Here is a 57,671-nt window from a genome sequence, read left to right as displayed (position 1 = left end):
TTCGGCATTGCGCGAATGATAGCGACCGCGAATGTAGGGAATCATGCAGAAGCTGCAAAAACGATTGCAGCCATCGGAGATCTTGACGTAGGCGACAGCGCCCTCGACGGTACGCTTGACCTGCGGGATATAGGCAGCGATTTCACGCTCCACACCAAGAACGCCATCGATGACAGAGACGATACCGTCTTCCTCATCGGCCTTCACAAATGCCGCGACCTCGGGCAGCTCGTCGGGCAGGTCGTCGCCGTAACGAGACGGCACGCAACCGCACATGACAATGGGGCAGGAGCGAACGCCGTCCTGCACCTCGTTAGCGAGCTCGAGCGTGGTCTCGATGCTCTCAGACGTCGCCGAGGTAAGAAACGAGCACGTATTGACAATGGCGATATCGGCATCCTGAGGATCGAATGCCTCCTCGTAGCCCGCAGCGGTCAGCAGCGAACGCATGCGGTCGGTATCGACCTCGTTCTTGGCGCAGCCAAGCGTGATATAGAGTACGGAACCCAACGGAGTATCCATGTTGGAGAGCGGTCCTTTCGAGTAAATTAGCGGTAGTTGGTAAACTGCAGCGGCTGGCCGTAGTCCTGGTCGCGCAGAAACTGAATCACCGTCTGTAAAGCGTCCTTAGAAGCCGAGGAAACGCGCAGCTTATCGGCCTCGATGGTCACCTTGACCTTAAGCTTTTGATCCTTGATGTCTTTATTGATCTTCTTTGCGGTCGCCTGGTCGATGCCCTCGACGATATGACCGAGCACGCGCACGGTACCGCCCGAAGCCGCCTGCGGGGTGTCCCAAGAGACAGCCTTGAGGTCGATACCGCGCTTGATGAGCTTGGAGCTCAAAACATCGATGATCTGCTTGGAGACAAAATCGGCCGGAGCGTTAATCGTAAAGAGCTTGTCGCCCTTCGAAAGCTCGATGGTGGCGCCGGAGTCTTTAAGGTCATAGCGCTGGGAAATCTCGCGGGCGGTCTGCTGGAAGGCGTTATCGACCTCCTGCATGTTAACCTCGGACACAACGTCGAAGCTGGAATCTTTAGCCATGGTTTTTCCTTTCGGTACGGGCAGCCTTAGTAGCTGTCGTACGAATAGTCATCTGAATCGTTCACTGTCTGGCCGTCGGATGCCGTGTCGGTGGCGACGGTAGACTGGGCATCGGTGCCGTCGGCATTATCGGTACCGCCGGCATTATCGCCGTTCGCGGAGTCAGCGGTCTCCTTCTTGGGAACGGTAATGGTCACGCGCGCCACACCCGATGTCTTGGTGTCATAGCGAACCTTTTCACCATTCTTGGTGACCGTGACATCGGAGGGCTTGGACGTGGTGATCTCAATCGAGGACTCGGGCGTGTACTCCTGCTCAAAAGGACCGGTCGCTTGAGCGCCATAGACCGATTTACCGTCGACCTTGACCTCGATCCAGGCGGTCTTGCCCTTGGCAACAGAGACCTTGACCTTGGTGACCTCGTCCTCTTCCGTTTTGACCGTCGCCTTGGCAGCATCGGAACCGGCCGCATCCGTCGCCTCGTCGGCGTCTTCATCCTCGTCAGTGGATTCGGTCTTCTTGGAAGATTTCTTAGTCGTCGTCTTGGTAGCCACGGGTGTCTCGCGCGTCGACTCGGGTGCAGCAGAGCCGCAACCACGCAGGAGTACCACGATGAGCAAAATCAACAGTAGCACCACGGCACCGATGCCGACATAAATAATGCGCGGATCGATCGTGTTGTATTGAGAGGCGCGCCCAACGCCGCGTCCGCGATTGGAGCTACCACGACCATTACCCTGCGGTATGCGGCCGCGACCGCTATCGGGACGACCACGATAGCTACTCTGGCGCTGCGAACCCCGCCGGCCCGGACGCGGCGCAAGCTCGCCACGGCCCTGATAGCCGCGCTGGCCAGAGCGAGGCACCGAAGAGCGCTGCCCATAGGGCTGGGATTGCGAACGGAGGCGCGGCGTCACCTGCGTGGTATCGGCGTCGGAATAGCCATCGCGGGAACGCCCGGCGGGTACTCCGCGATAGCTACGACCGGAGTATCCACCGTCGCCGTAACCGGCGCGAGGATCGCGACTCAACCCGCGAGCGGCGGGAAGCGCACGGTCATCTGGCAGGGGCGTACTGCGAAAACGATCTCGCTGAGAACGAATTTCCTCGCTGGAGCCCGTCTCGGTGATATAGCCCGCTTGCGGAGGGCGCTGGCCGTACCGTGTCGTACGACCACCCTGAACCATCAAAAAACGACCGTTATCGACCGAAGAACGCGAGTTAACGTAGCCGGCAGCATCCTGAAAACGACCGCCCTGCTGCGAGGTATCGCGTTCATATGCCATGAGGTCGTCAAAATAAGCGTTGACGACCTCGCGCGGGTTAAGCCCCAAAAAGCGAGCGTAGCTCGAAATCATGCCCTGCGCATAGCCACGCGGGGGCATCGATGCAAAGTTACCAGTCTCGAAAAACTCGATGATCTGCGGCCTGATTTTGATGGTGTTGGCGACCTGCTGGATGGAAAGGCCCATCCGGCGACGCTGCTCGAGCAGCATGTCACCAAAGCGTGCAGCCATCAGAATCCTCCAAACTCACGATCTTCACGTACCATCTCGGCGTCGACAGACTCCAGCGCGGCAAGCCCTTCGTCATCCAGCAGGACCTCGCGCGGCTTGGAACCGTCGGGCGGGCCGACGACGCCCTTTTCTTCCAGCATGTCCATAATACGCCCGGCGCGCGCATAGCCAACCTTGAGGCGGCGTTGCAGGCCAGATGTGGAGCCCAGCTGCGATTCCACCACAATATGAGCGGCCTCCCAGATAAGCGGGTCGTCATCCTGCGGCTCGGCAACGCCCGTGCGAACAATGCCGCCACCAGCCATGGACATGGAAGCAGGCGCCACGGCAGACAGAATCTCCTCGTGATAGTCGGGCTCGCTTTGCGACTTAACGAACTCGACGATCTCGTTGATCTCATCATCCGAGACAAAACAGCCCTGGATACGGCGGGGCTTGCCCCAGTCGACCTTGGAGAACAGCATGTCGCCCAAACCGGTGAGCTTTTCGGCGCCCATCTGGTCGATAATGACGCGGGAATCGATGCCCGTGGCCACATTAAAGGCGATACGATTGGTGATGTTGGCCTTAATGAGGCCCGTCACCACGTTGGAGCTGGGGCGCTGCGTAGCCACGATAAGGTGAATACCGGCGGCACGGCCCAGCTGGGCGATACGAACGATCGAGGCCTCGACATCCTTGCCGGCAACCATCATCAGGTCCGATAGCTCGTCGATGATAATGACCAGATAGGGCATCTTTTGCGGCGGGTTATCGTAGTGTTCGAACTCGCCGGCGGCCTGCTTTTCGTTATACGTCGAGATCTTGCGAACGTTGAGGCGCTCGAAGACCTTCAGGCGACGCTCCATCTCGGAAACAGCCCATTGCAAGGCACTCGCAGCCTGCTTGGGTTCGGTCACCACGGGCACATAGAGATGGGGCAGGCCGTTATAGCCGGCAAGCTCAACGCGCTTGGGGTCGACCATGATCAAGCGAACGTCCTCGGGAAGCGCGCGCATGAGCAGGGTCGTGATGATGGAGTTGATCATGACCGACTTACCGGAACCGGTGGTACCGGCAATAAGCAGGTGGGGCATCTTGGCAAGGTCGGCGACGACGGGCGTACCCTCGGCATCGCGACCGATGGCCAGCTCGAGCGGACCGCCCTTCACATAGGGAAGCACGTCGCCCAGGTTAACGTTCTGGCGCTTGCGATTGGGAATCTCGATACCCACAAGCGAGGTGCCGGGAATCGGCGCAAAAATACGCACCGACTGGGCGGCAAGCGAAAGCGCGATATCGTCCTCGAGGCTCGAAATCTTGCTCACGCGCTCGCCCTCGCCGGGCTGCAGCTTAAAGGTCGTCACCGTGGGACCGGCAATCCAGCCGACGACGCGAGCGCTACGGCCAAACTCCAACAACGTGGACTGCAGCGACTCGGCAGTCTGCTCCAACTCCTTGTCAGAAGACGCGGCGGACGCCGACTGCGGATTGGCGTGCAGGATTTCGAGCGGCGGGAGTTTGAGGCCATCCTCTTGCTCGCCCTCGACATCGGCAGCAGTGCCGTCAGCTCCCCCATCGCCGGCTGCAACAGGAGCAGCGGAAGCCGTAGGGGTGGAGGCATCGGCAACCTTGGGGTGCTTCAGGAAATCGGGGATCTGCGGGGCAGCAGACACGGGGTTCACGGCAAACGGCGGCTCGGACTCGTCGACCTTGTCCGGGTCGTCTTCCATCGAAAGCTGTCCGGTGACCTGTCCGCGCCTGTCTTGGCGACGCGGCAGCAAAGTTGTCTTGGCGGTCTCGAGCGGACACTCGTCATCCTCGTCATCGCCCTCGGTGAGTTCGATTTCGCTATCGGACCAAGACGGGTCGGGCTCACTCGTGTTGAGCTTGGGCGCGGACTTGCCATGCTTGGCATGGCGACGCGGCAGCAGCGTAGTCTTGGCGCGCTCGGCCTCCACAGCCTCGGACACGTCGACAAACGGATTATCGTCCTCGTCGTCATCGTCAAGAACAGGGTCCGCATCATTGCCCATCACCGTGGTCACGGCCATATCGGAGCCCTTCTGACGAAGAATGCTCAGGTGCGGACGGGCGACGCCGGGAACCGACAGGGCCTCTTCGTCGCCCCACGGGCTCGCATTGACATCGGCACGACGACGCTCGGCAAAATCGGCAGCGCGATCGCGCGCAGAACGCAAAACGCCACCCACCGAAAAGCCGATGATGACAAAGCCAACGACGGCCAAACCCACCAGGACCACCATCGCGATAGGTTTACCCAGGGCATTCTGCAGCGCACTCGCAATAAACGCACCGATGTAGCCACCCGAGGCGGACAGGTTTTGCGGCACAAACATAAGGTCGCACGAATCGCTCGTGCCCGGCACCATCAACGAAAGAATGGAGACGACGGCGATAAAGACGACGGCGCCACCCGCGACCGAGCGAATGTTGAGCGGCGAGTCCTCACCCAAAAAGAGCGTGGCGGCAAACAGCAAAATGACGATCGGCAGCACGTAGGCGCCCAGGCCAAAGCCAAGATGGTAGAAACCGGCAACCACTGCCGTCACGGGTGCCGTTGCCGGAGAAATCACGGCAATGAAAGACGCAATCGCCAAAACGGCAATGACCACGCCGGCGATATCGCGGTTGGCCGAAGGCTCGACCAGGGGCTCAACATCGTCGAACTCGGCCTCGTGGCCCTTATTGGCACGAAGATGGGAACCGGCACCCTTAGCAGATGCCGGTTGGTTGTTGGCTTTACTGCCTTTGGCGTTTTGTGCAGATCCGCGCGCCAAACTAAACCTCCATGACGACCGGGATGATCATCGGACGGGTGCGCGTACGGCTCCAAATGAAGTTGGAGAGCGAATCGCGCACGGCCTTGCGAATGGCATCGGAGCCGCTGCTCGTAAAGCTAAACTTGCCCTTCTCGATCGTCTTCATGATGGATGCGGAGGCATCCTCGGAGAACTGATCGTCGATGGCAAAGGAGACGCCACGGCCCGAGAACTCAATAGCCTCGATCTTCTTATGCTTGAGCGAAACGATAGCGACAGCCGTGACCATACCGTCATTGGCGAGCTTCTGACGATCGCGCAGGACGATGGGGTCGGTATCACCGATGCGCAGGCCGTCGACGTAGACGACGCCGGATTCGACGGGCGTGCCGCGCTTGACAATACCACCGCGCATCTCGAGCGTGTCGCCGTTATCGAGGATAAAGATGTGATCATCCTTAATGCCCATCTTACGGGCAAGCTGGGCATGGGCACGCAGGTGCACGGCCTCACCGTGAACCGGCATAAAGTAGGTGGGCTTGGCCATGGCCATCAGAAGCTTGAGCTCCTCCTGGCTGCCGTGACCCGAGACATGGACGAGGGCGCGATTCTTGTCCCACACGTCGCAGCCAAGCTTGGCCAGGCTGTTGACGACCTGCTGGACGGCCTTCTCGTTGCCGGGAACAGGGGTCGCCGAGAGGATGACGGTATCGCCCTCGTGGATGGAGAGCGTCTTGTGCTCGCCGTTGGCCATGCGGGACAGCGCCGACAGCGGCTCGCCCTGAGAGCCGGTGCACATGACGACAATCTTGTCGTCAGGCAGGTTATCGATATCGAAGGCATCGATGATATCGGCATCGTCGATGTTGAGGTAGCCCAGCTCGCGCGCCACGCGGGTGTTGGTGAGCATGGAACGTCCGGTCACGACGACCTTGCGGCCGCACTTGCGGGCGGCGTCGCAGATCTGCTGCAGGCGATGGATATGGCTCGAGAACGACGCGACGAACACGCGGCCCGGGGCATTCTTGATGGCGTGCAGCAGGTTGGGACCGACCTCGGCCTCGGATTTGGTAAAGCCCGGAACCGTGGCGTTGGTGGAGTCGGAAAGCAACAGGTCGATGCCCTGCTTGGCAAAGCGACTGATGGCGGCATAATCGGGCGTGACGCCATCGATGGGCGTCTGGTCGAGCTTAAAGTCGCCCGTGTGCATAACGGTGCCCTGGTTGGTGCGAATGAATACGCCCAAAGCGCCCGGAATTGAGTGCGTCATAGAGAAGAAGTCGAGCGAAATGCCACCAAGATTGACATGGCTGCCGCCCTTGACCTCGCGGAACTTGGGCGCGCGGATGCGGAACTCGGAAAGCTTGCCCTCGATGAAACCAAGCGTCAGCTTGCTCGAGAAGATGGGCACCTTGTTGTTGAGGTCCTGCAGCAGGTACGGAAGCGAACCGGTATGGTCCTCGTGGCCGTGGGTGACGATGATGCCGCGGAGCTTCTCCTCGTTCTCCAGAACATAGGTGTAGTCGGGAAGCACCAAATCGATACCGGGCTGGGAGTCGTCGGGGAACATAAGGCCGGCGTCGACGAGCACCATGTCGTCGCCGCACTCGAAGACCGTCATATTCTTACCGATGCCGTCAAGGCCTCCGAGCGGAATGATCTTCAAGGGAGATGATTTTTTAGCTGCCATAGGTTCGTGCGGTTTCCTTTCTTCGAAACGGGTCTGAAACAACCGACGGGGCGCTTCTGGCAAACCGACCGCCGGGAACGTACAAACATGCATCACGGAGTCGATGCAGTAACCGCATCATGATACCCATTTGCCCACCAACAGACCACCCATGCATCAAAGCCCCATCCAAACCGGTCTATCCCGCCGGTTTCCCGTGGGGCGGGCACTGATGAAGTTTCCTGCTCTACAGTCCTGCTCACGACGGAGGCCACATTAAGTGGCCTCCTGTTCGTGCGGAACTCGCGATAAACTTCATCAGTGCCCGCCCCACGGGAAACCTGCCAATAAGGGACAGGTTTATTTTGGTAGGTTTTATCATGGGAAATGCTGCTGCGTCTATCTACAGACCTGAAATCTGACTACTGAATAGACTGTCTAACTGAATAGCGAGCGGCACCAACCAGCCCTTTTGCTATTCCCGGCGGGGGCCGCGGGTAAAGTTTATCGCGAGTTCCGCACGAGCCGGAGAGCACTTAATGTGCTCTCCGTGCGAGCAGGACTGTAGAGCAGGAAACTTTACCCGCGGACCCCGCCGGGAATAGCAAAAGGGCGACCCCTGTCCGGAGTCGCCCTTGTTGAGCTGCTTATGTACGGCTGTTACTCGGCGTCGTGGTGACGGCGGGGCTTGCGGCCTCCGTTGTCGCCGGGACGGCGCGGACGGTCGCTGCGCTCGGAGCGCTCGCGACGCGGACGCTCACGGCGCTGGAAGTGCTCGCCGTCGCCCTCGGGGGCACCCTCGGCACGAGCCGGGGCCTCGGGCTTATCCAGACGATCGAGCGAGATCTTGCCGCGATCATCGACCTCGATGACGACGACCTTAACCTCGTCGCCCACGTTGAGGACGTCCTCGACCTTCTCCACGCGGCCCTTGGCGACGCGGGAGATGTGCAGCAGGCCGTCCTTACCGGGCAGCAGGTTGACAAAGGCGCCGAAGGGCTGGATGGAGACCACGCGACCGGTGTACTCCTCGCCCGGCTCGGGAACCTTGATGATGAGCTTGATGCGCTCGACGGCCTGGTCGACGGACTCGCCGGTGCCGCCGACAAAGACAGTGCCGTCCTCCTGAATGTCGACCAAAGCACCGGTCTCGTCTTGGATGCCGCGGATGACCTTACCGCCGGAACCGATGACGTCGCGGATCTTGTCGGTCGGAACCTGGATGGAGACGATGCGCGGAGCGGTGCTGCGCGTGGTGTGGCGCGGCTCGGGGATCACATCGAGCATCTTCTGCAGGATGAAGGCGCGACCCTCCTTGGCCTGCTGCAGGGCGCGGGCCAGGATGTCAAAGGTAAGGCCGGTGGCCTTGTTGTCCATCTGCAGAGCGGTAATGCCCTCGGTGGTGCCGGTGACCTTAAAGTCCATATCGCCCAGGAAGTCCTCAAGACCCTGGATGTCAGACAGGACCACGGTCTTGCCCTCCTCCTGGATCAGGCCCATGGCAATACCGGAGACCGGGCGCTTAATGGGCACGCCGCCGTCCATAAGGGCGAGCGTGGAGCCGCAGGTCGAAGCCATCGAAGAGGAGCCGTTGGACTCCATGACCTCGGAGACCACGCGGATGGCGTAGGGGAACTCGTTCTCGTCGGGGAGCACCGGAAGCAGGGCGCGCTCGGCCAGGTTGCCGTGGCCGATCTCGCGGCGCTTGGGGCTACCCATGCGGCCGGTCTCGCCGGTGCAGAACGGCGGGAAGTTGTAGTGGTGCATGTAGCGCTTGCCCTCGGTGGGCTCGATGGTATCCAGACGCTGGCCCTCGTTGAGCATGCCGAGCGACAGGACGGAGAGCACCTGGGTCTGGCCGCGCTGGAACAGGCCGGAGCCATGAACGAGCGGCAGGTAGTTGTCCTTCACCATAATGGGGCGGATCTCATCGGCGGCACGGCCGTCGACGCGCTCACCGGTCTCGACGACCATGGTGCGCATGGCCTTCTTCTCGAGCTTCTTGAGTGCCACGGGGATCTCGCGCTCCCAAGCGGCCTGCTCCTCCTCGGTGAACTCGGCACGGATGGACTCCTTCAGAGCCTCGACCTTGCCGATACGGGAGAGCTTGTCGGCGTCGCGAAGGGCGGCTGCCATCTCGTCGTAGTGGGCGAAGATGCGCTCCTGGACCTCCTCGACGGGCTGGTCGAGCGGGTACTCCTTCTTGACGATAGCGCCGTTGACCTGCTCCCACTCGGCAACGAACTCGTCCTGAGCCCGGCAGAAGGCAGCGAGGGCCTCCTGGCCAAACTTCATGGCGGCGAGCATATCGTCCTCGGAGATCTCATCGGCGCCGGCCTCGACCATCGAGATGAAGTCGGCAGAGCCGCCCAGCTCCAGGTCCAGATCGGAGTTCTCGCGCTCCTCATAGGTGGGGTTGACGATAAACTCGCCGGTCTCCACGTTGCGGCCGATGCGCACGCACGCAAGCGGGCCCTCGAAGGGCACGCCACCGAGTGTCATGGCCAGGGAGGCACCCATGACGTTGATGACGTCGAAGGGGTTGACCTGGTCGGCGACGAGCGAGGTGGCGACGATGTGCACCTCGTTGCGGAAGCCGTCCGGGAAGCTCGGGCGAATAGGACGGTCGATCATGCGGGCCGTGAGCGTGGCCTTCTCGCTGGGACGGCCCTCGCGCTTGAGGTAGCCACCCGGAATACGGCCGGCAGCGTACATCTTCTCGTTGAAGTCGACGGTCAGCGGAAAGAAGTCGTAGTTCTTGCGCTCCTTGGAGACGACCACGGTGTCGAGCATCGTGGTGTCGCCCTGCTTGACCAGACAGGCGCCGGTGGCCTGCTTGGCAAGCTCGCCCGACTCAAAGGTGTAGGTCTTGCCGTACAGCTCAAAGGTCTTGGATACGAGTGTCATTGTTCTCCTTTACCCCGCAGACCCCTTGCCTGCGGGCTTCTCATGTGACGCGGGCCCCCTGCCCCCGCCACGCTTCAGAGCGTGATTGTTCACGCCCTTACACAAAAAGAGCGCCCCGCTGCGCAGGACGCTCTTAGCATGTACAAATCCTTACTGGATGTTGTCGCGGATGCCCAGAGCCTTGATGAGCTCACGATACTCGACGACGTCGTTCTTCTTGATGTAGGAGAGAAGACGACGACGGCGACCGACGAGCATGAGCAGACCACGACGGGTGTGGAAGTCCTTCTGGTGGGACTTCATGTGCTCGGTCAGCTCCTTGATGCGCTCGGTCAGGATGGCGACCTGAACCTTGGGGTTGCCGGTGTCGACCGGGGTGTTACCGAACTGGGCAGTCAGCTCCGCCTTGCGCTCTTTGGAAACAGTCATTGTTTCACCTTTCGTTTCGCGTCGCCCGCGGGCGACTCTATTCGCCTCGGACTGGGAAGCCGCCGGTGGAGCGAGCATCCAAGGTCGAGGTACCAACAGGTCGGTATGTTACCACAAGCGGACCGCGTATGCCCATCATCACCGACCCAACATGAATTCCATCGCGCGAAGACGCTGATCGGTGTGCGTCGCAGCCCAAACATGCGAAAGCCCCAGCAAAAAGGCGGCAGTATGGGGATCGACCCTCTCGGCCATGAGCGCATCGAAGGTCATGGACATGAGGGCACGCAGCCATGCGACCTCGCCGGTCGACACCAGCTCGGCACCCGGAACGCTCGACGCGCACGACCCGCACATGAGCCCGCCCGCCTGGGGCGAAAAATACGACAGCATGGGGTCTCCGCACAGTACGCAGGCCGAAAAATCGGGTCGATAGCCAACGTGCGACAGCAGCTTAAAGACATATGCCGCCACAAGCAGGTCCATATGTGCCGTGTCGAGCCTGCTTCCCACCAGGGCAAGTGCTCGCTGCGTAATGGCAAAGGTAAACGGGTCCTCGGCGTCCTCGAACGAGCACACGCGCGCGACCTCGGCGATCGCGCTTGCGGCGCAGGTCGTCTCGTAATCGGGCGCGGCGCCGAGCGGCGCCTCCATAAGCTCGGCCTGGGAAACCACGTCGAGCGACCGTCCGTGCGCGAGCAGCATATCGACGGTACAGAACAGCTCGCAGCGCGCCGCCAGGCGCCCGCCGGGTTTGCGCGCGCCCTTTGCCACGGCACGGACCTGCCGACCCCGCTCATCGAGCATCGTCAAGATCAGATCGGTCTCCTTGAGCTTGGTCTTATCGAGGACGAGTACCTTTGTGCGATATGTCCGTGAGCCTGCCATGAGCGCCGCGCGCCCTTAGTCCTCGGCGTTGTAGCCAAAACGGCGAATCTGGGCCTCGTCGTCACGCCAGCCGGCCTTTACCTTCACGTCCAGCTCCAAAAAGACCTGCGTGCCAAAGATGCGCTCAAGATCGCGACGGGCGTCGATGCCGATATGCTTGATCATCTCGCCGCCCTTACCGATGATGATGCCCTTTTGGCCCTCGCGCTCGACGTAAATGGTGGCATGCACGCGCAGCACCTTCTTGGTCTGCTCGAGCGCATCGCAGATTACGCCAACGGAGTGCGGAATCTCATCACGGGTGCGGCGCAAGACCTTCTCGCGCACAAACTCGGCAACGAGCGTCTCGTCGGAAGCGTCGGTACCCATGTCCTCGGGGAACCAACGCGGGCCCTCGGGCAAAAAGTGCGCAACGGTCTCGATGAAGGCATCGACGTTAAAGTTCTTGACCGACGACGTCACGATCTCATCGTCATATTCCATAAGCTCGTGGGCGGCCTTAAGCTGCTCCATGACCTGTGCGGGATCGGCCTCATCGGCCTTGGTGAGCACCAGGACCTTCTTGGAACGGGCGCATCTGACGCGCTCGGCAACCCAGGCGTCTCCCCTGCCGATCGGTTTGGTGGCATCAATCAAAAACGCGACGACATCGACATCGTTCAGCTCGAACAGCGCGCTCTTGTTGAGCTCGGACCCCAGACCGTCCTTGGGTTTGTGAATACCCGGGGTATCGACAAAAACCAGCTGGTAACCGGGGCGATTGACGACGGCGCGCATGCGACGGCGGGTCGTCTGGGCCACCGGCGAGGTGATGGCGACCTTTTTGCCATAGCAGGCGTTGAGCAGCGTGGACTTACCGGCGTTGGGGCGGCCGACCAGGGCCACGAAACCGCTGCGGAAACCGGGCTCAACGTCGCCAAAGCCCGCGAGGCTGTCGTCCTCGTCGCACAGGGCGTCGAGCTCCTCGTCACTCATGCCCTCAAACGGGTCGAACTCCTCGACCTCGCAAGCCTCAGTCGCTTCGGCATCCACAGCATCCAGGGGCTCGTCGTCCAGCGTTTCATCGATAGGCTGCATATTGTCGGACATGAAGATCCCTTTCTAAATAAAGCCGAGCGCGTGGGCAAATACCAACAAGCCCACAATCGCGGCGGTGATGGAAAGAACGTATACGGAGGCGGCGGCGATATCCTTTGCACGCTTTGCCAGCGGATGGAGATCCTGGGTCGCCAAATCGACAATCGCCTCCATGGCGGTGTTGCACAGCTCGCCGTGAATCACCAGGCCGCAGCAAATGATTATCGTAGCCCACTCGGCAATGTCGAGCCCCACGATGCAGCCGGCAATGACAGTGCACACACCCGCCACGAGCATGACCTTAATGTTACGCTCGGTCTTGACGGCGGTAACGAAGCCCTCCATGGCGTAGGAGAACGACTTTAAAAAGGACGGATGGTCCTTGTTCGATCCGGGAATCATAGACGGCTCCTAGTCGTGGGCATGGTTGGTGATGGGGCCGACGTGAACCAGCTTGGGGTCCTCGCCGCGCTCGAGCGCCAGATCGCGCAGGATGGCGTCCTCGCGGGCCTCCATGACCTCGGCCTCGTCGTCCTCGATATGATCGTAGCCCAGTAAATGCAACATGCCATGCACGAGCATCAGGCGGCACTCATCGGCAGGGCTATTGCCAAAGCCGGGGGCCTGACGGGCAATGACCTGCGGGGCCAAGATGATATCGCCGAGCTCGAGCGTCTCGTCGGCTGGGATATCCTCGTCAAAGGCCGAGTCGCATTCAAACGAGAGGACATCGGTGGTACGGTCGATACCGCGCCACTCGTGGTTGAGCTCGTGCATCTCATCCTCATCGACATACGAAAGGGAAATCTCGACTTTTCGCTCAACGCCCTCGGCAGCAAGCACGACCTCGCAGATGTGCTCTACCTCCTGCGCGACAAGCAGCGTATCGAGCTCGGCATCGTTGCTGATCAATACACTCAACGGGACTCCTTTCGGTCGCGCACGCGTTTCTCGCGCACGTCATCATAAGCATCATATGCCTCGACGATTCGCCCCACCAAGGCGTGACGCACCACGTCGGCACGCTCGAGGTGCGAAAACGCGACATCGTCGACACGACCCAAATTCTGCTCAACGTCGGCAAGACCGCCGCGACGACCTACCAAGTCACGCTGGCTCAGGTCACCGGTAATCACAAACTTGGAGTTAAAGCCCAAGCGCGTCAGGAACATCTTCATCTGCTCGGGCGTGGTATTTTGAGCCTCGTCGAGCACCACGAAGGCATCGCTCAGCGTACGACCGCGCATGTAGGCAAGCGGGGCGATCTCGATCACGCCACGCTCCATAAGCTCATCGGTGCGCTCGCGATCCATCATGTCAAAAAGGGCGTCGTAGAGCGGACGCATGTAAGGATTGATCTTTTCCTCGAGGGTACCGGGCAAAAAGCCCAAGTTCTCCCCCGCCTCGACAACCGGACGCGTCAAGATCAGACGGCCCACCTCGTGACGCTTGAGCGCGGCAACGGCGAGTGCCATGGCCAGATAGGTCTTACCGGTACCGGCAGGACCCAAGCCAAACGTGATGGTATGCGAGCGGATGGCATCCACATAGCGCTTTTGACCGAGCGTCTTGGGGCGAATGGCACGACCGCGATACGAAAGCAGCACATCATCGCGAAGCGACGTAGCCCCGTACTCACCGTCGCGCAAGACGGCCAGGCAGCGAGAGACATCGTCGACAGACAGCGTCCGTCCGGCGGCAGCCTCGCGAAAAGCATGCTCGAAAAAGCGCGCCACGAGCTCGACCTCGTCCGGGTCACCGCACACGGCGATACGGTCGCCACGGGCGACCACGTGGGCGCGAACCAAGCTCTCGAGCGCACGAAGGACGCCGTCGCCGGCACCCAAAACGCGCGAGGGATCAATTCCATCGGGAACGGTAAGTCTAATCTTCGAGGCTTCCATGAACCTCCCTGCGTGCATGGACCAAGCCGGAATCATCGACTCCGATGATAGCAACATCGAGCAGGCACGGGGCTGTGAGTCCGCAGGTATCGTCAAGACGGGCATGATGGAACGAACCGAGCGTCAGGTTGTCGCCATACTCGAGCACGGCACGCTCGACGGTGCCCACGCGACGGCGGGCGTCGGCAATGGCGAGTTCCTGCGCCGCGGCTCGCATACGACGGCTGCGCTCAGCCATAACCTCGGGCGGCACCTGGTCGGGCATGTCGGCAGCAAGGGTACCGGGACGCTTGCTATAGCGGAAGACATGCATGCGCGAAAAGCCCACGCGACGGCACAGCGCCAGCGACTCCTCAAATTCCGCGTCCGTCTCGCCGGGAAAACCGACGATGACGTCGCACGAAAGGGACGCCTGAGGCAAGTTGGCGCGGATCATACGCACCGTCTCCTCAAATGCCTCGGCGCTATAGGGACGGCCCATGCGATGCAGGGTCGCCGTACAGCCAGACTGCACGGGCAGGTGCAAAAACGGGGCGATGCGCTGCGGATAGCGCGCCATGACCTTAAGCAGGGGCTCGGAGATATCCATGGGCTCGACCGAGGAAATGCGCACATGAGGAATAGACGTACGCTCCATGATTGCCTCGAGCAGCTCATCGATCTCGACGTGTTCGTCAGTCGCACTCTTGCCATCGTAGGCGCCCAGGTTCACGCCCGTCAGCACCACCTCGGGCACGCCGGCCTCCTGAGCCTCACGAACTTGTTCGAGCACAGACTCGACCGGCACGGAGCGCTCGGGGCCGCGGGCCTTCCACACAATGCAATAGGTGCAACGATGGTTGCAGCCGTCCTGGATCTTCACACCCAGACGCGAGCGACCGAGCGCGTCGACCACATCGCCGTCGCTACAGGCGGCCACGCTATCGGACTCAACGCCCAGCACCTCGCAGACGCGTTCGGCGACATCGATCTTAGACGGCTCCGCGATCACGCGGTCCGAAAGCTCCAGAAGCTCCTCGGGGTGCAAATTGACAACGCACCCGGTCACGACCACATAGGGCTCTTTTGGATGAGCCAGCGCATGGCGGACGGCCTTACGGGTCTTGGCCTCGGCCTCGCCCGTAACGGCACAGGTGTTAATGACGATCAGCTCCGCATCCTGAGGCTCCACCATTGCAAAACCCAGGCGCATAAGATCGGCAGTGATACGGTCGGACTCAACCCGGTTGACACGGCAGCCGAGGTTGACAACAGAGATATGAGGTGCGAGCACGCGGGCTCCTTAATCGAGGATGTCGTCGAGAGCGCTCTTAATGCGATCGGTCACCGATTTCTTGCCGGAAGCGACATCGTCGCCCGACTCGGCGGCGAAAGTCTCGAGCAGCTCGCGCTGCTTGGCGGAAAGGTTCGTGGGGACGAGCACGCGCAGCTGAACGATCAAGCGTCCACGCGAGCCGCCACCGCCGATACGGGGCATACCGTAGTTGTTGACACTCACGGTGTCGCCGTACTGCGTACCGGCGGGGACGCACACCTTGACGACCTCGTCGGGCAAAATGCCCTCAACCTTAATCTCGCAGCCGAGCGCAGCCTGCGCAATCGAGATATCGCTCACGAGGTACAGGTCGTCGCCGTTGCGTTTAAAACGCTCGTGATCGGCGACGCGCACGTTGACGATCAGGTCGCCCGAGGGCTCACCACGAAGGCCTGCCTCGCCAAAGCCGCTCACGCGCAGCTGGCGACCGGTCGAGACGCCGGCAGGGATATCGATGTCGATCTTTTCGTGCGAAGGCGTGCGGCCCTGACCGTCGCAGGTCTCGCAGGGATGGTCGATGACCGTGCCTTCGCCATGGCAGTCGGGGCAGGGCGAAGAGGACTGAACCTGACCCAGGAACGAGCGCTGGACCGTCGTGACATAGCCCGTGCCGTGGCAACGGCTGCACTGCTTTTCGGCCGCACCCTCCGCCCTACCGGTGCCATTGCAATCATCACAGGGGGCAAGGCGGTCATAGCTGATCGTCTTTTTGCAACCGAGCGCCGCCTCCTCAAGGGTCACCGAAAGGGAGATGGCCATATCGCGGCCGCGACGACGCTCGCGGCGATTTCGGGCGCCACCGCCGGCACCGCCGCCAAAGAACGACGAAAAGAGGTCATCCATGCCCATGCCGCCAAAGATATCGTTAATGTCGACATAGCCGGAGCCACCGGGGCCGTCGGGCGAACCGTAACGATCGTAGTTTGCACGCTTCTGCTCGTCGGAAAGAACGGAATATGCCTCGTTGAGCTCTTTGAACTTGGCCTCGGCATCGGGGTCGTCCGAAACGTCCGGGTGTACGATACGGGCCTTCTTTAGAAACGCGCGCTTAATCGTCCGCGCGTCGGCATCCTTGTCGACGCCAAGTACCTCGTAGTAATCCCTATTTTCCGACACGACCGAATCCTTCCGACTTTCATTATTGTCACAGTGCGTCCTATACCCAAGCTGGGCCGACCGCAAACAAAGGGTTTGATGTTATTGCATTGCGTAGGGCGAAAGCATGGCACGTTGCGAGCAGCTCGCAAACCAAACCGACACGAGAGCAAACATAAATCCGTTGGCAAAACCGTTGGCAAACTGCATCGCGCCGCGCTTCCACCACAGCAGGCTGCGGTGAAGCACGCCGTCCGAGAGCACCATGAACAAGCCCATGGCAAACGGAACAAAGCACATCATGGCAAAGGCCGAGAACACGCCCGAGATGGCCGACAGCACCAAAAAAGGCGCCACGATGCCCATCAGGTAAAAACCGGTACGAGCCTTGCCCTCCAGGCGTTCGGCCTCGACATGGGCGCGCCCGACCAAATCGCCGCCCGAGGCACCGTTGGTGCCGGCGTGACCCATGCCGTCAATATGGACCTCGTCGCCATCATGCGTGCCGGCAGGAAACTCAATCGTCTGCTCGGAGGTCACACGGGTCCGCCCGCTGCCACCGCAATCGGGGCAGGGGTCGGCGACGACCTTACCGGAACCGCCGCACTCGGGGCAGACCGACTGGAACGTGCCGGCACCAAACAGGAAGGACAGGTCGACGTCGATGTGGCCGCGACCGCCGCAGCTCGGACAGGTATGTGCATGCTCGGACGAGACAGAGCCCGAGCCTCCGCAATGACCACAGGTATCGAAGCGCGTATAGCGGACGGTCTTGCGGGCACCGCCCTTGGCCTCCTTGGCGTCGAGCTTAATATCGACGACCACGTTGGCGCCGTTCTCGGGATTATAGGCAGCCTGGCTGCGACGCTGCTGGCCCCAGGCGCCACCAAAGGGAAAGCCGCCCTCAAAGGGATTGCCATAGCCTGCGCTGCCGGCGTAGCCGCCGCCATAGGGCGAAGCAGTAGGAGCGCCGGCGAAGGGATTGCCCGAGCGCATGGCATCATAGCGCGCACGCTTCTGCTCGTCCGAAAGCACGGCATAGGCCTCGGAAACCTCTTTAAACTTTTCCTCGGCATCCGGCTCTTTGTTGACGTCCGGATGGAGCTTGCGGGCCTTTTGCTGAAAGGCCTTCTGGATATCACGCGAGGTGGCGTCCTTGGAGACACCCAAGATCTCGTAGTAATCTTTTTCGTTCATCGTCGCCATGCGCGGCAACCTCCTGCTCACAGCAGCGTATATATTGCGGTAATTCTACCCGAGCGGCCTAAGCTAGACCCCAAAACAGCTCGAACAGCATATTTCCATCGAGCCAGCCCAAGTGGGTGGGCGCTAAACGGGCGCGGGCGCGACCCGCTACAACATCTTTTGAGGTGATGCGCCCCGCATGCCCCTCGACATCATCGGGTACCCAGGTGGCAAGGCCCAACTCGAGCGCACGGTCGCAGGACGCCGCCAGCTCGTCTTCAGGAATCACGCTTGCCGAGCGAACCAACAGGTCGGGCCCAATGCCACGCGTCATGCGACAGGCGAGCATCAAATCCTCCGCCGCCGCCTCGCGCTGCGACAGATACTCGGCATCAAACGTCGTCGCGGCATCGTCGCGTTGCACCAGACGCACGCGATACGCATCGCCGCGAGCGGGCACGTCGGGATAAAGCCCGGCCAAGCGATCGAAATCATCGGCGTCGAACATGCCCGCGGCAGAGCGACCCAGGCCCAGATAGCCCCGTCCGGTCCAATAGGCGATGTTATGCGAGCACTCATGTCCGTCGAGTGCATAGCTTGCCACCTCATACGGGTGATAGCCGGCCGCGCCCAGACGCTCGCGCGCCGCTTCCATACACGCAGCTTGAAAATCCTCGTCGGGCTCGAGCGACTCGTCGCAGAACGCCATGCGGTAGAGCGGCGTGCCTTCCTCGAGCGTGAGGGGGTACACCGACACATGATGCGGCGCCGCTGCCAACACGCCATCGAGCGTGCGCTTCCAACTCGCTGCGGTCTGCCCGGGAAGGCCGCACATAAGGTCGCACGACACATCGAGTCCAGCGTCCTTAACCGTCGTGATGGCAGCGAGCGCCCGATCGGCATCGTGAATGCGGCCGATGGCAGTGAGTTCGGTGTTATCGAGCGTTTGCACACCCAGAGAGACACGTGTGACACCAACCTTGGCAAGCGCAGCGGCAAGCTCGGCGGTCAGCGACTCAGGATTAGCCTCGCAGGTAAACTCAACGGGCTTGCACCACATGCAAATACGCCGGGCAAGCTCCACCAGACGCTCTCCCGCCAGCGACGGTGTGCCGCCGCCAACATAGACGGTGCGGACCTGTGCAAGCGCCCCGGTGTCTCCAAAGGCATCAAGGCGCGTATACAGCTGCTCAAAATAGGCATCGAGCGCAGCGCTCAGGTCGCACGGAGCAAAACTGCGTGAGTCAAAGTCGCAGTACCGACACCTTTGAGCGCAAAACGGCACATGCACGTACAGCGCGGTAACGGCCACCGTTAGGCCTCCAGCGGATGAGCGGGCACCGACTCGCCAGCGGCAAGTGCGGCCTCGCAGGCCACCACATCGCGCTCGATATCATCGACCAATGCCATGAACTCCTCATATGTGGAGCAACGCACCACCTGGGCACGCCAGGCGGCGGCATGGGGCATGCCCTTTAGATACCAGCTTGCATACGTACGGGCACGAGACATGAGCGGCAGAAGCTCATGCGTCAGCGTGAGATGCTCGCGCAGGGCGTCCAGGCGCTCGACAGAGCTGCGCACCGGCACCGGTACGCCATTGAGCGCAAGGGCGCGAGCATCACCAAAAACCCAGGGATTACCGTAGATACCGCGTGCGATAAACACCGCGCTGGCACCCGAGTTGCGCAGATGCTCCGCGGCATCCTCGGCCGAGAACACGTCGCCCGAACCGATGACGGGAATCTCGACAGCATCGGCCACCTCATCGACGACCGACCAATCGGCCTGACCCGTATAGAGCTGCGTGGCACAGCGACCATGCACCGCCACAGCAGCGGCGCCCGCCCCCTCGAGCATCTGGGCAAACGTCGCGGCATTGCGATCTTCGGCGTAAAAGCCTTTGCGGATCTTAACGGTCACGGGCACGTGCGCCGCGCCCACCGCCGCCTCGACGATCTTCTCGGCCAGCTCGGGCGTGCGCATGAGCGCCGAGCCCTCGCCTTTGGTGACGACCTTGCGAGCCGGGCAGGCCATGTTGATATCGATCAGCGACAGGCGATCGCCCACACGCTCCTCGACGGCAGCGACGGCGCTCGCAAATTGATCGGGCTTGGAGCCAAAGAGCTGCACGCAGATCTGCCGCTCCTCGTCGGCCGGCAGCACCAGGCGCCACGTCTTATTGCTGGCATAGGCAAGGCCCGCCACGCTCACCATCTCGCTATAGGCAAGAGTGGCGCCGCGGCAGCGGCACATGATGCGGTAGGCGGGATCGGTCACGCCGGCCATGGGAGCCATAAGGAACGGCTGCTCGGCATAGGCACCCAGCAGCCGCGTACTGTATTCGGAAAGCGCCATGGAACTACTCGTCCACCTTGAGGATCGCCATAAAGGCCTCTTGCGGGACCTCGACCGAACCGATGGCCTTCATGCGCTTCTTGCCCTCTTTCTGCTTCTCGAGCAGCTTGCGCTTACGCGAGATATCGCCGCCATAGCACTTGGCCAAAACGTCCTTGCGGCGCGCCTTGACAGTCGAGCGGGCAATGATCTTGTTGCCGATGGCACCCTGAATGGGCACCTCGAACAGCTGGCGCGGAATAATTTCCTTAAGCTTGTCGCACAACCCGCGGGCCAGCCCATAGGCCTTGTCCTTGTGCACGATAAACGAAAGCGCGTCCACCTCGTCGCCCGAAAGCAGGATATCGAGCTTGACGAGCTCGGAGGGACGATACTCATTGAACTCATAGTCGAGCGACGCATAGCCCTTGGTGCGGCTCTTGAGCTGGTCAAAGAAGTCCAGGATGAGTTCGGCGAGCGGCATGTCGAAGCGCATCTCGACCGATTTGCTCGTGAGGTGGATCATGTCGGTCGTAATGCCACGGTGCTCGATAGCGAGCTGCATGACGGCTCCCGTATACTCGGGCGGGCAGATAATCTTGGCCTTGAGGTAGGGCTCCTCAATGCGCTCGATGCGCGTAGCCTCGGGCAGATCCTGCGGGCTGCGGACATCAATCATCTCGCCGTCGGTCTTGTAGACGTGGTAGTCCACCGAAGGGCTCGTGGCGATGAGGTCCAGGTTGAACTCGCGCTCCAGACGCTCCTTGACGACCTCCATATGCAGCAGGCCCAAGAAGCCAACGCGGAAGCCAAAGCCGAGCGCCACCGAGGTCTCGGGCTCCCACACCAACGAAGGGTCGTTGACATGCAGCTTATCGAGAGCGTCACGCAGGTTCTCATAATCCTTGTTGTCGATCGGGAACAAGCCCGTATAGACCATGGGCTTGGCCTCACGGTAACCGGGAAGCGGCTCAGGGCAGGGATTCGACGCCCACGTGAGGGTATCGCCCACGCGAACGGCCTCAGGGTCCTTCAGGCCCGTGACCACGTAGCCCACCTCACCGACCGTCAGCGCGTCGACCGGAGTCTCGGCGGGACGCTTGACGCCCACGCCATCGACCAAAAAGTCGCCCTCGGCCTGCATCATGCGAAGGGTATCGCCCTTCTTGATGGAGCCGTCAAAGACGCGGACCGTGGCGACGACGCCGCGGTACTCGTCAAAATACGAATCCAGGATGAGCGCCTTGAGCGGCGCCGTCGCATCGCCCTTGGGCGGTGAGATCAAAAAGACGATGGACTCAAGCAGATCATGGATACCCTCGCCGGTCTTGCCCGATACGCATACGGCATCGTCGGCAGGAATCGCAAGGTCATCCTCGATCTCGGTCTTAACCTCGTCGGGGTGTGCCGACGGCAGGTCGATCTTGTTGATAGCGGGCACGATATCCAGGTTGGCGTTCATGGCGAGCGTCGCGTTGGAGACGGTCTGCGCCTCGACGCCCTGCGTGGCGTCGACGACGAGCACCGCACCCTCGCAAGCGGCAAGCGAACGCGAGACCTCATAGGTAAAGTCCACGTGGCCCGGCGTATCGATCAGGTTGAACTGATACGTCTCGCCATCGTCGGCGTCATAGGAAACGCGAACGGCATTGGACTTGATCGTGATGCCGCGCTCGCGCTCGATATCCATGGTGTCGAGCAGCTGCGATTCCATGTCGCGCTCGTCGACGGTATGGGTGAGCTCGAGGATGCGGTCACTGATCGTGGACTTGCCATGGTCGATGTGCGCAACGATCGAGAAGTTGCGGATGTGGGAAATGTCAATTGAAGTATTCATGCGGACTATCTTACCCGAGCGGTACAAAAAATGGAGCCTGTTCCATAAAACAGGCTCCATTTATGCGCGTAATCTGTGTGGTGTGAAATTTACAACTTAGGCGTTGATGCTGTTCACGAGCTTGGCAAGACCGGACTTGCGGTTGGAAGCCTGGTTCTTGTGGATAACATGCTTGGCGGCAGCCATGTCGAGACGCTTGGTGACGGTCTTGAGGGCAGCCTGGGCCTTCTCGGCGTCGCCCTCGGCGACGGCGGACTGGACGTGCTTGGTCAGCGTCTTGAGCTCGGACTTGACAGCCTTGTTACGCATGCGAGCTGCCTCATTGGTGCGGATACGCTTCTTCTGAGACTTGATGTTTGCCACTTCTGGAGTTCCTTTCGAGTTCCTTGCAAAAAATGTATGACACCTCTGAGACACGGTGAGGTCATGCAAGCGCCTACTATAGCACGCTCCCCCTCAAAGGGATAGAACGAATTTGTCAAATAGACAGGTATCATCACGATTTTCTCAAGATGTTCGTAATCCAGAGCAAAAGCGCGTTCTGAGAATCGGCCGAACCCTTAAGAGCGAGCTCAACATCGACCGCGGCCTCGAGCGCCGCGACGAGCTCCGCCATCGAAAAGCGGCGTGCCCAGGTCAGGTGATTCTTAACCTGCCAGGGTTGAAGCTTGAGCGTCGCGGCAAGCTCGCGACCCTGCCCACGCGCATCGAGTGCCTTGGCGACGATAAGCTCGCGAATGCGTCCGCACAGCAGCGTGTAGGTCCACACATAGCTCTTGGCGGGTAGCAGCCCAAAGAGCTCAAGCGAGCGGCGCATATCACGAGCCGAGACCGCGTTGAGAAAATCCCAGGGCTGAACTTCGGCCGTGCGCACGATCCAGCGTTCCACATCGGCAAGCTCAATTTGCGGCGCATCGACCATCTGGGCAAGCTTGGCCAAGTCGTTGTCGAGCATGCGAGTGTTTTCACCCGAACGCGAGACGAGTTCCTCGGCGGCCGCCGTCGAGATCGACTTGCCGTGCTGCGTCGCCATCTGCTGCACGCGGCGCGGTAGCTCCCAGCGCTTGGTGCCGGAGCAATCGATCACGGCCTTCTTGTCGATCTTGGCGATCGCCTTATACAGGCGCGTGTTCTTGGCAAGCGAGTCGGCGATGATGAGACAGACCGTTGTGGGGCTTGGACTCGCTAAATACTCGACAAGCGGCTCCGAGACCGTCTTGGCGAGCTTTGAGCAGCCGTCAAGGATTACCAAGCGAAACTCGCTGCCCATGGGAAACGTGTTGAGCGATCCGATAATGGACTCGATATCGGGGTCCTTGGTCATGTCGCGCTCGTCGAGGTTGAACTCGACCATACCCGACTTTTCCAGACGTGCTTTCATACGCGAGACGGCGTGGTCGCGCTTGACTCCGTCGGTACCGACGATCAGATATGCCGGCAGCAGACCGGTTTCAGACATCGCGCTCCCCTCCCGCAGGCTCTCCTGTTCGTACCGTGCCATTCTATCCCACGGGTTGGTCCCGCGCCAACGGCAGCATCACGGTCGCTGACATCGCATGGCAAAACCGGCCGCAGTCGGCGAGACGGTAATGTCGCCTCTCTCGATAGTGCATGCGAACGCGCCGCCCGCATCGCCAACGGCATCGATGCAGGCATCGGATGGATGGCCGTAGCGGTTGCCCTCGCCCGCGCTCGCAATAGAGAGCTCGGGCTTAAGGGTTTCCAGCAGGTCTGTATCGATGGAATCTTTTGAGCCGTGATGCCCCAGCTTGAGCACATCGATATCACCCACCTCCTGTACAAACTCGCGCTCCTGATCGAGCTCGGCATCACCGGTGAGGAGCATACGCAGGCTTTTGCCTTCCTGAGCATAGGAGAGCAGCAAGACAAGCGAGTCCTCATTGCCCTCACCGTCAACCGTATCAAACGGCCACATCACACGAGCCCGAAATGCGCCAATATCGACTGTGTCTCCGCGAGCCACCTGCCGATACGTGACGCTTGGGCGATTCAGAACCTCAGCAGGCGCGCTGCCCAGCGCATCCGCCGCAACCGCAATGGTTCCCACCGAAAACCGATCGAGTACGTCGGGAAGACCGCCCCAATGGTCTTCATCCCAATGCGTCACGAAGACGGCGTCGATATGGTGGACGTTATTGCGAACCAACGCCGACACCACGCGCGCGTCGAGCCCACAGTCGACGAGCGCCACGGCGCCACCCTGACGAACCAGAATCGCATCGGCCTGGCCAACATCAAGGACTGTCGCCGAAGGCGGCGCACATCGATCCCAATAGACATACGGAACGCCCGCTACAAGCATCAAACACAGCAGCCCCACTGCCATGGGCCGCGCGCGGGGGCGTGGCCACAAGACCAAGAGGAGCACCAGCGAAAAAGGCACCACGTATACCAAGGGCGTATCGGGCGGCACGCTTACGGATGCGCCCGGAACGACAGCAAAGAGCTGCTCAAAGAACAGGGCACAGCGAGCGATAGCCACGGGCACCACAAGCGCCCCGTGGCGCAAGAGCGGCACAAGCGAGCAAGGCACCAGCACAACCGAAGATGCGAGCAGCACGCTTATCACCGGACCGATCACGGCATTTGCAAGCGGGGCAATGAGCGAAAACATCCCAAATGCGGGAATGGTTACGGGAAGTGTCGCGATCTGTGAGCACAGCGTGACGGACAAAATACTGGCAACCCCCGATGGCACGCCCAGCTCGCCCAAGGCGTAGGTAGCGTAGGGGCAAAAACAAAGGATGGCAAAAACACTGGCGCACGATAGCTGAAAACCCATCTCGAACAATACTGTCGGACGCAGCAACATAAAGATTGTCATGGTCAAAAATAGAGCCGAAAGGCCATGCCGACGACGTCCGGCGCCGTTGACGACAAGCGTCACCGCCACCATACAGCACGCGCGCACGGCCGAGGGCGAAGCGCCCGTAAAGACGGCATAGGCAGCGAGGGCCAGCACCAACAGCCCTCTCTGCAGCCCACGAGAGAGGCGAGTCTTTTGCAGGGCGCTCTCAATCACAAACCCAACGATGGCAAGATGGCTGCCCGAGACGGCGATAAGATGTGCGGTGCCCGTTACCGAAAACAAATCGCCCGCCGGCTGAGCACGCAGCTCGGAGGAGCGTCCGCAGACAACGCCGGCAATGAGCGAGCGCGCCGGATCGGTCTCGGGCGCGATAACGGCAAGGAGCTCGTTTCGCAGCCAAGGCAACGGCCCCGGAAAGCCTTCGTCAACCGATACCAACCGGATGACCTTAACTTTTCGAAGCTCGCCCCGAAGCACGCGTGAGCGCCCATACGCATCATTCTCAAAACGCGACATTCGACCGATAGCTTGCACATGCGAACCGGCGCCGAGCTCACGATCACACGACAGCCGTATCTCGCCCAAGCGCTTTCCACCCGCATATGAATCACAGGTATAGGAGTACGTCCCGTCATTGATGGATGGATCACCCTGTACAACAAACTCGAGACTGCTCGCAGCTCGATTATCCAGTGCCGTCGAAGCACGCAACGCCCCTATCGCCCAACCCGCGGACACGACCGCTCCCGCCAGGAGGCCGAGGGCCGCGGCATACAGCCATCGCCTCCACCGCACAAGACGCATACAAAACCGAGCCAACACGATGCACGCGGCAGCCGAAACGGGAATGGCCATAAGCAATGTGACAGGCGCTGCCCGCTCCCCCAGCAGCAAATCGGCTGCCACGTTAAGTACCAGGCCGCAGCTCGCACACAAGCCAGAACAAAGGGCCATCGTCCACGGCATCAGGGGCCGCGGCGGCATCACATGCTCGCACTCGGACACACTCATACGCAGATGCAATCTTTAATTTTGGCGAGCTTTTTCTCACCGATCCCCGATACGCGCATGAGGTCATCGACCGAGGCAAAGGCCCCGTTTTGAGTCCGCTCATCGACAATCGACTGGGCCGTAGAAGGCCCGATGCCCGAAAGCGTCTGCAGTTCCGCCGCACTTGCCGTATTGATATTCACAAGCCCCGACGAAGACCCCGCACCATCATTCTTGGCAGCACCGCTATCGACCCCGCCGACCGCCGCAGCCGCTTGTGGCTCCCCCACCATCGGAACATAGATCTTTTGACCATCTGTGATCTTGGACGCACGATTAAGCCCTGTCACATCCGCCTCAGCCGTAAGCCCTCCGGCGGCATCGATCGCTTGGGACACCCGCGCTCCGTCTTTGAGCCGGTACACGCCAGGCCTCGCAACGGCGCCATCGACATCGACGTACACCTCAGCAGAAGAACTCTTGGCAGACGACTCATCGGCATCATCAGGTAACCCATCCCCGGCCCCGCGCACATCCGAGGCGCCCGTCTCATCACTACGCTCAAACGACACGCCGCTGGAGCGGCTACCAAAACTTGCCATCGCCAAGCCGCTCGCGGCGGCAATGACAATCAGAATCGCCACGACCATCGCCTTATGGCCGAGCAGCTTTTCTGCCCAGCGGTCCATCCGTTTAACCCGTTCGTGTTGCTCGCGTTGCGCCATAGCAAACACCTCCCAACACCATCGTGTCAGGAAACGAGCGCCGTAGCCTCCGCACGCCCACACCGGTTATCGAAGTCAAACCAAAAGCTGACCAAAACCTTGCAGGATAGTGTCCATTTATTCAGATACACGTCGACAAATGAACCGTTTATCGCCTAATGCCCAGGTAGATTAAGACCGACGATGCAAATGCACCGCCGGTCTATACACAACATTATTCGTGATCTTGGTAAATCTCACGTGGAGCAAGCTGAGGATGTTTACGTTTTAAGGTCTTAGGGGCCTTGTACGTGTTGCTCTCGAAGTCGATGTACTCGGTCTGTTTGAGCAAGCGCTCAATCATCTCCTCGTGATCGAACAGCTCCCACGCCTCATGCACGGCATCGAGTTTTGCGTGCGTCTCGGGGCGGCGCGGCATAAAGAGCGTGCAGCAATCGGGAGCAGCCTCGGTCGAGATATCGAAGGTACCGATTTCCTCGGCACGCGCGATGATCTCCTGCTTGTCCGAACCGATCAGCGGGCGGAACATGGGGATCTTGACGGCCTCGTTGACGGCCATAATGTTCTCGAGCGTCTGGGAGGCAACCTGACCGAGCGATTCACCGGTCACGATAGCCTTGGCGCCCTCGATATGCGCAATGCGCTCGGCAACCGAATACATAATGCGGCGATACATGATCACGCGCAGGTTGCTGGGGCAGGTGACGGAAATCTCACGCTGGCAATCGCCAAACGGCACCACGTACAGGCGGCCGATCTGGACGCCCGGCGCAAGCGCACGGATAATGTCCTGCACCAAATACTCGCTCGTATCGGGTGTCTGCGGACGACCGGAGAAATGTACCGGCACGCACACCGCGCCGCGACGCGCGAGCATCCAGGTCGCCACCGGAGAATCGATGCCCGACGACAGAAGCGTCACAACCTTGCCGGCGGAACCCACCGGCAGACCGCCCACGCCGCGCTCGGAGCGCGCATACACGTAAACGCTACCCTGGACCACCAGTACGTGCACCATCGCGTCGGGGTCGTGCATCTGGACCTTTTTATCGGGGAAGGCCTCGCACAGTACCTCGCCAACCTGACGATTGATATCAATCGAGGTGAGCTCGTAGTCGGTGTTAGAGCGTTTGGCATGCACCTTAAACGAATCGAAAGGACCAAACTCACGCAGCGCCTTCACGGCGGCGGCGCAGTACTCCTGCGGGTCGCGGTTGGTGTGATATGCCAGGGACACGCGGGCAACGCCGGGGACGGTGCGAATGACACGCGCCGCCTCGTCGGCCTGATGCTCGTTAAAGGTCACGAGGATATAACCGGAAATTCGAGACACGGCATTCACGGAAAAGGCGGCCAAGGCCGCCTTGATGTTATCCATGAGGATATGCTCGAAATGTGCGCGGTTCTTGCCCTTCAGTCCAACCTCGTGATAGTGGACCAGGCAGACGCGAGCTGCCATTTAGGCTTCAGCAACCTTGTGGCCGAGCGCCTTCTTGTAACGAGCCTCGTCATAGGAGATATCGCCGTCGACAATCTCGTCCATAGCCATCGAGATGGTATCGGCGCCGGAGAGGCCAATGGTAATGTCATCGACATCCTGAACGGCAAGCACGCGGTTGTGCTGGCCACGCAGCATGCTGTTAATGTCGCAGGCGCGCTTGGAGGCAAGCGAGGCGAGCAGGAAGCGGTTGTGATCGGTCTTCTCCAGAAGATCGTCAATACAAGGCTTTACAACGGACACGGACCTCAGATCCTTTCATGCATATCGAGAACGCGAACGAGCTCATCGGTCGCGCGGTCGAGATCGTCATTCACCACGACGTCGTCGTAGCGGTCGGCAAGGGCAAGTTCATCGGCGGCGTTTGCCATACGCAGCTCGATCGTCTCGGGCGTCTCGGTACCGCGACCGACCAGGCGATCGCGTAACACCTCAAGCGAAGGCGGCTTGATAAAGATCAACACGGCCTCGGGGAAACGCTCCTTGACCTGCAGGGCACCCTGGACGTCAATCTCCAAGATCAGAGACGAGCCAGAGGCGAGCTTGGATGCGACCTCACTCACCAACGTACCGTAGCAGTTGCCGTGGACCTCGGCCCACTCAACAAACTCACCGTTTGCCACGCGGCGGTCGAACTCCTCGCGCGTCAGGAAAAAGTAGTTGACGCCGTCGACCTCACCTTTACGTGGCGCTCGCGTGGTAGCCGAAACCGTCAGGCCCAGGTTCGAGCGGCGCTCGCGCACACGAGTGACGAGCGTGCCCTTGCCTGCACCTGACGGTCCAGAAATCACAAAGAGCTTTGAATCCTGAGCGCTCACTTATTTGGTCAGCTGCTCGAGGAGCTGCTCGCGCTGACGGACGCCGAGGCCCTGGACGCGACGGGTAGCGGAGATGCCGAGCTCCTCCATGATCTTGGCGGCCTTGGCCTTGCCATAACCGGGCAGAGACTCAATGAGGGTGGAAACCTTCATGCGGGAAGCGATGGGGTCATCGGAGTTGAGCACGGACTCGAGAGACTTCTCGCCCTTCTTGATCTGCTCGCGAAGCTCAGCGCGGGCGTGACGTGCGGCGGCAGCCTTCTCAAGAGCCTGCTTACGCTGCTCGTCGGTAAGCTGAGGGAGTGCCATTCGAACCTCCAAATAGTTGGGTTATATCTGATGCAATAATTGGCATTTTAGCACGTCAAACGCACTAAATGCCCAATCGACGGCTCCATAGGTTAGACGATACCTGCGAAAAGTGCAATATACGGAGGTCAAAGTTGAGCCCCTGACCTGTGATTCCACACAAAGGATGGGAAAGTTTTCGCAGGCACAAGGGCTAATTTGTGCTAATAAGACCCAAAAGTGGTGACTTGAGGGAATCTTTTACGCGACGTTTTCGACCAGCTCGGCGACGATGGCGTCAAAGGCCGCAACCGGATCGTCGGAGCCGGTAATAGGACGGCCCACCACGATGTGGCTCGCACCGCGCTCGATAGCCTGGGAAGGTGTGGCCACACGGGATTGATCGCCCAGGGCGGCACCCACCGGACGCACACCCGGAGTCACGATCAGCGCGTCGGGGCCGAGCAGCTCACGCATGTCGTGAGCCTCCATCGGCGAGCACACGATACCGTCGATGCCGTTGGCCTGAGCGAGTTTTGCCAGGCGAGCGGCCTCCTCGGCCACGGGCGACTCGACGCCGATCTCCGCCAGCGCATCCTGATTCATGCTCGTAAGTACGGTGATGGCGACGAGCTTGGCGCGGTCCTCGCGCGCCTCCTCGGCACCCTCGCGGCAGGCAGCGAGCATGGCGCCCGAACCCAAGCCGTGGACCGAGAGCAGGTCGGCACCGGCAAGCGAGGCCGAGCGAGCGGCACCGCGCACCTGATGCGGAATGTCATGGAACTTGAGGTCGAGGAAGACCTTAAAGCCCAAATCCTTGAACGTCTTGACGATCTCGGGACCCTGGGCGTAATAGAGCGTCATGCCCACCTTGAGCCAGGCGGCATGGCCCGAAAGCTCATGGGCGAGCTCGAGTGCGCGCTCACGGTCGCAGTCGAGGGCGACGATAACACGGTCGCGGGCATCGGTCTCTAGCATTCGAACGCACCTACCAGCTCGTTGATGTCCTTTACGCCCTGGGACTCCGCCCAGGCCTCGAGCTCGTGCGCGATCTTAAGCGAAGCACACGGGTCGACGAAGTTGGCCATGCCGACCGACACGCAGGTGGCGCCGGCCAGGATAAACTCGGCCGCATCCTCGCCGGTCATGACACCGCCGACACCGTTGATGGGGATATCGACGGCCTGGGCGACCTCCCAGACCATGCGCACGGCGATGTGGTGGCACAGCGGGCCCGAAAGGCCGCCCTTGGGCTTGGCCACACGGGACCTGCGGGTGTGCACGTCAATGGCCATGCCCTGGATGGAGTTGATGACCGAAAGGCCGTCGGCGCCGGCAGCCTCGAGGGCGCGGGCGATCTCGGCGACGTTGACCGGAGCCATCTTAACGAACAGCGGCTTATCGGTCACCTTGCGGCAGGCAGCCATAACGGAAGAGGCGCCCTCGGGCGTGGAGCCCATGGCGGCACCGCCGGCGGCAATGTTGGGGCAGCTCACGTTGATCTCATAGCCGGCAGCCCAGGGGCACAGCTCGACATACATCTCGAGCGCGCGCACGAACTCATCAACGGAGTGACCGGCAACCTGGCAGATGACCTGGCAACCGTCCTTGGAGAGCTGCTCGAGCCACGGACCGGACTCGCGGGCGAAAGCGGCCACACCGGGGTTCTGCAGGCCCACGGAATTGATCATGCCGCCGGGGATCTCGGCCATGCGGGGTGCGGGATTGCCGGGCCAGGGCTCGGCAGCGCAACCCTTGGTGGTGATGGCACCCAGCTGGGAGACATCAAAGAAGTTCTGGAACTGCCAACCGTAGCCAAAGGTACCGGCTGCGGTGTTGATGGGGTTCTGCATCTTGACGCCGCCGAAATCGACGGACATGTTCACGGTACCCACTAGAAGACCACCACCTTGGAAGCATCAAACACGGGGCCGCACATGCAGGCACCCTTCATACCGTCGACCGTCTCGACATTGCAGGTGTTGCAGGCGCCAAAGCCGCAGCTCATCATGCGCTCGAGCGACACCTCGCAGTACGCGCCGGCCTCGGCGGCAGCGGCGGCGACTTTCTTCATCATAACGGCGGGACCACAGCTGGCGACGTAGTCGTAACCGCCCTTGCCGAGCAGCTCAGCGGCAGGATCGGTGCATAAGCCGTGCGTACCCAACGAGCCGTCGTCGGTGCACACGTTGACCGTGGCTCCCAGCGCGCGAAACTCATCGACGCCCACGACCTTGGACGCGGTGCCAAAACCCAGGCACACGTCAACGGCCACGCCCTGCTCGGCAAGCATGCCAGCGAGGCACAGCACGGGCGGAACACCGATGCCGCCCGCCACGAGCAGCGCCTTCCTGGTGCCCTCGGGTACCAGCCAGCCGCGGCCGCCAGGGCCCAACAGGTTGGACTTGGAGCCGGGGCCCATCTGCGACAGACGACGGGTGTCGTCGCCCACGACGGCGTACCACAGCTCGACGGTACCGGCCTCGGCGTCAGAGCGATAGAAGCTCAAGGGCACGCGAAGCAGCGAAGAGGCATCGCCGGGCACGGCGATGTTCACAAACTGACCGGGCTTGAGCGCACTTGCAAGCTTGGGGGCCGAAATAACGAGCGAGAAGATGCCGTCGGCGATCTCCTGGTTCGAGACGACCTCGAAGTCGTGCATGCGTGCAGTGGAAGGTGTGGGCATAGACGCTCCAATCCCCCATGCAGTTGCATGGACCAAACGAACAGAAAGCGCGGCACCGCAAGGGCACCGCGCACAAAAGCGATAAGGCTATGCTAGCAGATGCAGCCGTCGGCAAGCGTCTGTTTACCGCCGACAAACACATCGGTGGCACGACCGGTGAGCGTGCGGCCGGCAAAACCGGAGTTCTCGGCGCGCGACTCGTAACCGTCCTCGCCGACCGTCCAGGTGACAGATGCGTCGAAGACGGTCAGGTCGGCAACAGAGCCCGCCTTGACCTGAACCTGGTCGAGGCCCAGGATCTCACGCGGCTTAATAGCCATGAGCTCGACCATGCGGCCCATACCCATCTTGCCCGTGTTGACCAGCTCGGTGAGCACGAGCGACAGCGAGGTCTCGAGGCCGATCATGCCAAAGGGCGCGAGCTCGAACTCACGGGCTTTCTCCCACGGCGTGTGGGGAGCGTGATCGGTGACGATGACGTCGACGGTGCCGTCGATGACACCCTGGCGGATGGCCTCGGCATCCTCGTCGGTACGCAGCGGCGGGTTAACCTTGAGCGAGGTGTTGTAGGTCTCGTCCAGGTCGTTCTCGGTCAGGAACATGTGATGCGGGGTTGCCTCGCAGGTAACCTGAACGCCAGCGGCCTTGCCGGCACGCACGAGCTCCAGGCCATGCGCGGTGGAGATGTGCTGGATGTGCAGCTTGGCACCGGTCAGTTTTGCGATCTCGATGTCGCGGGCGATCTGGAGCTCCTCGCCGGCAGCCGGCCAGCCCTCGAGGGCCAGACGAGTCGAAACCTTGCCCTCGTTGATCTGGCCGTGACCGACCAGGTCCTCGTCCTGACAATGGCTCATGAAGACCTTGCCGAACATCTTGCCGTAGTCCATGCAGCGACGGAGCATGCCTGCACCCTGCACGCCGCGACCGTCGTCGGTGAAGGCGACGGCGCCGTGGGCGACCATATCGCCCATCTCGGACATAGCCTCGCCCTTAAGACCGCGGGTCATGGCGCCAGAAGGATAGACGCGGCAGTGGCCGACCTCGGCAGCGCGGGACTTGACGAACTCAACAACGGTACCGTTATCGGTAACGGGGTCGGTGTTGGGCATGGCGCACACGCCAGTGAAGCCGCCCTTGGCAGCTGCGCGGGTGCCGCTCTCGATGTCCTCTTTAACCTCGTAGCCGGGCTCGCGCAGGTGGACGTGCATGTCCACCAGGCCAGGGACAAGATACTTACCGGAAAGGTCGCGGACCTCGGCTCCCTCGGCGGCGAGGTTCTCGCCGACCTCGGCGATCTTGTCGCCGTCGATCAGGACGTCAACGACCCCGTCAAGCTCGACGGACGGATCGACGACGTGGGCATTCTTAAGAAGCAAGGCCATTATCGGCACCTCCAAGCAGCAGATACAGGATAGCCATACGCACGCAGATACCGGCGTAGACCTGCTCCAGGATGACGGAGCGTTGCGGGTGGTCGGCCATATAGGAGTCGAACTCGACGCCGCGGTTGATGGGGCCCGGGTGGCAAATGATCGCGTCGGGCTTCATGAGCTTCTCACGGTCCCGGGTCAGGCCGAAGAGCTTGTGGTACTCGCGAATGGTCGGGAACGGGGCACCCTCGAGGCGCTCCTGCTGTACGCGCAGCATGTAGACGACGTCCAGCTCGGGCAGGACGGAATCGAGGTCGCTCGTCACGTGGTCGCAGCCCAGAACCTCGGGCGCCGGCGGCAGCAGCGTGCCGGGGGCGACGGCGTAGGTCTCGCAGCCCATGATCTTCAACGCGGGGATCAGCGAGCCGCAAACACGGGAGTGGGCGATGTCGCCGACGACGGCGACTTTCAGACCGTGGAAGTCACCCTTGTGCTCCCAGATGGTGTACAGGTCGAGCAGAGCCTGCGTGGGGTGGTTGTGCTTACCGTCACCGGCGCAGATAACACTCGCGGGCGAATTCTGCGTGACGATGTAGGGAGCACCGGCATGTTTGTCGCGCACGACGATGCAGTCGATCTTGTAGGCGTTGAGCGTCTCGACGGTATCGACGAGGCTCTCGCCCTTGACCGTGGAGGTCGAGGAGCCGCCAAAGTTGAGGCTGTCGGCCGAAAGACGCTTCTCGGCGAGCTCGAAGGAGCTGCGGGTACGCGTCGAGGGCTCGTTGAACATATTGACGATGGTCTTGCCCTTGAGCGTGGGGACCTTCTTGATGGCACGCTCGTTGACCTCGGAGAACGCCTTGGCGGTCTCGAGGATGAGCTTGATGTCCTCTTCGGAGTACTCGGTAATGTCGATCAGGTGCTTATGATTGAACGCCACGGTACTACTCACCTCCCAGCGGCGCGGAGCCCACGTGGGAACCCGGCGCGACGTCGTTGATCTCGACAGCGGTACGGCCGTCGACTTGCTTCATATATAGGTGCACGCTCTCCTCGTGCGACGAGGGAACGTTCTTGCCGACAAAGTCCGGCGAGATAGGGAGCTCGCGGTGACCGCGGTCAACGAGAACCGCCAGCTCGATGCGGCTCGGACGGCCCAGGTCCATAACGGCGTCCAGAGCGGCGCGGATGGTGCGGCCCGTGTACAGGATGTCGTCCACCAAAACGACGCGCTTGCCGTCGACGCTGAAGGGAATGTTGGTAGCGTGGATCGCGGGAGCGAAGTTAGTCGCATAGTCATCGCGATAGAAGCTGATGTCCAGGCTGCCGAGCGGAACGTCAACACCCTCGATCTCCTTGATCGCCTCGGCGAGCTTCTTTGCCAGAAGGTCGCCGCGCGTGACGATGCCGACCAGAGCGAGGTCTTCACAGCCCTCGTTGCGCTCGAGAATCTCGTGCGCGATGCGGGTCATCGCTCGGTTGACGGCGGTCTCGTCCATGATGACCGCCTTGGGGGAAGTCGTGCCCATCGATCTCCTTCCTCACATGTCTTGACTGCTGATACAGTCAAAAAAATAGATGCCCGACCGCTCAAAGCGGACCAGACACCCACAGGAAGGACTGCTCTATGGCAGCAATATAAATCCATGTGGGTATCTCGTACCCCTTTAATGGTCAAGGGATAGTGTAGCCAACCCCGAGCTTAATTGCGAGCATTAATACGGAGCAATCCGCAAACGGACTCAACGCTCCATAAACCTATATATATTTGCGGGACAAGCTTGAAAACGTCGATGCGAGCTGGCATAATCCCCTCTGCTACACGCAAATCGGATCTACGTCCAGGGCCGTAGCGTGGGCACTATCGCCATAAGAGAAATATCTCTGTGTAGATTACGCACAGGGAACTGCTTCTGTGCTATAGTTCAGGCTTGTTTGTTAACGCGACATGTTCGTTTGTCGCCCAAGGAGGGTCAGTTATGTCCAAAGTTTGCGAAGTTTGCGGTAAGCACCCCGTTGCCGGTCGCTCCATCAGCCACTCTCACCGCGTCACCAACCGTAAGTTCCGCCCCAACATCCAGCGCGTCTACGTCGTCGTCGATGGTCACCGTCGCAAGATGAACGTTTGCTCCACCTGCCTTAAGTCTGGCAAGGTTGCGCGCTCCTAAATAAGGTCTTACCAACAAGTACCTCGGACTCTCCGGGTCAAAGACCTCGCGTTCACATAGAACTTACCAAAGGCGTCCTCTCTTGTGGAGGGCGCCTTTTTGCACTCATTGGGGACAGACTTACATGGGTGTTTTCACTAATTGGGGACAGACTTACATGGGTGTTTTCACTCATTGGGGACAGACATGATGCGTGTCTGCGGCGCCCCGACTAGCTCCGGCCCCTGCCTCACGCAGCTTCCTTCCATCCTGCAGTGGCCTTGGTCACACTTGTAGCGCCGATACCGGTGATACGGGCAATTTGCTTGACCGTGAGATGTGCCTGCCTGAGCCTCAGCAGGCAGGCATCGCGTTCGGGGCGTGGCAGGGCCTTAAGCAGCGTAGGATCTATGCTCGGCAGGACTTCGCGCGCAACGGAAAGGGCCTCCTCATCGGGGATCCGACGACGTGGAAGAACCTCCACCGACCAGATGCGCCCGGCAACTTCCTTGAGATGCTCGCAATAGCAACGGGAGCCTCCGACAATATCGAGCATAGGGGCCGCATCGCAAATGTCAAAGGGATCGTAGCCCAGCTGATATGCCTTGAAGCTTGACCACCGGTACGCCTCGAGTGAGTCGAGCGCACCTTTCACAGGATTGAGATGGATATAATCGAGCAGCTGCACCGCCTGAGTGTCCGACTCAACCGCAACCCGCGAATAGCGATTGTCAAATAGATGGCCCGTTCTTCCCGTTTTCCCATTGAAATACTTGGCATACGCCGTCAATGCGCACTGCATCGCCTTTGAAAGGTTGTCATAAGGGTCATCAACCATCAAATGGAAGTGGTTGTCCATAAGGCACCAAGCCAACACCGCCACTTTATGGCGCGCAAACCTGTCCGAGATATCCGACAAGAAACGATAGCGGTCGGAGTCATCTTCAAAAATGATCTGCTTGGAGTTGCCGCGGTCATAAACATGGTAATAGCCGGTGATCGAAACGGCGCGGGCACATCGGGGCATAATCTCTCCTTTCAAAACTGTACAGGCAACACCTAAAAGGAGAGAAGCAACGCGAAATGCTGAGCCTGTGATCTATTTATATCCAATAAGCGGCAATAACAGGTCCAGAACAGCGAAATTGCAAAACGATGTCTGTCCCAAATGAGTGAAAGCACTCATATAAAGCACTCATATAAGTCTGTCCCCAATGAGCGGGCCGATGCCAGGCTGATATTTTTAATTAAAACGTTTCAGTAGATTGAAGCGTTTTAGTGTGCCTTTTACGGGAATCTTACCGTTCGCCGAATAATTTCTTGCTATCATGCAACACGTAGGGTAAATCTCCGATCGCAAGGAGACACAAATGGTGAAAAAGTCACCGGAAAACACTACTCCCGCAATTGTGGACAACGTAGAGGCGCTTGAGGCTAAGCTCGCTCAGATGCGAGAGGCCCAGGCGCTTTTTGCTACGTACACGCAGGAGCAGGTCGACAAGATCTTCTACGAGGCCGCCATGGCCGCCAACAAGGCTCGTATCCCGCTGGCGAAGATGGCCATCGAGGAGACCGGTCGCGGCGTTCTTGAGGACAAGGTCATCAAGAACCACTACGCCGCAGAGTACATCTACAACGCTTACAAGAACACCAAGACCTGTGGTGTCATTGAGCGCGACGAGGCCTACGGCATCACCAAGATCGCTGAGCCCATCGGCATCGTGGGCGCCGTCATCCCGACGACCAACCCCACCTCCACCGCGATCTTCAAGACGCTGATCAGCCTGAAGACCCGCAACGCCATCATCATCTCCCCGCACCCGGCTGCCGCCAAGTGCACCATCGCCGCCGCCAAGCTCGTGCTTGACGCCGCCGTCAAGGCTGGCGCCCCCGAGGGCATCATCGGCTGGGTCGATGTCCCCTCCATCGAGCTGACCAACATGGTCATGCGCGATGTCGACATCATCCTCGCCACCGGTGGCCCGGGCATGGTCAAGGCCGCCTACTCCTCGGGCAAGCCCGCCCTGGGCGTTGGCGCCGGTAACACCCCGGTCGTCATCGACGACACCGCCGACGTGCTGCTCGCCGTCAACTCCATCATCCACTCCAAGACCTTCGACAACGGCATGATCTGCGCTTCCGAGCAGTCCGTGACCGTCATCGACACCATCTATGACCAGGTTAAGGCCGAATTCCAGAAGCGCGGCTGCTACTTCGTCAAGCAGGGTGCCGAGATGGAGGCCCTGCGCGGCGCCATGTTCAAGAACGGCGCTCTCGATCACCGCATCCCCGGCATGGCTGCCGCCAAGATCGCCGAGCTCGCCGGTATCGAGGTTCCCGCCAAGACCAAGATCCTGATCGCCGAGGTCACCTCCACCGACCCCGCCAAGGAGGAGTTCTCCCACGAGAAGCTCTCCCCTGTCCTGGCCATGTATCACGCCAAGGACTTCCAGGAGGCCGTCGACAAGGCCGAGCACCTGGTACTCGCCGGTGGCCCGGGCCATACCGCCTCTCTGTACGTGCATCCCGCCCAGGCCGAGAAGATCAGCCTGTTCGAGCATGTCATGAAGGCCTGCCGTATCGTCATCAACACCCCGTCCTCGCACGGCGGCATCGGTGACCTGTACAACTTTGGCATGAAGCCGTCTCTGACCCTGGGCTGCGGCTCCTGGGGCGGCAACTCCGTCTCCGAGAACGTTGGGGTGAAGCACTTGATCAACGTTAAGACTGTGGCCGAGCGCCGTGAGAACATGCTGTGGTTCCGCGCTCCCGAGAAGGTCTACTTCAAGAAGGGTTCCACGCCCGTCGCTCTCGACGAGCTGGGCAGCGTCATGGGCAAGAAGCGCGCCTTTATCGTCACCGACCAGTTCCTCTTCAAGAATGGCAACACCCGCGCCATCGAGGCCAAGCTCGACGAGATGGGCATCGCCCACGACTGCTTCTACGACGTCGAGCCCGATCCGTCGCTGCAGTGCGCACGTCGCGGCGCCAAGCAGATGGCTCTCTTTGAGCCGGACGTCATCATCGCCGTCGGCGGTGGCTCCGCTATGGACGCCGGCAAGATCATGTGGATGATGTACGAGCACCCCGAGTGCAAGTTTGAGGACATGGCCATGGACTTCATGGACATCCGCAAGCGTATCTTCACCTTCCCCGAGATGGGCAAGAAGGCCTACTTCGTCGCCGTCCCGACCTCTTCGGGCACCGGTTCCGAGTGCACGCCGTTCGCCATCATCACCGACAAGGAGACCGGCATCAAGTGGCCGCTCGCCGACTACGCGCTGCTCCCCAACATGGCTATCGTCGACGCCGACAACTGCATGACCGCCCCGCGCGGCCTGACCGCCGCCTCCGGCATCGACGTCATGACCCACGCCATCGAGTCCTATGTCTCCATCATGGCCTCCGACTACACCAAGGGCCTCTCCGAGCGCGCTGCCAAGCTCGTCTTCGAGAACCTGCCCTCCAGCTTCGAAAACGGCGCCAAGGACCCGCATGCCCGCGAGGAGATGCACAACGCCTCCTGCATGGCCGGCATGGCCTTCGCCAACGCCTTCCTGGGCCTCAACCACTCCATGGCCCACAAGCTCGGTGCCTTCCATCATCTGCCCCACGGCATCGCCAACGCCATCATCCTGACTCGCGTCATGCGCTACAACGCCGCCGAGGCCCCCGTCAAGATGGGCACGTTCTCCCAGTATCCTTACCCCAACGCGCTGCACAACTACGCCGAGATGGCCAAGTACTGCGGCATCGAGGGCAAGGACGACAAGGAGGTCTTCGAGAACTTCATCACGAAGCTCGAGGAGCTCAAGGACTTCATCGGTGTCAAGAAGACCATCGCCGACTACGGTGTTGACGAGCAGTACTTCCTCGACACCCTCGACGAGATGACCGAGCAGGCATTCAACGACCAGTGCACCGGCGCTAACCCGCGCTACCCGCTCATGAGCGAGATCAAGGAGCTCTACCTGGACGCCTACTATGGCCGCGAGCCCCAGGACTACGCCGTCTGCTAGTTTTTAGCACGGTTATTTCGGCGGGGGTGAACGGGCGCACGCACGCCCCCGCCGCTGCTTCTATCGCATCGTTGAAAGGATGCAATCATGCTGCTCCCCGAATCCAAGACCGAGCTCGTCCGTCGCGGCAACAAAGTCGTTTACGACCTGGGCGACAAGATCGTCAAGGTCTTTAACGAGACCAAGCCCGTCTCCGACGTGTTCAACGAGGCTTTGAATCTTGCCCGCATCAATGAGTGCGGCATCCGCAGCCCCAAGGCTCTCGAGGTTTCTCAGCTCGAGAACGCCAACGGCTGGGCGCTCGTGACCGAGAAGGTTCCGGGCACCACCCTTGCCGAGAAGATGACTGCCGAGCCCCAGCGCTTTGGTGAGTACCTCGAGATGTTCGTCGACCTCCAGATCGAGATCCACGGCTACACCTCCCCGCTGCTCAACCGTCAGCGCGACAAGTTCGCCCGCATGATCGACAGCCTCGATCAGCTCAATGCCACCACGCGCTACAACCTTCAGGAGCGTCTGGACGGCATGACCAAGGAGTTCAAGGTCTGCCACGGCGACTTCAACCCCTCCAACGTCATCGTTGGCGACGACGGCCAGCTGTACGTCTGCGACTGGGCACACGCCACCCAGGGCTCCCCTGCTGCCGACGTTGCCACCACCTACCTGCTCTTTGCCCTCAACAGCAAGGACCAAGCCGAGGCCTACCTGGAGCTCTACTGCGATCGCGCCGACATGCCCATGCAGGTCGTGCGTCAGTGGACGAGCATCGTCGCCGCTTCCGAGCTCGCTCGTAAGCGCAACGTGAACGATGAGTTCCTTAAGAACTGGATCGACGTCGTCGATTATCAGTAATATCTGAGCGATTTATTTCGCATCGGAGGCACAAAGGAAAACCCCGCAGCTCGCATGGGCTGCGGGGTTTTCCTTTTAGCAACAAATGTCCCTTAGACGCAAAAGCGGCCCTGCATCTCTACCTCGAGAGACGCAGGGCCGCTTAACAAGTGCACTAAACGCAGCGGGCTCGATTAACGGCGTGCTGCTTTCACAAGCTCAGCGACCTTGGCGACAACCTCATCGATCGCCACATCCTCGCGCTCGCCCGTAGCACGATCCTTGAGCTCGACGGTGCCGTTCTTAAGGCCGCGCTTGCCGAGTACCACCTGATAAGGGAAGCCCATAAGGTCGTTGTCGGCAAACTTAAAGCCGGGACGCTCGTCACGGTCGTCTACGACAACCTCGATACCCTCGGCGCACAGACCCTCGACGATTTGATCGCAAACAGAAGCGCACTCCTCCTTCTTGGGGTCGAGCGGAATCACCGCAACCTCGTACGGGGCAACAGAGACCGGCCAAACGATACCGTGCTCGTCGTTATGCTGCTCCACGACGGCAGCGAGCGAGCGGGACACGCCCACGCCGTAGCAACCCATGATAAGCGGCTTCTCCTTGCCGTCCTCGTCCATAAAGGTGGCACCCATGGCCTCGGAGTACTTGGTGCCCAGCTGGAAGACCTGGGAAACCTCGATGCCGCGAGCAGCGGAGAGCGGCTTGCCGCAGTGCGGGCAAGGGTCGCCGGCAACGACGGTAACCAGGTCGGCCCACTCGTCGACGGTAAAGTCGCGCTCGGGGCAGGCACCGGTAAAGTGATAGTCGACTTCGTTGGCACCGCAGGCCCACTGCTTGGACTCGCGCAGGCTCTCGTCGCAGACCAGACGAATGCCCTCGGGCAGGTTAACCGGTCCGATAAAGCCCTTATGCAGACCGTAGGTCTGGAGCTCCTCATCGGTCATCATGCGATAGCCCTTGCCAAAGACATGCTCGGCCTTGCAGTCGTTGAGCTCATGATCGCCCGGAACGATGGCCACAACCGGCTTGCCCTCGGCGTCGATGAGAGCCAGCGACTTGCGCGTACCGTTCTCGGGGAAGCCGAAGAACTTGGCGACGGCCTCGATGGTGCCCATACCCGGAGTCTCGACCTTGGTGAGCGTGCCGTCGCCGGGGCCCTCGGTCACAACGACCTTGGTGCTTGCCGCCTCGTCATCGGCAGCAAAGCCACAATCGTCGCAGTAGACCAGCGACGCCTCGCCGGCATCTGCCAGCGCCATGAACTCGACGGAGGTGTCGCCACCGATCTCGCCGGAATCGGCGACGACGGGCAGGGCCTTAATGTAGCAGCGCTCGCAGATATTGGCGTAGGCCTGCTTCATCTTGTCATACTCCTCCTGCAGGCTCTCCTGCGTGGCAGAAAAGCTGTAGGCGTCTTTCATGATGAACTCGCGACCGCGCATCAGGCCAAAGCGGGGACGGAACTCGTCGCGGAACTTGTCCTGGATGTGATAGAGATTCACCGGCAGTTGCTTGTATGAACGCAGCTCGTTGCGCACCAGGGCAGTCACGGTCTCCTCGTGCGTGGGGCCGAGCACGAACTCGCGGCCGTGGCGGTCATCAAAGCGCACGAGCTCCTTGCCATAGGCATCGATACGGCCGGACTCACGCCACAGCTCGGCATCGACCATGATGGGCATCATGAGCTCCTGGGCGCCGGCGGCGTCCATCTCGTCGCGCACGATGTTCTCAATCTTGCGAATCGAGCGCCACGCGAGCGGCAGATAGGAATAGAGACCGGCGGCCTCCTTGCGGATCATACCGGCACGGAGCAGCAGGCGATGGCTCGCAAGCTCAGCGTCGGCCGGATCCTCTTTGAGCGTCGGAGCATACAGCTTAGACATATACATTGCTCGGGTCATTTATTTCTCCTCAATAAGCTTATCGACCTCGGCCATAAGCGCGTCGACAATTTGGTCCTCCGCTACTTTACCAATGATCTGGCCGTGCGAAAAGAGCAGGCCCTGACCACGTCCGCAAGCAACGCCCAGGTCGGCATCAGAAGCCTCACCGGGGCCATTAACGGCACATCCCATGACGGCAATCGAAAGCGGCGCGGCATAGTTCTTAAGCCGCTCGGTTACTTCCTCGGCGATGGCGATCAGATTAACCTGACAGCGGGCGCACGTGGGGCACGAGACAATCTCGGGGCCGCGGCGACGCAGGCCCAGCGACTGCAAAATTCCCCAGGCGACCGGCGGCTCCTCAACCGGATCGGCCGTGAGCGAAACGCGCATGGTGTCACCGATTCCCTCGGACAGCAGGATTCCAAGGCCCACCGAGCTCTTGATGGTGCCCTGCAGCTTGGTACCCGCCTCGGTTACGCCCAGGTGGAGCGGAACGTGGGGAATCTCACGCGACAGGGCACGATAGGTGTCGAGCGTCGTTTGCACGCTATGGGCCTTGGCCGAAAGCACAATGCTCGTAAAGCCGCGGTCTTCGAAATGCTTGACAAAACGTTCGCTCGACATCACGAGCTTTTCGGGCTGCGTGAGGTCGTCGCGCTCAGCGATATCCTGCTCAAGCGAACCAGCATTGACGCCGATACGAATCGCACAGCCGGCGGCACCCGCAGCATCGATCACCGCGTCAACCTTGGCCCAATCGCCGATATTGCCGGGATTGATGCGCAGCTTGGCAGCACCGGCCTCAACGGCACCAATGGCGAGCTTATGGTTAAAGTGGATATCGGCAACGATCGGCACCGGAGACTCGGCACAGATGGCGCGGAAACCCTCAAGCGCGGCCTCGGTGGGCACGCTCACGCGTACGATATCGCAGCCAGCCTGTGCCAACGCGCACACTTGCGCAAGCGTTGCCTGGGCATCAGCGGTATCGGTGCAGGTCATAGATTGGACCGCCACCGGCGCGCCTCCACCGATCTGCACGCCGCCCACATGTACGGGGCGCGTCAACTCGCGAGGCAAAGGATGGGATAAAGACAATCCAAACACTCCCCTACAAAATAAATCGAAGGATGTCGGAACGAAGCATATAGACAAACAGCAGCGCAAAGAGCGCGATGCCCACATAGCTCACAATCGTCTGGACCTTGAGCGGAAGCTCGCGGCCCGCAATCTTTTGAATGATCTCGATGACCAACTTGCCGCCATCGAGTGGCGGGATGGGCAGCAGGTTCATAAAGCCAAGCGAGAACGAAATGAGGGCGGCAAACGAAAGGAACGTGGCAGGGCCGGCAGCAGCAGCTTGCGAGGACATAACGCTAATACCCACGATCGAAGAGGACTGATCGAGAATCTCCATCGTATGCTGAGGCTGGAGCAGGCGCATCACGCCCTTCGCTGTCTGCACGACATAGGAGAACGACAGGCGAGCCGACGTGATGGGGTCTAAACGGACCACCTGCGTAGAGACATACACACCTAGGCGTTCGTCCTCTTTGAGCGCAACCGTGGTCGAATGCTTCTTGCCGTCACGCTCGTACTCAATGGCGATATCGTCCTTACCGGCAGCCTTGCCAATGGCATCGTAAACGTCCATCCAGGTAGAGCACGATACTCCGTCGATCGAAAGAATCGCGTCGCCATCCTCGATTCCCGCCGCGGAGGCAATCGAGCCTTCATCAACCTGGCCGATCACATTGGTGTCCACCGGCACCGTGACACCAGCGATGGAATAGATGCTCATAAGGAGCAAAAAGCCCGTCAGGATATTGACGATAATGCCCGCAAGCAGCATAAAGGCACGCTTGAAAAAGCCCTGACCCAAATAGGTGTGCGAGCGCTCGCGTGCAAGGAATTCGGCCTCGCCGCACGGCAGTTCCCATACATCGCCCTCGGCAGTCGCGTGCTCGCGATCGAACCGACGGCCGTCAAAGGTGGTATAACCCGCCGCATCACGCGGCAGGGTCTGGTACTTGGTGGGATAGTAACCAGGCGAAGGCTTTTCTCCTTCTTCATACCAAGGAGCTATGGAGCCCCAACCCAGCAGCAAAGCACAGGCCTCGAGCACATCCTCCTCGGACAGCTCAAGCTCGACGGCGAGATCGGCCACCGTCACACGGCCGTGGCGATAGATGGCGGCAAGCACGCGATCGGCATACGAGACATCGGTCGGATCCATGCCACAGATGGCAGCATACCCACCCAGCAACAGCGGGGTCACGCCAAACTTGGTGCCGATCCGACGAGACGTATGGTGGATATCAAAGCGACACGGCAGGCCCAAAAAGAACTCAGTCACCCGGACGCCGCAGGCACGCGCCGCCAAAAAGTGGCCGCCCTCGTGCAAAAACACGAGGACGGAAAGCATCAGCAGGCCCCAAAAGACCGATGAGAGAACGCTCAGAACAGTTTCCATAAAACGAAAAAGCAATCCTTATGGGTTAAGAACGGGTTGCGACGAGCACTTGCGCGGCCTTTTCACGCGCCCACGCATCGATACCGCGAAGCTGTTCAAACGAATCGACCGTCTGTGCATCATGCACATCCATACAGGATTCCACAATGCGATCGATATCGGTAAAACTGCAGCCATCATGCAGGAAGGCATCGACGGCGACCTCGTTGGCAGCATTGAGCACGCACGGCATGGTGCCGCCCGTCTTGCCCGCACGCTCGGCCAGCGCCAGGCAGCGGAACGTATCCATGTCGGCCGCATCAAAGGTAAGCTGACCCAACTCGCGGAAATCGATGCGCGGAGCCGGAGTATCCCAGCGCTCGGGATACGAGAAGGCAAACTGGATGGGAATGCGCATGTCAGATGCCCCGAGATGCGCCATCACGGAGCCGTCGGCAAACTCGACCATCGAATGAATCTTTGACTGGCGCTGCACGACCACGTTGATAAAGTCGAGGTCGCAACCGAACAGGTGCATCGCCTCGATACGCTCCAGGCCCTTGTTCATGAGGGTAGCGGAATCAATCGTGATCTTGGCACCCATAGCCCACGTAGGGTGCGCCAGGGCATCGGCGCGCGTCACAAGGTCGAGTTCCTCGCGCGAACGGCCAAAGAACGGACCGCCCGAGCAGGTAAGCCAAATACAATGGGCCTCGCGCGGATTCTCACCCAGATAGCACTGGTAAATTGCAGAGTGCTCGGAATCGACCGGGATAAGCTGACCGGGCTGAGCCAACGGCATCAGCAGGTCACCGCCAACAACGAGCGACTCCTTATTGGCAAGGGCAAGACGCTTATTCGAGATCAAGGCCGCGTGGCTCGCCTCGAGACCGGCGGCGCCCACAATAGCGACAAGCACGCAATCGACATCGTCGCGACGCGCGAGCTCGCAAACCGCTTGCGCACCTACACCGAGCTCCGTTCCCTCGGGCAACTCCTGCAGCACGGCGTCATCGCCATGAGCGACATCGGCCACGGCAACCGCCGAAACCGAGAACTCGCGGGCAGCGGCAACGAGCTCGGAAGTGCTGGAATTAACGGAAAGCGCCGTCACCTGCAGACGATCGGCATGCTGACGGCAAACATCGAGCGCCTGAGTGCCGATAGAGCCCGTACAGCCCAGGATGGCAACACGGAGACGTCCATCGGAGCCATACGTCGTCTGGAAGGACATTACAGCACGCCTCCGATCATCAGCATCAGCTGCGCGGTGATGCAGCCGAAGATAAGCGAGTCGCTACGATCGAGCATGCCGCCGTGGCCCGGGATAAGGTTACCGGAATCCTTGACGCCCACACCGCGCTTGATGCGCGACTCGATAAGGTCGCCGATAACGCCCAGGATGGACACAACCACGCCACAAAGCAGCGCATAGGGCAAGCTCAGCTTATAGAGATGCGTCACCCACAAAATGAGCCAGATGAGAACCGAGCCCAGAATGCCGCCGACAAACCCCTCCCAGCTCTTTTTGGGAGAGATCTTGGGGACCATCTTGTGTTTTCCGATACGGCTGCCCACGATGTAGGCAAACGAATCGGAGACCCAAAGGGACGCGCAAACACCCACTGAAAGCAGGGCTCCGGCAAAACCGGGCACGGCATCGCGCAGCAGCACAATAGCCGACAGCATAAAGCCTGTGTAGATGGGACCCATGAGCGTCACGGCCACATCAGAGATGCGGGTACGCGGCGACCAAACATACCAAATGCCCACCGCGAGCATCAGTGCAAAAAGCAGGGCGTTCAGCAAAAGCGAATCGCCAAGCGCCGATAACGGAAAGAGCACGGCGGCAATAATGCCCAGATGCTCGTTGGCGACCTTGCCATCGAGCCTCGTCATACGGAAAAACTCAAAGCAGCAAAGCCCGCTCATGACAGAGACAAAAATGGCGGTGGGCACGATACCCAAAACCAGGCACAGGATAAAGACGACGGCGTAGACGATACCGGCGGCGGCACGGGTAATAAAGCCCGCAAGCCACGAACCGGTGCCGCTCTTCGCTGCAGGCGCTCCCGCAGTGGCAGCTTTGCGCGCAGGCGTCTTGGGAGCAGATGCCTTGGGACGATCGGACACGATTAAGCCTCCTCGGTCTTGCTCAGTCCACCAAACCTACGGTCACGGCCCTGATAGGCCAAAATGGCGTCAACAAGGCCCCAACGATTAAAGTCAGGCCAATAGGTATCGGTGACATAGAACTCGGAATAAGCCACCTGCCACAGCAGATAGTTCGAAAGGCGAAGCTCACCAGAGGTGCGAATGACCAGCTCGGGATCGGGAAGACCGACGGTGTACAGGTGCGAAGCAACCATATCATCGTCGATAGCAGCAGGATCGATCTTGCCGGAGGCGGCATCGAGCGCAAGCTGACGGGCAGCACGCGTAATCTCGGCACGAGCGCCGTAGTTGACGGCAAGCGCCAGCGTCATACCGGTGTGATCGGCGCACTCGGCAAGACCGCATTCAAAAACGTCGCGGGTCTTCTTGGGCAGCGCGGAAATATCGCCCAAAAAGACAACACGCACGTTTTCGCGCTTCAGAAGCGGCAGCTCATCGATAAACGTCTTGGCAAACAGATGCATCAAGACGTTAACCTCATGCTGCGGGCGGTTCCAGTTTTCGGTTGAAAACGCATAGGCGGAAAGCACGTCGACACCTAGGCGCACGCAGGCAGTAATGATCTCACGAAGGGAGACGATACCCGCCTTGTGACCCTCGGTACGGGCAAGACCTCGCGCCGTAGCCCAGCGACCGTTACCGTCCATGATGCACGAGATATGATGTGGAATGTTATTGAGGTCAAGGTCGGAAAAACCGACGCCCGCAGGGGCGTCGGCAAAGTACTCGACCAGTTTGTTCTCGTCGTAATGCACCTTAGATCTCCATGACCTCGGCTTCTTTTTCCTTCAGAAGCTCCTCGACCTTGGCGACATACTCATCGGTATGCTTCTGCACCTTGGCCTGCTCACGGCGGACGTCGTCCTCGGTGAGCTCCTCATCGCGCTCGAGCTTGTTGTTAAAGTCGCGACGGATGTTACGGATAGACACCTTGGCCTGCTCGGCGTACTCGCGGCACTCCTTGACGAGCTCGCGACGGCGCTCCTCGGTGGGAGCCGGGAACGGAAGACGAACAACGGTGCCATCGGAGTTGGGGGTAATACCCAGATCGGAAGCGCCGATGGCCTTGACGATGGCGTTGATAAGCGCCTTATCCCACGGCTCGATGAGCAGCATGTGGGCTTCGGGGGTCTTTACGGCGGCAACCTGCGTGACCGGCGTGGGAACACCGTAATAATCGACGGTGATGTCGGACAGAATGTTAGCGTTGGCTCGGCCGGTACGGACCTTGGAGAAGTTATGCTTGAGGGACTCGAGCGACTTGTCCATGTGGGCGGTGATGTTCTCTGCCATGCTTAATCCTCCTGATAGACGAGCGTGCCGACGGGCTCACCCGAAAGCGCGCGCTTGACGTTGTCCTCGCCATCGATGTTGAGGACCAAAATGGGCATACGGTTATCCTGGCACAGGGCCGTAGCCGTGGAATCCATAACCTGCAGGCCGCGGACGAGCACCTCGTGATAGGTGATCTTGTCAAAGCGGACGGCATCGGCGCACTTGACGGGATCCTTGTCGTAGATACCGTCGACCTTGGTGGCCTTAATCAGAATCTCCGCACCGATCTCGCAGGCGCGAAGGGCCGCGGCGGTGTCAGTCGTAAAGTACGGATTGCCCGAGCCGGCTGCGAAGATAACGACATTGCCCTTGGACAGGTGATTGATAGCGCGACGACGAATATAGGGCTCGCAAATCTCGTTCATCTGGATAGCACTCATAACGCGGCAAGGAACATCGTTATGCTCGAAGGCATCCTGCAGGGCGAGTGCGTTCATAACGGTTGCAAGCATGCCCATGTAATCGGCCTGAGCACGCTCCATACCGCCGGCAGCTCCAGCCATGCCGCGGAAAATATTGCCGCCGCCGACAACGATGCCGACCTCATGGCCAACGGCGAGCAGCTCCTTGACCTGCTTGGCAAGATGGTCGGTAATCTTGGGGTCGATGCCATAGTGGCCATCGCCCATCAGTGCTTCGCCGGAAAGCTTCAGAAGCACACGTTTATATCGGATGTCGGACAAAGCGATCCTCCTTTAATTTGACTCTCAATATGATATCAAAGGCTCTGCTTGGAGCCATGAAAAAGCAGGCTGTGAGTAAAACCCACAGCCTGCTCATTACCAGCTACAAGAGCTTATTTACTCGCCACGGACCAGACGGTCGAAGGCAACGACGGTAATGGTATCGCCGAGCTCCTTGGAGACCTGCTCAGCGTACTTCTTGATGGTGAGGGAGCTGTCCTTGATGAACTCCTGCTCGGTGAGCACGGACTGCTTGTAGAACTTCTCCAGACGGCCAACAGCCATCTTCTCCTGGATGGCCTCGGGCTTGCCGGACTCGGCAGCCTGAGCCATGTAAATCTGCTTCTCATGCTCGACGGTCTCGGCCGGAACCTGATCGCGGGTAGCGCAGATCGGAGCGACAGCGGCAACCTGAAGGGCAACGTCGTGGGCAAAGGTCTTGAAGGACTCAGCCTGAGCGGTCTCAGCCTTCTCGAAAGCAAACTCGACGAGGACGCCGATCTTACCACCCATGTGGATGTAAGAAGCGAGAGCGCCGTTCTCGGCCTTGCGGGCGGCGAAGCGGGAGATCTTCATGTTCTCGCCCATGATGTGAATCATCTCGGTGAGCTCGGAGGAAACGGTCTCCTCGCCCATCGGCTTCTCGAGCAGAGCGTCGACATCGGCCGGCTCGGTGGTGGCGACAACCTCGGCGACCTTGGAAGCAAAGCCGGTGAACTTGGCGTTGGAGCCGACGAAGTCGGTCTCGCAGGAGAGCTCGAGCAGAGCGCCGGTCTTGCCATCCTCGGAGACGAACGCGGCGACAGCGCCCTCGTTGGTCTCGCGGCCAGCCTTCTTGGCAGCCTTAGCGAGGCCGTTCTTACGCAGAACGTCAACAGCGGCGTCCATGTCACCGTCAGCCTCGACGAGAGCCTTCTTGCACTCCATCATCGGGGAGTCGGTCATCTCGCGGAGCTGCTTGACCATAGCGGCGGTAATCTGGGCCATTGTGGTTCCTTTCAAAGAGATGAAAAAGACTTAATTAGGACTGATTTACTCGGCCTTGGGCTCAGCGGCCATCTCGGCCTCGGAGACCTGCTCCTTGCCGGAGCCAGCGAGGCAAGCGTCGGCCATGAGCTCGCACATAAGGGTGACAGCGGAGATGGCGTCATCGTTGCAGGGGATGCCGTACTCGACCTCGTCGGGATCGGAGTTGGTATCGATCAGAGCGACGACGGGGATGTTCAGGCGCTGGGCCTCCTTGATGGCGTTCTCCTCGCGCTTAGTGTCGATGACGAAGAGAGCCTGGGGCAGGCCCTTCATGTCGCGGGCGCCACCGAGGTTGGTCTGGAGCTTAGCGAGCTCCTTACCCAGAACAGCCTGCTCCTTCTTGGGAAGAACAGCCATGCGGCCGTCCTCGACCATGGCCTCGAGCTCCTCCATGCGGTTGATGCGGGAGCGGATGGTGACGAAGTTGGTCAGCATGCCGCCGAGCCAACGCTGGTTGATGTAAGGCATGTTGGCGCGCTCAGCGGCGTTCTTGACGGCCTCCTGAGCCTGCTTCTTGGTGCCGACGAACAGCACGTTGCCACCCTTGGCAACGTTCTTGACGAAGGTGTAAGCCTGGTCGGCGTCAAGAATGGTCTGCTTGAGGTCGAGGATGTAGATGCCGTTGCGCTCACCGAAGATGAACGGCTTCATCTTGGGGTTCCAGCGACGGGTCTGGTGACCGAAGTGGCAGCCGGCCTCGAGCAGGGTGCGGATATTAATCTTGGTAGCCATGTTAAACCTCCTGTGGTTTGCCTCCGCGCGGGGTCATCCTCCAAAACCAACCCGGACATGTGCTACCAAAGCCCGGGCACCACGGTATGAAGTAGCCGCGCGTGCGTGATAAAAACCTGTTGCCGTGAAGCAACCCGATGAATGATAGCAGGATTACATCTTTCTGCCAACCCGAAATCAAAACCACACACACGGAAGCGCGATCGATTGGATAGAACCCCTCTCCTGCCTTACTCGCCGCGCGGAAGGGCTTGGGTAACGGCGCGTTTGAGCCGATCGGGCGTGAGATGCGTATAAATCTGCGTGGTGGACAAGCTTGCATGCCCTAGCAACTCCTGGACAGAGCGCAAGTCCGCTCCGCCCTCGAGCAAATCGGTCGCAAAAGTATGGCGCATCGCATGCGGGGCGATATCGGAAGGGATACCCGCAAGCGTCGCCAACATATGAAACCGTCGCCTAAGCATGGCGGCGCTCATACGGTTGCCGCGTGCCGAGATAAACAGCGGATGCACACCGTTCGTACCGTCGCCACGCTTTGCCTGAGCAAGAAGCTCCGGTCTTCCTTCCTCAATATAGCGGCGGGTCACATCGAGAGCACGCCGATACAGGGGCACGATACGCTCCTTGCTCCCCTTACCCCAAAGCCGCAGCGTTCGCTCGGACCAAGCAATGGACTCAACATTGAGTGCCGCAAGCTCGGAGATGCGAGCCCCAGATGCATAGAGCAATTCGAGCATCGCCGCATCGCGCAGTCCCGCAGGCGTTGAAACGTCTGGCGATGCAAGCAGTGCCTTAACCTGCTGGGTGGTCAGCACTCCGGGCAAATCGCGTGGAAGCTTGGGCGAGGCAATCGCAGACACAGCGTCTCCATCGATAAGACCTTCGGCAGCCATCCATCGATAGAACGAACGAATGGCAGACAGGTGCGCCGCAATCGTCCTGGGCGCCACCTGCTCGCGCGACAGCTCTGCCAGATACATACGAACGGTACGTACGTCCGCCGTGCGTGCATCGATATCCCCACGCTCGCACCAAGCGGCAAAACGCTCCAGACGAGAGCCGTAAGCGATAACAGTGTTAGAAGAAAGCCCCTCGACGCGTGCAATATAGGCTATGAACGAGTCGACGGCACCGTACAGGTCAAAGGCTATGACCGGTCGCCTCCAAACAAGTCGGAGCGCGATTCCAGATAGGAATCCAAGGCCTTAAGGGCGCGATCCGCATAGGCCTGATAGCGCTCACGTTTGCTGCGGCGTTTACCGTCCTCGAGGGGAGGCACCAGGCCAAAATTAACATGCATGGGCTGATATCCGACCGTAGCAGGATCGGTCGCATAGCCCACGAGCGCGCCGAGAGCGCCCACGCGCGGCAGCTCGACAGGAGCAACCTCGATAGCCTCGGCATAGGTATTGAGCGCAGCGAGGAGACCCGTCGCGACCGCTTCCATGTAACCCTCCGTACCGGTAATCTGTCCGGCAAGGCGCACGCCCGTGCCGGGCACGGCGAAGGTCCCATCGAGCACATGGGGAGCATCGACAAAGGTATTGCGATGCATGACGCCATAGCGGAAAAACTCGGCATTCTCCAGACCGGGAACCATATGAAAAACGCGCTTCTGCTCGCCGAAGGTCAGGTTAGTCTGAAAACCAACCAGGTTATAGGCGGTCTTCTCCTTGTTCTCGGCGCGCAGCTGAATCGCCGCCCAGGGACGGCGACCGGTGCGCGGGTCGGTGAGCCCGACGGGCTTCATAGCGCCAAAGCGGATGGCATCCTTGCCCGTGCGCGCAACCTCCTCGGCTGGCTGACAGGCCTGGAAGAGGTCCCCGCCCTCAAAGTCCTTGAGCACCACACGATCGGCCGTGGTAAGCGCCTCGATAAAGGCCTCGTACTCCTCCTTGTTGAGCGGGGCATTGAGATAGTCGCCACTCCCCTGCTCCTCGTAGCGCGACTGCGAGAACAGCACATCCATATCGAGCGTCGAGGCATCGACAATCGGGGCCGCGGCGTCAAAAAACGCCAGGGAATCACCACCGACGAGCTTCATGACCTCCCCGCTCAACGCCGGCGAGCACAAGGGACCCGCGGCGATAACCACATGGCCCTCGGGAATCTGGGTGACCTCGCCGTGAACGACCTCGATATTGGGACGGGCGGCAACCTCGGCCTCGACGAGCTCGGAGAATTTAACACGGTCGACCGCCAAGGCGCCACCAGCGGGAACGGCAGCGCGATGAGCGCAGTCGAGCAGCACCGAACCCATACGCTCGAGTTCGGCCTTCAACAGGCCGGCGGCGGAATCGGGTCGGGTCGACTTAAACGAATTGGAGCAGACAAGCTCCGCCAAGTGATCGGTATGGTGGGCAGGAGAGGTCACCAGCGGCCGCATCTCGCACAGCTTTACGGCAAACCCGCGATCTGCCAGCTGAATCGCGCATTCCGATCCCGCCAGACCGCCACCGATAACCGTCACTTGATCAAACAGCATCTGCAAACACCTTTCTAATTGACACGCTTTCCATTGTGACCGAAGGGCGTCTGAGCGTGAAGCGCAAACTTTGAGGGCGCATACCTTCCATCCATCATGCGCTCGATGAGTCCCTCGAGCTCGAGTGAGCCCAGGAGTTTGAGCACGCCGACGGCATCGAGGGAGACGAGCGCGGCAATGTCATCGACCTTGAGCGGCGAGGCAATGAGCGCGTGCATCACGGCCTGCTGCGTGGGGTCCAGATCGGCGATACCGGGCGCATCGGGACGCGAATAGCGCAGGGTGCCGTATATTCGCGAGATGGCCATCTCAATAGACTCCTCGTCAACAATGCAGCAGGCCCCGTTGGCGATGAGGTAGTTGGTCCCACGCGACTCTGGTGACAAAATGGAGCCCGGTACCGCGAGCAGTTCGCGCCCCAGGTCCATGGCGGCCTCCGCTGTCGAGAACGTGCCCGAGGGCATGCCGGCCTCCGACACGAACAGCGCCTGCGAAAGCGCGGCAATCACCCGGTTACGCCGCGGAAAGGCAAATTTGCGTGGCCCCATACCCCAAGGCGAGATGGACACGACCGCGCCGCCCGTATCGATCGTGCGCGCGATGAGCCCTGCACTCGAGCGCGGGTAAACCACGTCGGCGCCCGTACCCAACACCACGACGTGCCTGCCACCAGCGTTGACCGCGGCCCAACCCGAGGCCTGGTCGCAGCCGACCGCACCGCCCGAGACCACCGTCACGCCCGCCTCGACCGCAACTTTCGCGGCCAGCTCTGCCACGGAAAGGCCGTACGGCGAGGCCTTGCGAGCGCCGATGATGGAGAGCGCGGGCGTCGACAGTGCGGCGGGGTCGCCACGCACATAAAGCGTCTGGGGTACATCGGAGAGCTCCAAAACGGTAGCTGGATACAACGCATCACCGGGATGCAGCTCAAAAGTCTCCTCGGGCATTACTGGTCCCTCCTCCCCTGGTACATCGCCGCCTCGAGCACGTGGTCTTGGGTTACCCGCTCACTTTCGGCAACATCGGCAATCGTGCGCGCGATACGCACCAAGCGCACGATGCCGCGCCCTGTGAGATGTGTGCGCCTCGACAGGCCGAGCACGCACTTTTCCGCTGCCCCATCGAGCGCAAAGGTCGAAACGACGCCGTCGATGGACCGTGACTCATCATCCTCGGCCTCGGCATCTGCATCGTCCATACGGGACTCGCGCCAGGCGCGAAATGCCCGACCCCGCACAACATAGTCACGCAGTTCAGCTGACGACATACCCTCGGCGCCCTCGATAATTACCTGCGGGTCGGGTCGGGTCACGTCAATCATAAGGTCAATACGATCGGCCAAGGGACCACGTAGCTTAGACCGATAGCGCTCAACCATCGAAGCCGAGCAGCGGCACGGTACCTCGCGATCGCCCAAAAAGCCGCAGGGACAGGGATTGCTCGCGGCAAGCAGCTGGAACCGCGAAGGAAACGTGAAAGCCCCATCGACGCGTACGATCTTGACGTAGCCGCGCTCTATGGGCTGACGGAGTGTCTGCAGCACGCTGTTGGGAAACTCGGCAAGCTCGTCTAAAAAGAGCACGCCGCCGTGCGCCAGGCTAATCTCGCCCGGGTGCACCGGCCGTCCGCCGCCAATAAGGCCCGCAGTCGAAATGCTGTGGTGGGGGCTACGGAACGGCCGGTGTCCCGCCAGCAAACCATCGATGTTCTCGCCCAAGACCGAATGGATGCACAGCGCCTCTTGCTGATCCTCGAGAGAAAGCTCGGGCAAGATACCCGTCATGCGGCGTGCGAGCATGGTCTTGCCCGAACCCGGCGAGCCAATCATAAGCAGGCCGAGCTCCCCCGCCGCCGCGAGCGCAATGCCGCGCTTGGCAACCTCCTGCCCCAGCACATCGGCATAATCAAGTTCTGGCTCAAACGACGCCTCGACACCCTCGGAATCCAGATAATGCCGAGCCGCCTCGCCCATACCGCGGGCGAGCTGAGACAGATGGTCGATAAAGCCACAGTCCACACCGGCAAGCGGCACATGTTGATCCGACCTTCCCGCAATAAAGGACAGGCCCATATCACGCGCCAACAACTGAAACGCAACCTCGCCTTTTACGGGCAGCACGCTACCATCCAGCCCGAGCTCACCGGCAATAAGGCAATGGTCTAGATGGTCGCGGGGAATCTGCCCATCGGCCGCCAGTACCGCGATGGCAATCGGCAGGTCAAAACCACTGCCCGTTTTACGGATGTCGCCCGGAGCCAAGTTGACGGTAATGCCCGCCCGTGGAATCTCAAATCCTGCCGAGCGCATTGCGCAGCGTATGCGGCCACGCGACTCCATCACCTCCATACTTGGAATGCCAAGCATTTGGATACCCGGAATACCGCCGGCAAGCGAGACCTCGACCGTGACGGGAATCGCCTCGACGCCACGAATGCATGCAGCGTGGACGGCAAAGGTGTCAAACGCCATCACGATACCTGCCAATCGAATGCGTTGTATTGATGCTCAATCTCCGCAATATGACCGCCGCGGATAGTAACGCCCACCGCGTCGAAGCGAATCGCCTTAAGGGGATAGTGATCCATAAGGTAACAACTCGCGATACGGCGGTAGCGACGCTGCTTTTGGGCGTCCACCGCCTCCTCGGGAAAGACCCGCGTGTTGCAATCTAGGGCGACGCGCCTTGTCTTGATCTCAGCCATCACCACGACATCATCAAGTTCATCAAGCAGTACCAGATCGGCCTCGCCCTCGGGACACCGGTAGCCCTGTTCCAAGAGGGCATAACCGCGCTCACGAAAGTAATCGATAGCAATAAGCTCGCCCAGCATTCCCAGTTCTCGAGGACTGAGGCCCTTAATGAACCCAGGCGTAATCGACGCGCAATCAATCTCCCCGCTCTCCCAAAGCTCTTTGAGCTGTTGCGTCTTGCTCTTTGCACTTGCGGCGCACATGGGGTCTCCTTTCCCGCGCACGATATTGACCCGATCATGGGGCCGCCTTTCTTGCGGGTAAGTACCAAAAGAAAACCAAAGTCCAACCAAAAACAAACAAAAAAGGGACCGCATGCAACAATTGCGTTGCATGCGGTCCCCACCAGCTGGTTTATAAAATCCCAGAAGTCCCTGTCTCCATATTTGCCTTAAAAAAGACGCTCCGTCTGCAAAAAATTTCCGCAGAAGCTCACACGATGCAACGGAGAAAGGCCATGTTTACGAATAGCCTCAATGTGCTCGGGGCTCGCATAGCCCTTTGACTCAGCAAGATGATATTCGGGATACTCGGCATCGTACTCGACCATCATCTCGTCACGCGTGACCTTGGCCATAATGGAAGCAGCGGCGATGCAGGCGATTTTGGCATCTCCCTTGACCACATCGCGCTCGTTAGGGACGGCGCCCAAGGGGTTGCCGTCCATAAGCACGCAATCGGGCTCGAGCCCCGTATCGGCCACCGCGCCCGCGACGGCAGCGCGGATGGCGCGGGCCATGCCCATTTCATCGATATCCGCAGGCGCGATATGGCAAAAACCAATGGCCGTAGCCACCTCGGCAATCTGCACCGAGAGCAGCTCACGACGGGCAGGCGTGAGCTTTTTGGAATCGTTAATGCCCCAAACGCGCGGCTCCATGGGAAGGCAGACAGCGCAGACCGTCAACGGGCCGGCGACAGAGCCGCGCCCCACCTCGTCAACACCAACGACCACGCCATCGCCGCCGAGCTCATGCATAAGCTCGTACATGCCGTTGACGCGCTCGCGCTCGGAAAGTTCCTTGGCATGGCGCTTAAGTGCGCGTTCGCAAGCCTTGATCACCTGCTGGCGCGGATCCTCGCGATAGTGCTCCACGAGGGCGGGAATCTCCTCGAACGTGGCACTCGCCAGCTCGCCGGCAACCTGCGATGCCGAAATCGAGCTCGTCATATTGGCCATACCAGGCCCTCCTTGCATGGAAATCAGATAAAAAGAAGGGCCACCCGAAGGTGACCCTTGTGTCCAAACGAGTGGACAGACGCTGCGATCTTCTTAGCGCTTCTCGGGGATGCGAGCAGCCTTGCCCACCTTGTCGCGGAGGTAGTACAGCTTGGCGCGACGGACGCGACCATGACGGACGACCTCGAGCTTGGCGATCTTGGGGCTGTGAAGCGGGAAGGTACGCTCAACACCGACACCGAAGGAAATCTTGCGGACGGTGAAGGTCTCACGGGCACCGGCGCCGGCCATGCGGATGACGTCACCCTGGAAAACCTGGATGCGCTCGCGGTCGCCTTCCTTAATGCGGTAGTGAACCTTGACGTTGTCGGCGACGCGGACCTGCGGGATGTCCTCGCGGATCTGCTGACGCTCGATTGCGCGGATGTAATCCATGTGCAATTCCTTACTCTTCTAGAGGTGCCGTACCACCTTGGCCGGCACGTAGTTGAACAAACGTATTCGAGTATACACGCCACGACCTTGGCTGCAAGAACTATTTTGCCCGTAAGCAAAAAGACAAAAACACGCACTCTTTCTGCACTTATGCGCCGTCCGCAGCATCAGTCGTCGGCGTCGTCACGGTCGTTCCGGGCGCGATATAACCGTATTCGAGCAGCACCGAAAGCGCATGCTGCTTCCAGGTGGCAAGCTCTTCGTCATTATAGTTGTCATGAGCCCATTCATTCATCGCATCCTCGGCGTCTTGGGGCACCAGATCCTGGCTGTCTGCCATCA

54 protein-coding genes (2 of these 54 cut by a window edge) are annotated in these 57,671 nt (G+C 60.3%); 3 read left to right on the top strand and 51 right to left on the bottom strand.

Annotation, left to right across the window (positions count from 1 at the left end):
* The 32 genes from rimO to pyrR all read right to left on the bottom strand — a co-directional run.
* Nucleotides 1-522 carry the beginning of a 30S ribosomal protein S12 methylthiotransferase RimO gene (gene rimO / locus FYJ40_RS04770; protein WP_154516325.1) on the bottom strand. It extends 828 nt beyond the left edge of the window, so 522 of the gene's 1,350 nt are visible here — the first part of the coding sequence; the start codon lies at nt 520-522; its stop codon lies off the left edge, out of view.
* 26 nt (nt 523-548) lie between these two features.
* Nucleotides 549-1,046: a YajQ family cyclic di-GMP-binding protein gene (locus tag FYJ40_RS04765; RefSeq protein ID WP_154516322.1), complete on the bottom strand. Its 498-nt coding sequence runs from the start codon at nt 1,044-1,046 to the stop codon at nt 549-551.
* A 26-nt stretch (nt 1,047-1,072) separates the two neighbouring features.
* A complete protein-coding gene (locus FYJ40_RS04760) occupies nt 1,073-2,563 on the bottom strand; it encodes a RodZ domain-containing protein (RefSeq protein ID WP_154516319.1) in 1,491 nt (496 codons plus the stop codon).
* Entirely contained in the window at nt 2,563-5,343 is a 2,781-nt protein-coding gene (locus tag FYJ40_RS04755) for a DNA translocase FtsK (protein ID WP_229770667.1), read from the bottom strand. The genes FYJ40_RS04760 and FYJ40_RS04755 overlap by 1 nt, the downstream gene beginning before the upstream one ends.
* Nucleotide 5,344: 1 nt before the next feature.
* Nucleotides 5,345-7,015 carry a ribonuclease J gene (locus FYJ40_RS04750; RefSeq protein WP_117654800.1) on the bottom strand — a complete coding sequence of 557 codons (1,671 nt, stop codon included), beginning with the start codon at nt 7,013-7,015 and terminating at the stop codon, nt 5,345-5,347.
* Between the two features lie 639 nt (nt 7,016-7,654).
* Nucleotides 7,655-9,901 (bottom strand): polyribonucleotide nucleotidyltransferase, encoded by a 2,247-nt coding sequence (locus FYJ40_RS04745; RefSeq protein ID WP_154516316.1) that lies wholly within the window; start codon nt 9,899-9,901, stop codon nt 7,655-7,657.
* Nucleotides 9,902-10,051: 150 nt separating this feature from the next.
* Entirely contained in the window at nt 10,052-10,330 is a 279-nt protein-coding gene (rpsO, locus tag FYJ40_RS04740) for a 30S ribosomal protein S15 (RefSeq protein WP_154516313.1), read from the bottom strand.
* A 138-nt stretch (nt 10,331-10,468) separates the two neighbouring features.
* The gene (gene recO, locus FYJ40_RS04735) at nt 10,469-11,218 is read right to left on the bottom strand and encodes a DNA repair protein RecO (RefSeq protein ID WP_154516310.1); all 750 of its coding nucleotides are present in this window, start codon (nt 11,216-11,218) and stop codon (nt 10,469-10,471) included.
* Nucleotides 11,219-11,233: 15 nt separating this feature from the next.
* Nucleotides 11,234-12,307 (bottom strand): GTPase Era, encoded by a 1,074-nt coding sequence (era, locus tag FYJ40_RS04730; RefSeq protein ID WP_195838553.1) that lies wholly within the window; start codon nt 12,305-12,307, stop codon nt 11,234-11,236.
* Nucleotides 12,308-12,319: 12 nt separating this feature from the next.
* Nucleotides 12,320-12,697, bottom strand: a complete 378-nt coding sequence (locus FYJ40_RS04725) for a diacylglycerol kinase family protein (RefSeq protein ID WP_154516307.1) — start codon at nt 12,695-12,697, stop codon at nt 12,320-12,322.
* A gap of 9 nt (nt 12,698-12,706) precedes the next feature.
* Nucleotides 12,707-13,216: an rRNA maturation RNase YbeY gene (ybeY, locus tag FYJ40_RS04720; protein ID WP_154516304.1), complete on the bottom strand. Its 510-nt coding sequence runs from the start codon at nt 13,214-13,216 to the stop codon at nt 12,707-12,709.
* Nucleotides 13,213-14,199 (bottom strand): PhoH family protein, encoded by a 987-nt coding sequence (locus tag FYJ40_RS04715; protein ID WP_154516301.1) that lies wholly within the window; start codon nt 14,197-14,199, stop codon nt 13,213-13,215. The genes ybeY and FYJ40_RS04715 overlap by 4 nt, the downstream gene beginning before the upstream one ends.
* On the bottom strand, nt 14,180-15,472 hold the full coding sequence (locus FYJ40_RS04710) for a MiaB/RimO family radical SAM methylthiotransferase (protein WP_370450600.1): 1,293 nt from the start codon (nt 15,470-15,472) through the stop codon (nt 14,180-14,182). The genes FYJ40_RS04715 and FYJ40_RS04710 overlap by 20 nt, the downstream gene beginning before the upstream one ends.
* 9 nt (nt 15,473-15,481) lie before the next feature.
* The gene (gene dnaJ, locus FYJ40_RS04705) at nt 15,482-16,630 is read right to left on the bottom strand and encodes a molecular chaperone DnaJ (protein WP_370450599.1); all 1,149 of its coding nucleotides are present in this window, start codon (nt 16,628-16,630) and stop codon (nt 15,482-15,484) included.
* A gap of 81 nt (nt 16,631-16,711) precedes the next feature.
* Nucleotides 16,712-17,815, bottom strand: a complete 1,104-nt coding sequence (locus FYJ40_RS04700; protein ID WP_195838552.1) for a DnaJ domain-containing protein — start codon at nt 17,813-17,815, stop codon at nt 16,712-16,714.
* A 58-nt stretch (nt 17,816-17,873) separates the two neighbouring features.
* Entirely contained in the window at nt 17,874-19,106 is a 1,233-nt protein-coding gene (locus tag FYJ40_RS04695) for a coproporphyrinogen-III oxidase family protein (RefSeq protein ID WP_370450598.1), read from the bottom strand.
* Nucleotides 19,107-19,108: 2 nt separating this feature from the next.
* Nucleotides 19,109-20,152, bottom strand: a complete 1,044-nt coding sequence (gene dusB, locus FYJ40_RS04690; protein WP_154516292.1) for a tRNA dihydrouridine synthase DusB — start codon at nt 20,150-20,152, stop codon at nt 19,109-19,111.
* A gap of 4 nt (nt 20,153-20,156) precedes the next feature.
* Nucleotides 20,157-21,968, bottom strand: a complete 1,812-nt coding sequence (gene lepA, locus FYJ40_RS04685; RefSeq protein ID WP_154516289.1) for a translation elongation factor 4 — start codon at nt 21,966-21,968, stop codon at nt 20,157-20,159.
* Nucleotides 21,969-22,064: 96 nt separating this feature from the next.
* Nucleotides 22,065-22,331, bottom strand: coding sequence for a 30S ribosomal protein S20 (gene rpsT / locus FYJ40_RS09005; RefSeq protein ID WP_022094714.1), 267 nt, complete (start codon nt 22,329-22,331; stop codon nt 22,065-22,067).
* A 133-nt stretch (nt 22,332-22,464) separates the two neighbouring features.
* Nucleotides 22,465-23,427: a DNA polymerase III subunit delta gene (gene holA, locus FYJ40_RS04675; protein WP_154516284.1), complete on the bottom strand. Its 963-nt coding sequence runs from the start codon at nt 23,425-23,427 to the stop codon at nt 22,465-22,467.
* A gap of 78 nt (nt 23,428-23,505) precedes the next feature.
* Nucleotides 23,506-25,203 carry a DNA internalization-related competence protein ComEC/Rec2 gene (locus FYJ40_RS04670; RefSeq protein ID WP_195838551.1) on the bottom strand — a complete coding sequence of 566 codons (1,698 nt, stop codon included), beginning with the start codon at nt 25,201-25,203 and terminating at the stop codon, nt 23,506-23,508.
* A 602-nt stretch (nt 25,204-25,805) separates the two neighbouring features.
* Nucleotides 25,806-26,513 carry a helix-hairpin-helix domain-containing protein gene (locus tag FYJ40_RS04665; RefSeq protein WP_154516278.1) on the bottom strand — a complete coding sequence of 236 codons (708 nt, stop codon included), beginning with the start codon at nt 26,511-26,513 and terminating at the stop codon, nt 25,806-25,808.
* Between the two features lie 214 nt (nt 26,514-26,727).
* Nucleotides 26,728-27,972 carry a tRNA uracil 4-sulfurtransferase ThiI gene (gene thiI, locus FYJ40_RS04660; RefSeq protein ID WP_154516275.1) on the bottom strand — a complete coding sequence of 415 codons (1,245 nt, stop codon included), beginning with the start codon at nt 27,970-27,972 and terminating at the stop codon, nt 26,728-26,730.
* On the bottom strand, nt 27,973-28,254 hold the full coding sequence (locus FYJ40_RS04655) for a DNA-directed RNA polymerase subunit omega (protein WP_370450597.1): 282 nt from the start codon (nt 28,252-28,254) through the stop codon (nt 27,973-27,975). It lies immediately after the preceding gene.
* A 5-nt stretch (nt 28,255-28,259) separates the two neighbouring features.
* Nucleotides 28,260-28,829 carry a guanylate kinase gene (gene gmk / locus FYJ40_RS04650; RefSeq protein ID WP_370450596.1) on the bottom strand — a complete coding sequence of 190 codons (570 nt, stop codon included), beginning with the start codon at nt 28,827-28,829 and terminating at the stop codon, nt 28,260-28,262.
* The gene (gene mihF, locus FYJ40_RS04645) at nt 28,830-29,138 is read right to left on the bottom strand and encodes an integration host factor, actinobacterial type (protein WP_006236130.1); all 309 of its coding nucleotides are present in this window, start codon (nt 29,136-29,138) and stop codon (nt 28,830-28,832) included.
* Between the two features lie 240 nt (nt 29,139-29,378).
* Complete coding sequence (gene pyrF / locus FYJ40_RS04640; protein WP_154516269.1) at nt 29,379-30,095, bottom strand: orotidine-5'-phosphate decarboxylase; 717 nt, start codon at nt 30,093-30,095, stop codon at nt 29,379-29,381.
* Entirely contained in the window at nt 30,089-30,997 is a 909-nt protein-coding gene (locus FYJ40_RS04635) for a dihydroorotate dehydrogenase (RefSeq protein WP_154516266.1), read from the bottom strand. The genes pyrF and FYJ40_RS04635 overlap by 7 nt, the downstream gene beginning before the upstream one ends.
* A 14-nt stretch (nt 30,998-31,011) precedes the next feature.
* A complete protein-coding gene (locus FYJ40_RS04630) occupies nt 31,012-31,779 on the bottom strand; it encodes a dihydroorotate dehydrogenase electron transfer subunit (protein ID WP_154516544.1) in 768 nt (255 codons plus the stop codon).
* Nucleotides 31,780-31,895: 116 nt separating this feature from the next.
* On the bottom strand, nt 31,896-33,185 hold the full coding sequence (locus FYJ40_RS04625) for a dihydroorotase (RefSeq protein WP_154516264.1): 1,290 nt from the start codon (nt 33,183-33,185) through the stop codon (nt 31,896-31,898).
* Nucleotides 33,169-34,113, bottom strand: a complete 945-nt coding sequence (locus tag FYJ40_RS04620; protein WP_370450595.1) for an aspartate carbamoyltransferase catalytic subunit — start codon at nt 34,111-34,113, stop codon at nt 33,169-33,171. The genes FYJ40_RS04625 and FYJ40_RS04620 overlap by 17 nt, the downstream gene beginning before the upstream one ends.
* Nucleotides 34,114-34,117: 4 nt before the next feature.
* Nucleotides 34,118-34,702 carry a bifunctional pyr operon transcriptional regulator/uracil phosphoribosyltransferase PyrR gene (gene pyrR, locus FYJ40_RS04615; protein WP_154516262.1) on the bottom strand — a complete coding sequence of 195 codons (585 nt, stop codon included), beginning with the start codon at nt 34,700-34,702 and terminating at the stop codon, nt 34,118-34,120.
* A gap of 450 nt (nt 34,703-35,152) precedes the next feature.
* On the opposite strand from pyrR, the gene rpmB reads away from it, so the two are divergent.
* A complete protein-coding gene (gene rpmB, locus FYJ40_RS04610; protein WP_022094725.1) occupies nt 35,153-35,341 on the top strand; it encodes a 50S ribosomal protein L28 in 189 nt (62 codons plus the stop codon).
* A gap of 229 nt (nt 35,342-35,570) precedes the next feature.
* Here rpmB and FYJ40_RS04605 read toward each other — a convergent pair whose 3' ends face one another.
* Nucleotides 35,571-36,347: a transposase gene (locus FYJ40_RS04605; RefSeq protein WP_154516261.1), complete on the bottom strand. Its 777-nt coding sequence runs from the start codon at nt 36,345-36,347 to the stop codon at nt 35,571-35,573.
* Between the two features lie 343 nt (nt 36,348-36,690).
* Between FYJ40_RS04605 and adhE the strand changes: the two genes are divergently transcribed.
* Both adhE and FYJ40_RS04595 read left to right on the top strand, forming a co-directional pair.
* Nucleotides 36,691-39,339: a bifunctional acetaldehyde-CoA/alcohol dehydrogenase gene (gene adhE / locus FYJ40_RS04600; RefSeq protein WP_154516260.1), complete on the top strand. Its 2,649-nt coding sequence runs from the start codon at nt 36,691-36,693 to the stop codon at nt 39,337-39,339.
* An 87-nt stretch (nt 39,340-39,426) separates the two neighbouring features.
* Complete coding sequence (locus FYJ40_RS04595; RefSeq protein WP_154516259.1) at nt 39,427-40,191, top strand: aminoglycoside phosphotransferase family protein; 765 nt, start codon at nt 39,427-39,429, stop codon at nt 40,189-40,191.
* 173 nt (nt 40,192-40,364) lie between these two features.
* Here FYJ40_RS04595 and FYJ40_RS04590 read toward each other — a convergent pair whose 3' ends face one another.
* The 18 genes from FYJ40_RS04590 to FYJ40_RS04505 form a co-directional block, all read right to left on the bottom strand.
* A complete protein-coding gene (locus FYJ40_RS04590; RefSeq protein WP_229770666.1) occupies nt 40,365-42,086 on the bottom strand; it encodes a proline--tRNA ligase in 1,722 nt (573 codons plus the stop codon).
* Nucleotides 42,087-43,169 (bottom strand): flavodoxin-dependent (E)-4-hydroxy-3-methylbut-2-enyl-diphosphate synthase, encoded by a 1,083-nt coding sequence (gene ispG / locus FYJ40_RS04585; protein WP_154516258.1) that lies wholly within the window; start codon nt 43,167-43,169, stop codon nt 42,087-42,089.
* 13 nt (nt 43,170-43,182) lie between these two features.
* Nucleotides 43,183-44,544, bottom strand: a complete 1,362-nt coding sequence (locus FYJ40_RS04580) for an RIP metalloprotease (RefSeq protein WP_154516257.1) — start codon at nt 44,542-44,544, stop codon at nt 43,183-43,185.
* Between the two features lie 25 nt (nt 44,545-44,569).
* Entirely contained in the window at nt 44,570-45,757 is a 1,188-nt protein-coding gene (gene dxr / locus FYJ40_RS04575) for a 1-deoxy-D-xylulose-5-phosphate reductoisomerase (protein ID WP_154516256.1), read from the bottom strand.
* Nucleotides 45,757-46,656 (bottom strand): phosphatidate cytidylyltransferase, encoded by a 900-nt coding sequence (locus tag FYJ40_RS04570; protein WP_370450594.1) that lies wholly within the window; start codon nt 46,654-46,656, stop codon nt 45,757-45,759. The genes dxr and FYJ40_RS04570 overlap by 1 nt, the downstream gene beginning before the upstream one ends.
* 2 nt (nt 46,657-46,658) lie before the next feature.
* Entirely contained in the window at nt 46,659-47,453 is a 795-nt protein-coding gene (locus FYJ40_RS04565; RefSeq protein WP_370450593.1) for an isoprenyl transferase, read from the bottom strand.
* Between the two features lies 1 nt (nt 47,454).
* Entirely contained in the window at nt 47,455-47,991 is a 537-nt protein-coding gene (gene frr / locus FYJ40_RS04560) for a ribosome recycling factor (protein ID WP_006236112.1), read from the bottom strand.
* Between the two features lie 2 nt (nt 47,992-47,993).
* Nucleotides 47,994-48,716, bottom strand: coding sequence for a UMP kinase (gene pyrH, locus FYJ40_RS04555; protein ID WP_154516255.1), 723 nt, complete (start codon nt 48,714-48,716; stop codon nt 47,994-47,996).
* A 117-nt stretch (nt 48,717-48,833) separates the two neighbouring features.
* Nucleotides 48,834-49,703: a translation elongation factor Ts gene (gene tsf / locus FYJ40_RS04550; protein WP_022094736.1), complete on the bottom strand. Its 870-nt coding sequence runs from the start codon at nt 49,701-49,703 to the stop codon at nt 48,834-48,836.
* A gap of 45 nt (nt 49,704-49,748) precedes the next feature.
* Nucleotides 49,749-50,477, bottom strand: coding sequence for a 30S ribosomal protein S2 (gene rpsB, locus FYJ40_RS04545; RefSeq protein ID WP_055285135.1), 729 nt, complete (start codon nt 50,475-50,477; stop codon nt 49,749-49,751).
* Between the two features lie 230 nt (nt 50,478-50,707).
* The gene (locus tag FYJ40_RS04540) at nt 50,708-51,616 is read right to left on the bottom strand and encodes a tyrosine recombinase (RefSeq protein WP_154516254.1); all 909 of its coding nucleotides are present in this window, start codon (nt 51,614-51,616) and stop codon (nt 50,708-50,710) included.
* Nucleotides 51,617-51,624: 8 nt separating this feature from the next.
* On the bottom strand, nt 51,625-52,962 hold the full coding sequence (gene trmFO / locus FYJ40_RS04535) for a methylenetetrahydrofolate--tRNA-(uracil(54)-C(5))-methyltransferase (FADH(2)-oxidizing) TrmFO (protein ID WP_154516252.1): 1,338 nt from the start codon (nt 52,960-52,962) through the stop codon (nt 51,625-51,627).
* A 14-nt stretch (nt 52,963-52,976) separates the two neighbouring features.
* Nucleotides 52,977-53,909 carry a DNA-processing protein DprA gene (locus FYJ40_RS04530; RefSeq protein ID WP_154516250.1) on the bottom strand — a complete coding sequence of 311 codons (933 nt, stop codon included), beginning with the start codon at nt 53,907-53,909 and terminating at the stop codon, nt 52,977-52,979.
* A complete protein-coding gene (locus FYJ40_RS04525) occupies nt 53,909-55,432 on the bottom strand; it encodes a YifB family Mg chelatase-like AAA ATPase (RefSeq protein ID WP_154516248.1) in 1,524 nt (507 codons plus the stop codon). The genes FYJ40_RS04530 and FYJ40_RS04525 overlap by 1 nt, the downstream gene beginning before the upstream one ends.
* Nucleotides 55,432-55,917, bottom strand: coding sequence for a YraN family protein (locus tag FYJ40_RS04520; protein WP_154516246.1), 486 nt, complete (start codon nt 55,915-55,917; stop codon nt 55,432-55,434). Before FYJ40_RS04520 ends, FYJ40_RS04525 begins: the two co-directional genes overlap by 1 nt.
* Nucleotides 55,918-56,105: 188 nt before the next feature.
* Nucleotides 56,106-56,894, bottom strand: coding sequence for a ribonuclease HII (locus FYJ40_RS04515; protein WP_154516244.1), 789 nt, complete (start codon nt 56,892-56,894; stop codon nt 56,106-56,108).
* A 93-nt stretch (nt 56,895-56,987) separates the two neighbouring features.
* Entirely contained in the window at nt 56,988-57,329 is a 342-nt protein-coding gene (gene rplS, locus FYJ40_RS04510) for a 50S ribosomal protein L19 (protein ID WP_117583231.1), read from the bottom strand.
* 148 nt (nt 57,330-57,477) lie between these two features.
* On the bottom strand, nt 57,478-57,671 hold the end of the coding sequence (locus FYJ40_RS04505) for a hypothetical protein (protein WP_154516241.1). The gene runs 2,566 nt beyond the window's last position; 194 of the gene's 2,760 nt are visible here — the last part of the coding sequence; the start codon falls outside the window, past its right edge; its stop codon occupies nt 57,478-57,480.

Origin of the sequence: Collinsella sp. WCA1-178-WT-3 (M1) (assembly GCF_009696325.1) — a bacterium.
Classification (GTDB): Bacteria; Actinomycetota; Coriobacteriia; order Coriobacteriales; family Coriobacteriaceae; genus Collinsella.
This window is presented reverse-complemented; position numbering and strand designations above follow the sequence as displayed.

Coding starts and splice junctions, on each gene's coding strand:
- dxr (WP_154516256.1), bottom strand. CDS start 45,757: ATGTCCTTCCAGACGACGTATGGCTCCGATGGACGTCTCCGTGTTGCC.
- frr (WP_006236112.1), bottom strand. CDS start 47,991: ATGGCAGAGAACATCACCGCCCACATGGACAAGTCGCTCGAGTCCCTC.
- era (WP_195838553.1), bottom strand. CDS start 12,307: ATGTCCGACAATATGCAGCCTATCGATGAAACGCTGGACGACGAGCCC.
- recO (WP_154516310.1), bottom strand. CDS start 11,218: ATGGCAGGCTCACGGACATATCGCACAAAGGTACTCGTCCTCGATAAG.
- FYJ40_RS04530 (WP_154516250.1), bottom strand. CDS start 53,909: ATGCCCGAGGAGACTTTTGAGCTGCATCCCGGTGATGCGTTGTATCCA.
- FYJ40_RS04750 (WP_117654800.1), bottom strand. CDS start 7,015: ATGGCAGCTAAAAAATCATCTCCCTTGAAGATCATTCCGCTCGGAGGC.
- FYJ40_RS04635 (WP_154516266.1), bottom strand. CDS start 30,997: ATGTCCGTCGATTTCGGCGGCGTCAAGATGCAGAACCCCATCAACACC.
- thiI (WP_154516275.1), bottom strand. CDS start 27,972: ATGGCAGCTCGCGTCTGCCTGGTCCACTATCACGAGGTTGGACTGAAG.
- FYJ40_RS04515 (WP_154516244.1), bottom strand. CDS start 56,894: ATGGCCAATATGACGAGCTCGATTTCGGCATCGCAGGTTGCCGGCGAG.
- rpsO (WP_154516313.1), bottom strand. CDS start 10,330: ATGACTGTTTCCAAAGAGCGCAAGGCGGAGCTGACTGCCCAGTTCGGT.
- tsf (WP_022094736.1), bottom strand. CDS start 49,703: ATGGCCCAGATTACCGCCGCTATGGTCAAGCAGCTCCGCGAGATGACC.
- adhE (WP_154516260.1), top strand. CDS start 36,691: ATGGTGAAAAAGTCACCGGAAAACACTACTCCCGCAATTGTGGACAAC.
- FYJ40_RS04765 (WP_154516322.1), bottom strand. CDS start 1,046: ATGGCTAAAGATTCCAGCTTCGACGTTGTGTCCGAGGTTAACATGCAG.
- FYJ40_RS04580 (WP_154516257.1), bottom strand. CDS start 44,544: ATGGAAACTGTTCTGAGCGTTCTCTCATCGGTCTTTTGGGGCCTGCTG.
- rpmB (WP_022094725.1), top strand. CDS start 35,153: ATGTCCAAAGTTTGCGAAGTTTGCGGTAAGCACCCCGTTGCCGGTCGC.
- pyrF (WP_154516269.1), bottom strand. CDS start 30,095: ATGCTAGAGACCGATGCCCGCGACCGTGTTATCGTCGCCCTCGACTGC.
- pyrR (WP_154516262.1), bottom strand. CDS start 34,702: ATGGGCACGACTTCCCCCAAGGCGGTCATCATGGACGAGACCGCCGTC.
- FYJ40_RS04725 (WP_154516307.1), bottom strand. CDS start 12,697: ATGATTCCCGGATCGAACAAGGACCATCCGTCCTTTTTAAAGTCGTTC.
- FYJ40_RS04630 (WP_154516544.1), bottom strand. CDS start 31,779: ATGCACGACTTCGAGGTCGTCTCGAACCAGGAGATCGCCGACGGCATC.
- mihF (WP_006236130.1), bottom strand. CDS start 29,138: ATGGCACTCCCTCAGCTTACCGACGAGCAGCGTAAGCAGGCTCTTGAG.
- FYJ40_RS04595 (WP_154516259.1), top strand. CDS start 39,427: ATGCTGCTCCCCGAATCCAAGACCGAGCTCGTCCGTCGCGGCAACAAA.
- dusB (WP_154516292.1), bottom strand. CDS start 20,152: ATGGCGCTTTCCGAATACAGTACGCGGCTGCTGGGTGCCTATGCCGAG.
- FYJ40_RS04590 (WP_229770666.1), bottom strand. CDS start 42,086: ATGACCCGAGCAATGTATATGTCTAAGCTGTATGCTCCGACGCTCAAA.
- rpsB (WP_055285135.1), bottom strand. CDS start 50,477: ATGGCTACCAAGATTAATATCCGCACCCTGCTCGAGGCCGGCTGCCAC.
- FYJ40_RS04700 (WP_195838552.1), bottom strand. CDS start 17,815: ATGGCGACGATGAACGAAAAAGATTACTACGAGATCTTGGGTGTCTCC.
- rplS (WP_117583231.1), bottom strand. CDS start 57,329: ATGGATTACATCCGCGCAATCGAGCGTCAGCAGATCCGCGAGGACATC.
- FYJ40_RS04520 (WP_154516246.1), bottom strand. CDS start 55,917: ATGTGCGCCGCAAGTGCAAAGAGCAAGACGCAACAGCTCAAAGAGCTT.
- FYJ40_RS04625 (WP_154516264.1), bottom strand. CDS start 33,185: ATGGCCTTGCTTCTTAAGAATGCCCACGTCGTCGATCCGTCCGTCGAG.
- FYJ40_RS04760 (WP_154516319.1), bottom strand. CDS start 2,563: ATGGCTGCACGCTTTGGTGACATGCTGCTCGAGCAGCGTCGCCGGATG.
- FYJ40_RS04715 (WP_154516301.1), bottom strand. CDS start 14,199: ATGGAAGCCTCGAAGATTAGACTTACCGTTCCCGATGGAATTGATCCC.
- FYJ40_RS04525 (WP_154516248.1), bottom strand. CDS start 55,432: ATGGCGTTTGACACCTTTGCCGTCCACGCTGCATGCATTCGTGGCGTC.
- FYJ40_RS04605 (WP_154516261.1), bottom strand. CDS start 36,347: ATGCCCCGATGTGCCCGCGCCGTTTCGATCACCGGCTATTACCATGTT.
- FYJ40_RS04745 (WP_154516316.1), bottom strand. CDS start 9,901: ATGACACTCGTATCCAAGACCTTTGAGCTGTACGGCAAGACCTACACC.
- holA (WP_154516284.1), bottom strand. CDS start 23,427: ATGTCTGAAACCGGTCTGCTGCCGGCATATCTGATCGTCGGTACCGAC.
- trmFO (WP_154516252.1), bottom strand. CDS start 52,962: ATGCTGTTTGATCAAGTGACGGTTATCGGTGGCGGTCTGGCGGGATCG.
- lepA (WP_154516289.1), bottom strand. CDS start 21,968: ATGAATACTTCAATTGACATTTCCCACATCCGCAACTTCTCGATCGTT.
- FYJ40_RS04665 (WP_154516278.1), bottom strand. CDS start 26,513: ATGGCGCAACGCGAGCAACACGAACGGGTTAAACGGATGGACCGCTGG.